Consider the following 55,324-nt stretch of genomic DNA (forward strand, 5'->3'; position numbering starts at 1 on the left):
CTCCCCCGCGTTCCGCGGGAGAGGGGGTAGGATGCTTGTTGGCGTAACTTATTTGGAGAGCGGCGGCAGTCCCCTCTCCCGCGCAGCGGGGGAGGGTTAGGGAGGGGGCAGCAGACCCCCACACCACCCAAAACGTCACCCCCCAGCCGCCTCCTCCTCCGCCTGCCGACGCCTGAACCCCACCAGCGCTGTCTCGTCCAGCATCGCGGCCTCCTTGCGCTTCTGCTTGTCGCGCTCGCGCTTCAGCCGCTCCTCCTCCGCCAGTTCGTAGCGCTTCAGTTCCTGGAAGGCCTCGGCCATCTCGTCGGTGGCGATGTTGATCTGCGCCTCCACCTGGCCCAAGGATTCGCCCAGCTTGCGGCCGCGCTCCAACGCCGCCTGGGCGAAGTTGGAATAGGTGAAGGAGACGGAGAAGTCGTCGCGCACCGTTTCCTGTTCGTGCGCGATCTCCTGCTTCACCTTCTCGATCTCGTTGCGCAGCCGATCGGCCAGCGTGTGGAGTTCCGCCAGGACGCGACGCTTCTCGTCCAATTGCAGCTTCTGCAGGCGGATGATCGTTTTCAGGCTCATTGCGGCCACTGCACCCCAAAGATTTCAGCGAGCATGGCGTAGCTGGTCTCCAGATCGGTGGCCTCGCGCTTGCCCTGCTTCAGGAAGGCTTCCAGTGCCGGCTGGTAGTGGATCGCCTCGTCCACCTGCGGGTCGGTGCCGCGGCGGTAGGCGCCCAGCCGGATCATCTCCTCCATATTGTCGTAGGACGACAGAAGGCGGCGGGCATAGCCGACCAGTTCGTTCTCGTTCGCCGTGTTGCAGCCGGGCATGGTGCGCGACACGCTGCGCAGGATGTTGATGGCGGGATAGCGCCCGCGCTCGCCGATCTTGCGTTCCATCACGATGTGGCCGTCCAGGATGCCGCGCACGGCGTCGGCGATCGGTTCGTTGTGGTCGTCGCCGTCGACCAGCACGGTGAACAGGCCGGTGATGGTGCCCGACCCGACCACCCCCGGCCCGGCGCGCTCCAGCAGGCGCGGCAGCTCGGCGAAGACGGTCGGCGGATAGCCCTTGGTCGTCGGCGGCTCGCCGGCTGACAGGCCGATTTCGCGCTGGGCCATGGCGAAGCGGGTGACGCTGTCCATCATGCACAGCACGTCGCGACCCTGGTCGCGGAAATGCTCGGCCACCGCCAGAGTCATGTAGGCCGCCTGCTTGCGCATCAGCGGCGCCTCGTCGGAGGTGGCGCAGACGACGACGCTGCGGGCGAGACCCTCCTCGCCCAGATCCTCGGTGATGAACTCCTGCAATTCGCGACCGCGCTCGCCGATCAGGCCGATCACCGCGACCTCGGCGGCCGAAAAACGCGCCAGCATCGACATGACCGACGATTTGCCGACGCCCGATCCGGCGAAAATGCCCATGCGCTGGCCGCGGCAGCAGGTGAGGAAGGCGTTGATGGCGCGGATGCCCAGGTCCAGCTTGCCCCCCACGCGGGCGCGCGAGTGCGCATTCGGCGGGTTGTTGCGGATCGGCGTGCCCTGCGGCCCCTTGGGCAGTGGCCCCTTGCCGTCCACCGGCTCGCCCAGCGCATTGACGACACGGCCGAGCCAGGCGTCGGTCGGGTAGATCATCGCCTGGTCGCCGGCCACCAGCGCGCGGCAGCCCAGACCCACCCCGTCGAGCGCACCGAAGGGCATGGCGAGCGCCCGCCCCTGCCGGAAGCCGACGACCTCGCACGGAATGCGGCGGCGGTCGCGCGTCTCGACGATGCAGCGGCCACCGACCGACAATTCCTTTTCGATCCCGCCGACCTCGACCATCAGGCCGGACACGGCGGTGACGCGGCCGTAACGGCTGCAGTCGGGAATCTGGTCGATGTCGCGGATCAACTGATCGATATCGAACGGCATGGATCGGATACCGGCGTTCCCAAGACGGAACGCGCTCCTATTAAGTGGTAGTTCTGTGGACGGAGGCGACGTTAACCACCATGATCGCATCTTGCGATGGAAGGATTAACGTTGTGTAAGCGCTTGGCGCTGGCGTTAAGCTGAATCGTCTGTTAACTTGTGTAAACGGGATGGTTGAAATCGATCATCAAGGATCGGGGACCATTACCAGAGTCGGGTAGCGAAAGCGCGCCATCAAACGTCGGGATATCGCCATGAGGGTTCTGCTGGTTGAAGACGATTCCTCCGTCGCCAAAAGCATCGAGCTGATGCTGAACACGGAAGGATTCATCGTCGACTCTACCGACCTGGGTGAAGACGGGCTGGAGATCGGCAAACTCTATGACTACGACATCATCATTCTTGATCTGATGCTGCCGGACATCGACGGGTACGAGGTTCTTCGCCGCCTTCGCGCCGCGCGCGTCACCACCCCGATCCTGATCCTGTCCGGTTTGACCGAGATGGACAACAAGATCAAGGGGCTGGGTTTCGGCGCCGACGACTATTTGACCAAGCCGTTCGACAAGCGCGAGTTGATCGCCCGCATCCAGGCCATCGTCCGCCGGTCGAAGGGCCATTCCGACAGCATCATCCGCACCGGCCGCCTGACCGTCAACCTCGACACCCGCACGGTGGAGGTCGACCAGTCGCCGCTACACCTGACCGGCAAGGAATACGGCATCCTGGAGTTGTTGAGCCTGCGCAAGGGCACGACGCTGACCAAGGAGATGTTCCTGAACCATCTCTATGGCGGGATGGACGAGCCGGAACTGAAGATCATCGACGTCTTCGTCTGCAAGTTGCGCAAAAAGCTGGCCGCCGCCACCCAGGGCGACAACTACATCGAAACGGTGTGGGGCCGCGGCTATGTGCTGCGCGACCCGCACGAGGAAGTCGCCGAGGGCAATCCCCCGCCGCCGCCGCGCGTGCCGCAGCAGCAGGCCGCCGGCTGACGGCAAGCCCGCATTTCTTTTCGTCCGCCCATCGAACGCCCGGCCTTCTTTCGCCTTGAAAGGGGGACCGGGCGTTCCCATGTCTGATGGGTCATTCTGCTTCGGACTGCGGGGCGTTCAAACGCTCCCACGCTCAGCCCCCCTTTTTTCGCCATCGCGATCATGCCTTAGCGGGCATTTGGGGGCCGCCATTCCCACACCCAGTCTGATGCGCCGCACCGGTGGTGCGGCGCCCTTCGCGTTATGGGAGACAGACATGCCCGTCGGCACCGTCAAATGGTTCAACAGCACCAAGGGCTTCGGTTTCATTCAGCCGGAAAGCGGCGGCCCGGATGTGTTCGTTCACATCTCCGCTGTCGAACGCGCCGGGCTGCGCAGCCTGGTCGATGGCCAGAAGATTTCCTACGAGGAGCAGCGCGATCCGAAGCGTGGCAAGACCTCGGCGGAAAATCTGAAGGCGGTCTGACCGCCTGACCGCCGACCTGCGGAAAAAGGGGCATCGGGAAACCGGTGCCCTTTTTCCGTGTTGCACAAGTCGCTGTTGCCCAGACGCAGGGCTCTGCCCAGAGGAGAACCGCTATGGCTTTCAAACCGAATTACAACCAGCAGCGGGCCGAGCGCAACCGGGCCAAGGAACAGAAGAAGGCGGAACGGCTGCAACGCCGCGAGGAAGGCGTCGCCGCCCGCCGCGCCGGCGACCAGACCGACAGCGACCAGACCGATCCCGAGTTGACCGGGCAGGACGATGCGGACGTGCAGGATGACGCCGTCTCGACCGAGACCGGTACCAAGACCGACACCAACAATGCCTGACCGGGCGACCGCAAGCGCGGCCGACCGCGACCATACGGAGGACAGGCCATGGCCCGTCAGAAGAAGCAACCCGTCGAAAACGCCTTCGCGCTCTTCGATGTGATCTACCAGGACGGTGCGCGCACCTCGAACCGCAAGGTGCCGACCGCCGACATCGATCAGTTCGACCGCGAGAACTCCATCCGCACCTTCATCGAGACGCAGGACCGCAAGATCGCGGAAATGTCCGGCAACCCGCGCGGACCGATCAAGTCGATCACGCCGTCGGCCTGACGCCGTTTTTTCGTTCGAATGGGGGCGGCTTTCCCGCCCCCGTCGCACCTGCGGAAAGCCTTACGCCACCTTGGCGCCGGCGGCGGAGAAGCCGCCCATGCTGTAGAGGCCGCGCTGGCCTTCCACCGGCTTGAACTTGTCGGTGATGCCCAACACCGTTTCCGCGCCGCCCAGATACAGCACGCCGTCCTGCGGCATTTGGCGGGAAATCGATTCCAGCACCTTCGCCTTCGTCGGCTGATCGAAATAGATCAGCACGTTGCGGCAGAAGACGATGTCGAACTGGCCCAGCGGCGACAGGTCGCCCAGCAGGTTCCATTCACGGAACGACGCCATCTGGCGCAGTTGCTGGCTGATCTGCCACTTGTCGCCGTTCTGCTTGAAATGCTTCACCAGCATGGTGATCGGCAGGCCGCGCTGCACCTCGAACTGGGTGTAGATACCGGCCTTCGCCCGCTCCACCATTTCCGCCGAGATGTCGGTGCCGATGATCTCGATGCGCCAGCCGGCCAGCTTCGCCGCCTCGTCGTTCAGGATCATCGACAGCGAATAGGCTTCCTGGCCCGACGAACAGGCGGCCGACCAGATGCGCAAGCTGCGCTTGGCCGCCCGCGCCTCCATCAGCCTCGGCAGCACCAACTGCCTGAACTGGTCGAAGGGCTTCTGGTCGCGGAAGAAGGACGACTCGTTGGTCGTCATCGCTTCCGTGATGTCGCGCAGCAGCGCCTCGTCCTTGCGGGTGCGGACGGTGGTCGCCAGTTCCTCCAGCCCCTTCATGTTCCACTTGCGCGCCACCGGCATCAGCCGGGACTCGAGCAGGTATGCCTTGTCGCGGGTGAGGACCAGGCCGGAACGCTGCTTGAGCAGCGTGGAGAACATGTCGAAATCTTCGACTCTCATGCTGCCCTCGAAGCGAGCTTGCGGATGTGGGGACCGATTTCCTTGAGCGGCAGGATGACGTTGCAGATGCCGGCTTGCGCCACCGCACCGGGCATGCCCCAGACCACGCTCGACGCCTCGTCCTGGGCGATCAGGGTGCCGCCGCCGTTGACCACGTCGGTGCAGCCCTTCAGCCCGTCCTGCCCCATGCCGGTCAGGATGCAGGCCAGGATCTTTCGTCCGCCGAAGGCCTTCAGGATCGACCGCATCATCGGATCGACCGCCGGGCGGCAGAAATTCTCGGGCGGGTCCTTGCTCAGCGCGATCACGTTGGTGCCGGCGCGCTGCGCCACCAGCATGTGGAAGTCGCCGGGCGCGATATAGCAGCGGTTCTGCACGACCGGCTCGCCGTCCTTGGCCTCGCGCGCGTCGATCCCGCACTGGCGGCTGATGTGCTCGGCCAGGATGGTGGTGAAGGTCGCCGGCATGTGCTGGGTGATCAGGATCGGCTGGGTCACGCCGGTCTTCAGGTGCGACAGCACCTCGAACAGGGCCTGCGGGCCGCCGGTGGAGCTGCCGATGGCGATCACGTCCGGCTTCACCGCGATGCCGGCCGGGGCCGGGCGGGTGGTGATCGGCCCGACCTCGCGCTTCAGCAGCCCGACCGGAGCCGCCGGGGTCAGCGGGCGGATCTCGCCGCGGCTTCGCGACCCGGCACGCCGGGCGGCGGCACCCAGCGCCTTGACCTTGGCGACCAGCTCGCGCTTGAAGTCCTCCGCCCCGCCGATCTCGCGGGTGGAGGTCGGCTTCGGGATGTAATCGGCGGCACCGGCCGACAGGCAGCGCATCGAAACGTCGGCCCCGCGCAAGGTCAGCGTGGAGGCCATGATGATCTTCACCTGCGGCGCCACCGCCAGCAGCTTCGGGATGGCGGTCAGCCCGTCCATCACCGGCATTTCGATGTCCAGCACGATGACATCGATGGAATTGCGCTGCAGCGAATTGACCGCCATCTGTCCGTCGCCGACGGAGGTGACGACGCGGATGTCCGGGTCCCCTTCCAGCGCGCGGGTCAGCAGGCCACGGATGACGGCGGAGTCGTCCACCACCATGACCCGGACGGGATCCGGGTTGGCCGGTCGCGCGGTGGTGAGGGGGCCTCTGCCAAAACTGTCCGACATAACGGCGATTCGCCTTTCAACTCGACATAGTCAACGCGGCTTTTTCCCGGGCGGCTTCTCCCGGCACCCGGGCCTGGAATGCGGCCAGGATCAGAGAAGGCCGACCTGCGCGAACTTGGTCTGGATGATGTCGCTGTCGAAGGGCTTCATGATGTACTCGTTGGCCCCGGCGGACAGCGCCTCCTGGATGTGGGCAAGGTCGTTCTCGGTCGTGCAGAACACCACCTTGGGCTGCTCGCCCCCGCTCATCTTGCGCAGCCGGCGCAGGAACTCGATCCCGGTCATCACCGGCATGTTCCAGTCCAGCAGGATGGCGTCGGGCATCTGCGCCGCGCAGGCTTCCATCGCCTGCCTGCCGTCTTCCGCCTCGCTGCAGGCGAAGTTCAGCTCTTCCAGGATCTTGCGCGCGACCTTGCGGACCACGCGGCTGTCATCGACCACCAGGCAGGATTTCATTGCGGCAGGGCCTCAGGTCATCTGTTCGTCGGCAAAAGCCGGCCGGGCCGGAGCGGCGCTCTCCATCGCGAAGAGCGCCGCGAGCCGTCAGGCCGTCTCGATGGTTGTGAAGTTGAGCAGACGGGGCACGTCCAGCACAACCATCAACTGGCCGTTCAGCCTATAAATTCCGGTCGAGACCTCCCGCCAGCGCGGATCCAGCGTCGCCGGGTTGCGTTCGAAGTCCTCCTTGGTCAGGCTCAGCACCTCGCCGACCGAATCGACCATCAGGCTGTACAGCTCGCCGCGCAGGTCGACGACGATCGACATGCCCGGCTTGTCCTTCGGCCGGCCGGTCAGGCCGAGCCGCAGGCGGACGTCGATGGCGGTGACGATGCGGCCGCGCAGGTTCAGCGATCCGGCGACCTCCGGCGGGGCCAGCGGGATGCGGGTGATCCGCTGATGGCCCAGCACGTCCTGCACCTGAAGGACCGGGATGCCGAACATCTGGTCGGCGATCGTCATGGTCACAAAGTCCTGGTTGCCGGAGACGACGATGTCGTCGCCCCTGGACTTCCGGACGGTGGACGGCAGCTTGGCGTTGCTCATGCGGCACCTTTCTGTTCGGTCAGCGTCTGCTGCAGCGCGAAGAGCAGCGCGTCACGGTCGAACTTGGCGACATAGTCGTTGAAACCGGCAATCCGGCCGCGATCGAGGTCACGGGCGCTGGCGTGGCTGGACAGCGCCACCATCGGCACACGCTGCCAGCGGCTGCCGTGGCGCACCGCCTCGGCAAAGTCGAAGCCGCTCATGCCCGGCATCTCGATGTCGGAGACGATGACGTCGAAGTCCTCGCCCGCCTCGCAGAGAGCCAGCGCGTCGCCGGCATTCTCCACCGCCGTCACGTCGTAACCGGCGACCGACAGCAGCGGCGTCAGCAGGTTGCGGAAGAAGGGGCTGTCGTCCACCAGCAGCACGCGCTGCAGCTTCTCCTCCTCGAACCCCTCCTGGGCGGAGGAGCCGAACCAGTCCTTGTAGGCCTGGGTCAGGAAGAAGCCGGCGTCGATCACCTCGGTCGCCTTGCCGGCGATGATGGCCGAACCCATCAGGCCGGGACGCTCCGCGGCCAGCTGGACGTTCAGCTTCTCCTCGACGATGTCGACGATCTCGTCGACGATCAGGCCCATCGAGCGGTCGCCGTCGGCGAAGACCAGGACCGGCTGGCGGCCTTCGTTGGCGATGACGAAGTTCGGGTTGATCGGCACCAGCGGCATCAGCTTGCCGCGGTACTGGACCACCGGCAGGCCGTTCGACAGCTCGACCGTGGCGAGATCGACGTCCTCCAGGCGGGCGACCAGCGACAGCGGCACCGCCTTGGGCGCGCCCTCGCCGGCGCGGAACAGCAGGAGCGCCATCTTGTCCTCCTGGCGCTGGGTCTGGACCGCGGTGGTCTCCTTGCCCGCGGCCTCGCCCATCGCCATCTCGCCGGTGGCCGACGCGATGCCGTTGGGGTCCAGGATCATGATGACCGAGCCGTCGCCCAGGATCGTGTTGCCCGAGAACATCTCGATGTGGCGCAGGATCGGCGCCACCGGCTTCACCACGATTTCCTCGGTGTCGAACACGCGGTCGACCATGATGCCGAAGGTGTAGGTGCCGACCTGGGTGACGACGATGAAGGTCTCGTCCTCCGTCTTGGCGGCGCCCTCGCTGTCGTCCAGCCGCAGCAGCTGCTGGAGCGAGACCAGCGGCAGCAGGCGGTTGCGCAGGCGCAGGACCGGGGTGCCCTTCAGCCGTTCGATGGTGTGCTCGCTGTCGGAGGCGGCGCGCACCAGCTCGACCACGCTGATCTGCGGGATGGCGAAGCGTTCGCCGGCGCATTCCACGATCAGGGCCGAGACGATGGCCAGCGTCAGCGGGATCTTGATGACGAAGGTCGAGCCCTTGCCCTGGACCGACTTGATCTCGATCGTGCCGCCGATCTTCTCGATGTTGGTCTTCACCACGTCCATGCCGACGCCGCGGCCCGACACGTTGGTGACCTTGGCGGCGGTGGAGAAGCCCGGCTTCATGATGAACTGGATGATCTGCTGGTCGGTCATCGAGGCCAGCTCGCCTTCCGACGCCATCCCGTTTTGGATCGCCTTCTGCTTGATCCGGTCGATGGCAAGGCCCTTACCGTCGTCCTGGATCTCGATGATGATGTGGCCGCCTTCGTGATAGGCGTTCAGCGTAATGCGGCCGGTCTCGGTCTTGCCGGCCTTCAGGCGCTCCGCCGGGATCTCCAGCCCATGGTCGGCGCTGTTGCGCACCATGTGGGTCAACGGGTCCTTGATCAGCTCCAGCACCTGGCGGTCCAGCTCGGTGTCGGCGCCGAGCATCTGGAGGTCGATCTTCTTGTTCAGTTCATGCGCCAGATCGCGCACCAGACGCGGCAGCTTGGCCCAGGCGTTGCCGATCGGCTGCATGCGCGTCTTCATGACGCCTTCCTGCAGCTCCGACGTCACGTGGTTCAGGCGCTGCAGCGGGGCGGCGAACTCGCTCTCCTTCTGCGACCGCAGGATCTGGAGCAGCTGGTTGCGGGTCAGCACCAGCTCCGACACCATGGTCATCAGGTTTTCGAGCAGGTCCACGTTGACGCGGATGGTCTGCGCGGCGACCGCCGATTCCTTGGTCGCGGCTTCGGCGCCCGCATCGGCGGCACCGCCGCCGGCAGAACCGCCGCCACTCGCCATCGGAGCGACCGGGGCCGGCATCTTGGCGGCGGCCGGCTCGGCGTCGGGCACGACGAGGTCCTGCGACGGGGCCGGCTCCTCGGCCGGCTCGGGCGCGCGGGTCGCCACGGCGGTGCTTGCCGGGGCGGCGGGAGCCGCGGCCGGCGGGTCGTTGGGGCCGGGGATGGAGTTCCACAGCGCCTCCAGCTCGTCCAGCGTGGCCGGACGGGAGTCCGACGCGGCGACCGCAGGGGCGGTCGGCGGCGGCGGGGGCGGAGCAGCGGCGGCCGGGGCGGGACCGCCCAGCTTGCCTTCGGCGCACAGGTTCAGCCGCTCGATCAGCGGCAGGTCGTCGCCCGGCGGTTCCGCCTCGGTCGCTTCCAGGACCGCCAGCAGGCTCTTGATGGTGTCCAGAGCCTGCAGGATCAAGGACACCGCTTCCGGATTGATCGTCAGTTCACCGTCGCGGAACTTGCCCAGCACGTTCTCGGACGCGTGCGCCACCTTTTCCAGGCGGGGCAGGCCGAGGAAGCCGCAGGTGCCTTTGATGGTGTGAACGAGCCGAAAGATGTTCGACAGCAGTTCCGGATTGTTGGGGTTCTGCTCCAACCGGACCAGCTCGACGTCCAGCACCGAGAGGTTTTCGTTGGTTTCCGTCAGAAATTCGGACAGCAGATCATCCATGTCGCATTCCCCAGGCCCAATGTTTATGGTCCGCGCCGGCCTGCGGCTCGAACGGACGGCTTTGCCGGCCGCCGGTTGCGCTCCAGTCCAGTTAGGGTGGGAGCCTGTCAAACACTGATTAAGAGAACCTTACCTCTTCCGATAGGGACTCCTCCGGGAGGTTCCACCGGTAGGATCGGGTTTCCATTGTCACAGGGAGGATCGATGACCGACGCCGAACTCGCCCGATCCGTGCGCGAAGCCGTGGAACGCCTCAACGCCGCGCTGGCGGAGGCCGCACGCCACAATCTGGCGGTCACGCTGCGCAGCACGTCCCACCAGACCACCGGCGGGGTGGAGCAGGTCGTGCTGGAGCCGCGAATCTTCAAGCAGTTGTAGGACGCCTCACCAGTCCGCGGTGAAGACCAGCCGCTCGCTGCTTTCGGTGGCGACGGCGATGCGGAAGCCGTCGCTCTCGGCCAGCCGGCCGGCGAGATAGGCGTGGATGGTGCGCGGGGTCAGCGCCTCGGCCCCCGCCGTGCCGGCCAGCGCCGCCGCGGCCTCCGGGTTCAGCGTGCCCGGCCGCCCGGCGGCGGTCACGGTGATGCGGCCGGCGGTCTCGTCGCCGTCGGCGGCGACCGAGACCAGCCCGCCATGGGTCAGCGCCTCGTCCGCCAGCATCACCAGATTCAGCACCAGCTTCACCACGCCGCGGCGCTGGGCGGTCATGTCGTGGGGCACCCGTTCCGGCCAGTCGAGCCGGGTGCGCCCGCCCTCGACATAGCCGGCGGCGGCGGCGCGGGCGTCGCCGAATCCCTTCTGGTCGCGTCCGGCCACCCCATAGGCCAGCCGGAACACCCGCAGTCGGCGGTCGGCCTGACCGGAGGAATGGTCGATCAGCTTCACCGCCTCGCCCAGAAAGCCGCCGATGGAACCGCCGCCGGCCGGGCCGCCATCCTCGTCCTCCTGCATCTCTTCGATCAGCTCCAGGCCGTTGCGGATGGCGCCGACCGGGCTGACCAGATCGTGGCAGAGCTTGGACGCCAGCAGTTCCAGCACGCGGATGTCGACGCTGACGGGGCGGGAGGACGAATCGGTCACGGGGCGGACTCCGGGAAAAAAGGAACGGCGACGGCGCGGTGCCGGAGACTCTATACTCTCCGGGCGCCGCCGCACAGGCGGTCGCATTTCCTATGTAGAATAGCGGCATGGATGGGACGCGACATGGACGATTCGCTGGTGCCCGGCGCCTGGGTGCGCCACCCGGACCAGCCCGATTGGGGGTTGGGACAGGTGCAGTCGGCCATCCGCAACCGCATCACGGTGAATTTCGAGCATGCGGGCAAGGTGCTGATCGATTCGGACGTCATCTCGCTGACGGTCGTCGATCCGGACGAGATCTGAGGTCCGGCACCGGGGGTTTGGGGCCCCGCACTCCGGGAAAGCGCGGATTGCGCGGAACCGGCGGCTTTGCTTTTATGCGAATGATTTCGGACGCCTGTTTGGGAGAGACCATATGAAGGCAATGATCCTCGGCTTCGCCGCCGCGGCGGTGATCGCGCTGGGCACGGCTGCGGTGCTGAACTCGGTCGGCCATTCGACCGCAGAGCGCTATTCCAGCCCGTCCGTCCGCCTGTAGGCGAATTTTATCCAATCCCATTCCACGAAAAGGCGACTTCCGGCAGCCCGGCGCACGGTGTAGGATCGGTCGATCCATGACCGGACACGGCGGGGCATTGCTTGATCTCGCGTCTCAAAGGGGGAATGGGCGCATTCGGTGTGGCGCTGATCCTTGGCCTCAACGCCATGTTCGGCTACGACCTGCTGCACCAGCGTGACCAGACCATCGCCCGGGCGCGGGAGGACACCGCGTCGTTGGCGCTGGTGCTGGAACGCCAGGCGAGCGACACCCTGTCCGGCGTGTCGAAGATCCTCGCCGGCGCCGTGGAGGTGCTGGCCGTCAGGTCCGGCAGCTGGACCCGCGGCGATGCCGACATCCATTCCCTTCTGCGCCGTCAGGCCGCGCTGTCGCCGCTGATCCGCGCCATCCTGGTGGTGTCCGCCGACGGCAGGCTGATCCACGACACCGAAACGCTGGAACCGGCGAACATCGACCTGTCGGATCGCGATTACCTGATGGCCCACCGCGACCGGCTGGTTCGCGATGGCGGGGTTTTCGTCGGCAATCCCGTGCGCGGCCGCACCTCCGGCACATGGTTCTTCAGCATGAGCCGGCGGCTGGACACGCCCGACGGGCAATTCGCCGGCGTGGTGGTCGCCGTGCTGGAGCCGATGGCCTTCCGCGGCTTCTACCAGTCGCTTCCGCTGACCGGCGACGCGGTGGTGACGCTCTATCACGCCGACGGGACGGTGATCGCCCGCTTCCCCGACCATGACGGCTTCATCGGCCGCTCGGCCCGGCTGCTGCCGCTGTTCACCGACCTGCTGAAGGAGGCACGGGCGGGGACCGCAATGCTGGATGGCACCGTCGACGGACCGCGCCGCATCCTCAGCCACCGCGCCTCCGCCGAGATGCCGCTGGTGGTGACGGTGTCCTCGTCGCAGGACGCGGTGCTGGCCCCCTGGTGGTCGAAGGTGATGACGCTGGCGGCGGCCGACCTCGCCGGGACGCTGGTGCTGGCGGCGATGACGCTGGCCCTGCTGCGCGAGGCGGAGCGGCGGGAACGGGCCATCGCCGACCTCCAGAACAGCGAGCAGGCGCTGCGCGACAGCCAGCAGCGGCTGATCCAGGACATCGCCGCCCGCCACAGGATCGAGGCGGAACTGATCGCCGCCAAGCAGGTCTCCGACGCTGCCAACCGGGCGAAGACCCAGTTCCTGGCCAACATGAGCCACGAGCTGCGCACGCCGCTGAACGCGGTGATCGGCTTCGCCGAGGCGCTGGAAAGCGGCATTTTCGGCGCGATGTCGGGCAAGCAGACCGAATATGTCGGCGACATCCGCCGCTCCGGCCAGCATCTGCTCAGCCTGATCAACGACATCCTCGACACCACCAAGATCGAATCGGGCAAATATGTGCTGCATCAGGAGGATCTGGCGGTCGGCGAACTGATCGGCGAATGCCTGCGCCAGATGGAGCCGCTGGCGGTGGAAAAGGGTGTGACCCTGACGGCGGCGCTGCCCGCCTCCCTGCCCATCCTCCATGCCGACGCCCGCGCGGTGCGGCAGATCCTGCTGAACCTGCTGTCCAACGCGGTGAAGTTCACCCCGCCCGGCGGGCGGATCGCGGTGGAGGCGGACAGGGCGGCGCGCAGCCTGCGCCTGCGGGTCAGCGACACCGGCATCGGCATCCCCGCCGTGGAGCTGGAACAGGTGATGGAGCCCTTCCATCAGGTCGACAATTCCCACACCCGCCGCTATGCCGGGACGGGGTTGGGGCTGCCCCTGGTCAAGTCGCTGGTGGAGTTGCAGGACGGCCGTTTCGTGCTGTCCAGCGTGCTGGGGCGCGGCACCACCGCCACGGTGCTGTTCCCGCAGTCGCGGCTGCGCACCTGTCACGACAGCCATCCGGCCCTGGACCGGGTGCAGGCCGCCCCGGCGTAAGATACTCTCTATTATGAGCGCCGCGCCCTGCCGACGATGACCAGGGCGATGCCGCCCAGCACGGCGGCCGACGACAGCGCCAGAACCGGCGTGATGCGCTCGCCCAGCGCCAGAACCGCGGCCAGCGCGGTGATGACCGGGACGCTCAGCTGGACCGAGGCGGCGCGGGCGGCGGTCAGGGCGGGCAGCGCCGCATACCAGATGGAATAGCCGACGCCCGACGCCAGCGCCCCCGACAGCACCGCATAGACCAGCCCGCCCTGGTCCCAGCGCACGCCTCCGCCGACCAGAGCGGCCAGCAAGGCCAGGACCGCCGCCATCGGCGCGGCGCGCAAGAAGTTGCCGGCGGTGGTGGCGATGGGATCGCGACTGGTGCGCCCCAGCAGGGAATAGACGCCCCAGGCCGCTCCGGCCGCCAGCATCAGCACAGCCCCCAGCGGGTCCGGCGCCGACAGGCCGGGCGCCAGCAGCAGCCCCAGCCCGCCGAGCGCCAGCGCCAGCCCGCCCCATTGCAGCGGCACCAGCCTTTCGCCGCGGTAGAGCCCGACCAGGATCATGGTCGCCTGCACCGCCCCGAACAGCAGCAGCGCCCCGGTCCCCGCCGTCATGGTCAGATAGGCGAAGGAGAAGGCGGCGGCATAGGCCAGCAGCGCCGCCGCGCCGCGCCAACTGCCGGCCCCCGCTTTCGCATGGCCGGTGGCGCGGGCGATCAGCCACAGGCTGGCGGCACCGGACGCGATGCGCACCAGGGTGAAGCCGGCCGGGTCGATGTCGGTCTGGGTCAGCGCCAGCCGGCACAGGATGGAGTTCGCGGCGAAGGCCAGCATCGCCAGCAGGGTCAGCAGCGCCGCACGCCCGGCGCCGGGAATGGCCGGGTGCGGGGCCGGGGCCGGGGCCGGGGCCAGATTCGGAGTCGAAGTCGGGACGGCCCCCATCTTATCGCTCGCTGCCATGATTGTTTTCCCTGCAACCATTTCACGCCAGCTAGCCGCAGGGCCGCCGCCCTGTCAAATGCCGAGCCTCGCCACCCCCGTCCGACTTTGGTCGGAAAGCCGGGTCAGGAGGACGGGCCGGGCAAGGCGAACAGCAGCAGGTAGGTGCGCTGGAGCGAGCTGAAATTGTTGTCGGAGATCAGATAGACCAGCGTTTCCCCCGCCGGCCCCGGCCGGGTGGCGATGCCTTCGAAATTGTCGTTCACCAGCGGCGGCTCCAGACGCCCGAGCTCTTCGCCCTCCACGACGGCGCCGGCGGTCAGTTGCCGCGGCGCCACGCGCACCAGCCGCGACGACCATCCTCCCAGCAGCGACACCCAGCGCTCCAGCACCACAGCGCCGCCGTCCGGCAGCGGGGCGACGGAGGTCGGGCGGTAGCGCGGGGCGGCAAGATAGGTGAAGGACTGCCAGTCGACGGCACTGCGCGGAACCCCGTCTCCCGCAATGCCCGGCTTGGTAATCCAGGCGCGGCGTTCGCGGCGGCCGTCGTCCTTCCCCTCCTCGATGGCAAGCAGCCGTCCGTCGGGAAGGCGGGTCAGCGCCTCCAGCCCGCCATTCTCCGGCGCGCTGTCCATGCCCGGCGGCAGTGGAATCGGCGTCGGCGTGCCCTCCGGCCCGCGGTCGCCGCCCCTATAGCGCAGGATGCGGTGGTCGCGCTCCAGCGAGACCAGCCAGCCGCCGTCGGGCAGCCTGGTCAGATCCTCCGCATCGGTGCGGCGCTTGCTGTGGGAGGTTCCCTCCTCCACCGTCAGCGGCCGGGCGTGGACATCGGACAGGCCGGTCAGCCGCCCCGCGGCAGCGGGTTGCAGCTGGCCATCAACTACCAGCCCGGTATCGCCGATGGCGACGAAGCGGTCGCCGGCCGGGTCCACCCACAGGCCGGACAGCCCGCCGACCCGGTCGCCCCCGGCGATGTCCAGCCCGCCCAGGAAGCGCAGCGGCCCGACCGCCAGCTTGCCCGGCCGCCCGCGGTCGAGCGGAACCGCGGCGGTCTTGACCGAGTCGGGCTCCCCTCCGCCGGCACCGACCACGGCGACGCAGCCGCCGGACAGGGCCACCAGCAGCAGGCTCCATACAACTGTCTTTCGTATCGTCATTGCGCGACTCTTGTCAGTGCAACCGAGAGACACAATCTTTCTTTTGAGGATCATTTCGTGCATATGGCGACCTGCGGCGCGACCGTTACGGCACCTCCATCATACCGGCTAGGCGCGGCGGATTACTCCCTCAGAACCGGGTGGGGTCGGCGGGACAAGCGCTTAGATTGACGAATGTTTTCGACGATGCCTATCCATGACGACCGAGCCGAGCCCGTTCCCATGCCGATGCTTCCGCGGTCGCAGACCGCCTATTCTCCTCCGGACCAGACCGGCGACGGCGTCGCGTCCGGCATGTCTGGCGGCGTGTCTGGCGGCGCGTCCGGCGGCGCGTCCGGCGGCATCCCCTTGGCCGACCGGCTGACGGCGCGCATCCAGGAGTTGGAGGCGGAGCTGCGGGAACTGCAGCACCGCGCCAAGAACAGCCTGCAGCTGGTCATCAGCCTGCTGAAGCTGCAGGCCGGCCGCATCCGCGACCCCGACGCCCGCGCCGCCTACGAGCAGACCATGGTCCGCATCGAGGCGCTGGCGATTCTCTACCGCCAGCTGCACGAGAGCGGTGCCGGCACCCATGTCGACCTCGGCCGCTACGTCACCGCGCTGTGCGAGGCGGTGCGGGAAGGCACGCCCGGCGCCCTGTCGCGCGTCCCGGTGACCGTCGATTCCGACTCGATCCAGATCGGCCTGTACGAGGCGATGCCGCTCGGCCTGATCATCGCGGAGCTGGTGACGAACTGCCTGCACCATGCCTTCCCCGACGACGGCTGGATCCGCATCACCGTGCGCCAGCAGGGCGACAGCGGCCGAGCCCGCCTGACGGTGGAGGATAACGGCCGCGCCCTGCCCGCCGGCTTCGACACCACGTCCGAAGACGGCATGATGCTGGCCGAGGCGCTGGCCGGCCAGCTCGGCGACACGCTGTCCACCGACAGCGACGCCGCCGGCACCACCGCCAGCGTCAGCTTCCCGGTCTGACTGCGGTTCCGCTGATAGAGATCTCGGAAGGCGCCTGTCGGCCGTCATTCCCGCGAAGGCGGGGATGACAGCCGAAACGGGGGCTGCGTCGGCGTAACGACGATAAAACGTCCCTTCAGTGCCGGAATTCCTCACCATCATGGGGCTCACGTCGTCATCGTCGGATTGATGCCGCGACGCTTCATTCACGCGGCCTTGCAATTCTCCTGACACGGTTGATTTTTCGACCACCGGCGCGGTTCGGGTGGCTGCAATTCCCACCGGCTTTCACCAAATGGCGAAGGGCGGGGAAGGAAAGGCCTTCCCACATGTTATGACCCAGGACACGCAGCCGATCGGACGCCATGTACGCCCATTCGCCCCAGCCAATCCCGTCAGCCGGATCGCCGCCCGCCCCCACCGGGGCCACCGGCGTGCTGCGGCCGATCCTGGAGCCGGGGCGGACCTGCTGGCGGGTGGAGCACACCGCGAGGCTGGGCGTCATCGTCGATGCGGAGGATTATTTCGCGCTGGCCAAGGCGGCCATGCGGCGCGCCCGGCGCAGCATCTACATGACCGCCTGGGATTTCGACGCCCGCATCCGGCTGATGCCGCAGACCCGCCGCCCGCGCCGGCCCGACCGGCTGGGCACGCTGCTGAACTGGCTGGCGACGACGCGGCCCGACCTGCACATCCATGTGCTGAAATGGGACTATGCCGAGCTGTTCGACCTCGCCCGCTGGTCGCACCCCTTCATGCTGCGCAACTGGCTGACCCACCGGCGCCTGCAATACCGGCTGGACAGCGATCATCCGACCGGCGCCTGCCATCATCAGAAGATGCTGGTGATCGACGATCAGGTCGCCTTCTGCGGCGGGCTGGACGTCACCGCCAACCGCTGGGACACGCGCGCCCACCATGCCCATGACCCGCGGCGGCGCCAGCCCGACGGCAAGCCCTACGAGCCGTTCCACGACGTGATGATGGCGGTGGACGGCGACGCCGCCCGCGCGCTGGGGGAGATGTTCCGCGATCGCTGGGCGCGCGCCACCGGCGAGACGCTGACGCCCCCCGCCCACTCCCCCGGCCGGCCGGCCCGCCGCCACCCGCTGGCCGCCGACCCCTGGCCGCCGGGGTTCGAGCCGATGCTGCGCGGCGTGCGCGTCGGCATCGCCCGCACCGACCCCGCCTATAACGGGCGCGAGGCGGTGCGCGAGGTGGAGGCGCTCCATCTGGAGGCCATCGCCCAGGCGCGCGACGTCATCTATCTGGAAAGCCAGTATTTCGCCTCCACCGCGGTGGCCGAGGCGCTGAAGGCGCGGCTGGCGGAACCGGACGGGCCGGAGGTGATCGTCGTCAACCCGGTGCGCACCACCAGCTGGCTGGAGAACACCGTCATGCTCGGCGCCCGCGCCCGGCTGACCCGCGAGCTGCGCGAGGCCGACCGCCACGGCCGCTTCCGCCTGTTCGCCGCGCTGACCGACGGCGGCGCCTGCATCACCGTCCATGCCAAGGTGATGGTGGTGGACGACCGTCTGCTGCGCATCGGCTCCGCCAACCTTAACAACCGCTCGATGGGTCTCGACACCGAGTGCGACCTTGCGCTGGAAGCCGGGCCGGGGCCGGAGCATGCGGACACCCGCCGCGCCATCCGCCACACCCGCGACGACCTGATCGCCGAGCATCTGGGATCCACGGCGGCGGCGGTCGCGGCGGCGCACCGGCGGCTTGGCTCGCTCACCGCCGCCATCGAGTCGCTGCGCAAGCCGATCGGGCGGACGCTGGAACCGCTGCACGACCCCGAACCCGACGGGCTGGCCGCCGCGGTCGCCGACGCCCGTGTCTTCGATCCCGAACATCCGGTCGGCGCGGTGGACATCGTCCGCCGGGTGCTGCCGTCGCGCATCCCGCGCACCCGCCACTGGCTGATGCTGGCCGGCGTCCTAGCCCTGCTGGGGCTGTGGGGCATGTGGCGCTACACCGCGCTCAGCGAGTGGGCGACGCTGGACGCCGTGCTGACCGTCTTCCATAGCCTGGGCGAGAGTCCGCTGGCGCCGCTGTGGCTGATGCTGGCCTATGTCGCCGGCGGCTACGTCATGTTCCCGCTGACCGTGATGATCGCCGCCACCGCCATCGTCATGGGACCGTGGTGGGGCTTTCCCACCGCGATGGCCGGGGCGGTCGCCTCGGCGGTGGCGATGTTCTGGACCGGGCGGATGGCGGGGCGCGACCTGCTGGACCGCCATGGCGGACCGCTGATCGCCCGCATCAACGAAAAGCTGGCCGACAGCGGCATCGCCGCGGTGGCCGGCGTGCGCGCCGTGCCGGTGGCGCCCTACACGGTGGTGAACCTCGCCGCCGGCGCGTCGAAGCTGCGCTTCGGCGACTATGTGATCGGCACCATGGTCGGTCTTGCGCCCGGCATCCTTGCCTTCAATCTGCTCGGGCACCAGCTTGAGCGCACCATCACCAACCCCGGGGCCGGCGACATCGCGCTGCTGGCGGGGATGGCGGCGGTGGCGATCGGGCTCGGCTGGGTGACCAGCCGCCTTCTCGGCCGTTCCGGCCGGGACAACGGTCCGGGCAAGAGCAAGCAGGACCGGCCAGACGACAGGTCGGACGAAAGGCCAAAGGGAAGGAATTTGGAACCGTGATCCGTTTCAGCCGTGACCGTGTCCAGCGCATCGCCGCCGCGTTGCGCGCCGCCCGCGCCCGCCGTCCCCGCCGTGCCGACCGCCGCAGCAACCCCATCCCGGACGGTATGGCCGCGCTCAGCGTCGCCACCTGGAACATCCACAGCTGCGTCGGGCTCGACGCCCGATTCGCCCCCGACCGCATCGCCCAGGTGATCCGCGACCTCGACGTCGACCTGATCGGCCTGCAGGAGGTCGGCTGGCACCATCGCGGCGAATCGGGGATGGACCAGTTCGCCTTCCTCGAACGGCACACCGGGCTGACGGCCTATGCCGGCCCGACCAAGCACAGCGAGCGCGCCCATTACGGCAACTGCCTGCTGACCCGCCTGCCGGTGCGGTCGATGGAGACGATGGACCTGTCCGTCGGCAAGCGCGAGCCGCGCGGCGCCATCGACGCGGTGGTGGAGGTGCAGGGCCGCCCGGTGCGGGTGATCGTCGCCCATCTCGGCCTCGACCCCTGGGAACGGGCCAAACAGGTTGGTGACATAGTGTCGCGGGTGGAAAGCCAGCCGGAGCTGCCCACGCTGTTCATGGGCGACCTGAACGAATGGACGCCCAGCTCCCCCCGGCTGCGCCAGCTCGCCTCCTCCTTCGCCGACGTCGCCAATCCGCGCAGCTTCCACGCCCGCATGCCGACCCTGCGGCTCGACCGCATCTATGTGACGGGAGGCTTGCAAATCCCCGCTTTCGAGGTGGTTCGCACCATCCTCACCCGTCGGGCATCGGACCATCTGCCGGTCCGCGCGGTGCTCGCCGTCCCCTGAACGTCAACAGCTGTTCCTAAACGTCAGTATGACCAACGGAGTCGCGCTCCGAGGTCATAGCGGGATTGTTGCGGTTGATAATTTTTTGTGCAGTGCAATGTTCTTTCAGCAACAGAGCTTTGCAAATGCGAAGAAGCTCTTGACCTATACGCCACCCCTGACGAAGGATATGGTTGGTAATACGATCAATACGCTGATCGAAGGTATAACCGACCCTGGCCGACCGGGGGCAGCCGTGACGTGAGGATCTGATTTGCTGTACCATCTGTACGACATGCAACACGCCGCCATGCGGCCGATGCGTTTCTGGGCCGAAGCCGCCCAGCACACCTTCCAGAATCCGCTGATGCCGTTGTCCTACACCAAGCTTGGCCGGGCGGTCGCCGCCGGGGCCGAGTTGGTGGAGCGGACGACCCGCCGCTTCGGCAAGCCGGCATTCGGTCTGGCGGAGACGGTGGTCGATGGGCAGACGGTGCCGGTTACCGAGCGTTTCGTCTGGCAGTCCCCCTTCTGCAAGCTGCTGAACTTCGCCAAGCCGGAAGGCACGCCGCGCCAGCCTAAGGTGCTGCTGGTCGCCCCGATGTCGGGGCACCACGCCACGCTGCTGCGCGGCACCGTGGAAGCGCTGATGCGCGACCATGACGTCTACATCACGGACTGGATCGACGTGCGGCTGGTGCCGATGGCGGCCGGCCGCTTCGACCTGGACGACTACATCGACACGGTGGCGGAGCTGATCCGCTTCCTGGGGCCGAACACCCACGTCATCGCGGTGTGCCAGCCGGCGGTGCCGGTGATGGCGGCGGTGTCGCTGATGGCGGCGGCGGACGAGCCGGTGCAGGCGCGCAGCATGACCCTGATGGGCGGCCCGATCGACCCGATGGCCAACCCGACGGTGCCGGTCAAGCTGGCGATGGAACGCCCGCTGAAGTGGTTCGAACGCAGCGTCATCACCACGGTCCCGGTCTATTATCCGGGCGCCTTCCGCCGCGTCTATCCCGGCTTCATCCAGCTGTCGGGCTTCATGTCGATGAACCTCGACCGCCACATCAACGAGCATGTCGGCCTGTTCCGCCACCTCGTCCGCGGCGACGGCGATTCGGCCGAGCAGCACCGCCGCTTCTACGACGAATATCTGTCGGTGATGGACCTTTCGGCGGAATTCTACCTGCAGACCATCGAGACGGTGTTCCAGAAGCACGCCCTGCCCAACGGCACCATGATGTCGCGCGGCCGCAAGGTGGAGCCGGCGGCGGTTCGCAAGACCGCGGTGATGACGGTGGAAGGCGAGCTGGACGACATCTCCGCCCCCGGCCAGACCATCGCGGCCCAGCGCCTGTGCTCGTCGCTGCCGGACGAGATGCGCAAGACGCATTTCCAGAAGGGCGTCGGCCACTACGGCATCTTCAACGGCCGCCGCTGGCGCGAAGCGATCCTGCCGGAAATCCGCAGCTTCATCCAAAGCCACGACGGGGAGTGAGGGGATGGAGGCGCGCCGGCTGCGGGTGCCCCCTCCCTCCCGCTCTTGCGAGCGGGTCCCTCCCTCCCCCGCTTCGCGGGAGAGGGGAGAATTTGCGAAAGCGACGGCAGTCCCCTCTCCCGCGGAACGCGGGGGAGGGTTAGGGAGGGGGCACCCGCAAGGCACCCCCACACCCCTCAATCCACCATCGACCGCGCCTCGGTGAACGCATCCATATGCCCCAGCCCCGAAGCCCCGCCGGCCTTCACCCGCATGCCGGCGGTGGCGACGTGGAACAGGTAGCCCAGCGCGAACAGCGCCACGAACAGCCCGAAGACCAGCGCGTTGTAGTAGACCATCGTCACCAGGGCCAGCACCGCCAGCACCAGCGAGATCGCCGGGAACACCGGGTAGAAGGGCGCGCGGTACGGCCGCTCCAGCGCCGGTTCGGTGGTGCGCAGGCGGAACAGCGCCGCCATGCTCATGATGTACATGACGATGGCGCCGAACACCGACATGGTCACGATGTTGGCGGTCAGCGGCTGGCCACCGATCTTGATCAGCTCGTCGGAATAGATGGCGGCGATGCCGATCACGCCGCCGGCCAGGATGGCCCAATGCGGGGTCTTGCGGGTCGGGTGCAGGCGGGCCAGCACCGGCGGCAGGAAGCCGGCGCGGGACAGCGCGAAGATCTGGCGCGAATAGCCCATGATGATGCCGTGGAAGGACGCGATCAGCCCGAACAGGCCGATCCACACCAGCATGTGCAGCCAGCCGCTCGATTCACCGACCACCGCCTTCATCGCCTGCGGCAGCGGGTCGTTGATGTTGGACAGCGCGTTCCAGTCGCCGACGCCGCCGGCGAAGATCATGGTGCCGAAGGCCAGCACCACCAGCGTCAGGATGCCGCCGATATAGGCGCGCGGCACAGTGCGCTTGGGATCCTTGGTCTCCTCCGCCGCCATCGCCGCCCCCTCGATCGCCAGGAAGAACCAGATGGCGAAGGGGATCGCGGCGAAGATGCCGCCGAAGGCGTCCATGCTGAAGCTGGGCGACCCGGACCAGCCGTTGGCGGTGAAATTCGCCCAGGAGAAGCCGGGATAGACGACGCCCATGAACACCACCAGCTCAATGATCGCCAGGATGGTGACGAACAGCTCGAAGGTGGCGGCGATGGACACGCCGGCGATGTTCAGCCCCATGAAGACGATGTAGGCGCCGACCGCCGCCGTCTTCGGGTCCAGCCCCGGAAACTGCACGTTCAGATAGGCACCGATGGCGAGCGCGATGGCCGGCGGCGCGAAGACGAACTCGATCAGCGTGGCGAAGCCGGCGACGAAGCCACCGGTCGGCCCGAAGGCGCGGTAGCTGTAGGCGAAGGGACCGCCGGCATGAGGGATGGCGGTGGTCAGCTCGGTGAAGCTGAAGATGAAGGTGGTGTACATCGCCGCGATCAGGATCGTGGTGACGAGGAAGCCAAGCGTTCCCGCCGCCGCCCAGCCGTAGCTCCAGCCGAAATATTCGCCGGAGATCACCAGCCCGACGGCGATCCCCCACAGATGGAGCCCGCTCAGGCTCTTGCTCAATTCAGGTTTCGTGTTCCCAGACATGTTGCCTCCTGCCCCTGTTCAAGGCTTTGGAATTGATGGCGGCGCTCTCTCACGACCGGTCGGTCAGTTGGTTTTTGTCGTTGTCCGGACCGGCAAGGGACGGGGCGTCCTCCTTCAGGGCGACCCCCGTCAGCTTCAGCCGCGCCGCCTCGGTGGCGAGCCAGCACAGCTTGTCGGCGGCCGTCTGGATCGACAGGCCGCCGGCATGGATGTTCGAAATGCAGTTGCGTTCGGAATCGGCACGGCCGGGCTTCGGGTCCCAGGTCAGATAGACACCCAGCGACTCCGCGGCCGACAGGCCGGGCCGCTCGCCCACCAGCAGCGCCACCAGCCGGGCACCCATGGCCGCCGCCACCTCGTCGCCCAGCGCCACGCGGGCCTGTTCGGCCAGCACCACCGGCCCGATGCGCAGAGGCCTCAGCCGCGCCACGCAGGCATGGACCAGCGGGGCGGCATTGACCTGCACCGCGGCGGCCGACAGCCCGTCGGCGATCACGAACAGCAGGTCCCACTCGCCCGCCGGCAGATCGGCGGCGCTGGCCGGGTCGAGCCGGCGGCCGAGATCGGGCCGGCGCAGATAGGTCGGCCGGTCGGGTGCGGCGCTGTTGACGCGCAAGCATTCAAGCGGCGACAGGTCGGCGGCCAGCCGGTCGAAATCGACGGCGCTGTGCACCGCGTCGCGGGCGCGGGCATGGGCCAGTTGGAATTCCAAGAGCGCTTTCGTCGGCAGCGCGTCGCCGCTGCGGCCCAGCGCGATGCGGGCGCGGGTGGCGCTGCGGAAGCGCGCCCACGGATCTTTGGGATTGTCGCTCATCAGGCCGCACTCCCCAGCAGGGCGGAGACGACGAGGCTCTGGTCGGGCCAGGGCGGCAGGCGGCGCTGCTCGTCGAGCCAGCCGGCCTTGTCCAGCCACGCTTCGAACTCCGGCGCCGGCGGGCGTTTCAGCAGATGCCGCAGCCCGAGCACGTCGTGATAGGACAGGCTCTGGTAGTTCAGCATGACGTCGTCGGCGCCGGGCACCGCGATCAGGAAGTTGACACCCGCGGTCGCCAGCATCGTCATCAGGACGTCCATGTCGTCCTGGTCGGCCTCGGCATGGTTGGTGTAGCAGACGTCGCAGCCCATCGGCACGCCCAGCAGCTTGGCGCAGAAATGGTCTTCCAGCCCGGCCCGCGTGATCTGCTTGGCGTCATAGAGATATTCGGGGCCGATGAAGCCGACCACCGTGTTGACCAGCAGCGGGTCGAAGGCGCGGGCGACGGCATAGGCGCGGGTTTCCACCGTCTGCTGATCGACGCCGAAATGGGCGTCGGCCGACAGGGCGGACCCCTGCCCCGTCTCGAAATACATGACGTTGTCGCCGATGGTGCCGCGCTTCAGCGATTTGGCCGCCTCCTGCGCCTCGGCCAGCAAGGACAGGCTGACGCCGAAGCCGCGGTTGGCCTTCTCGGTGCCGGCGATCGACTGGAACACCAGATCGACCGGCGCCCCGCGCTCCATTGCCTGCATCGTGGTGGTGACATGGGCCAGCACGCAGGACTGCACCGGGATGTCGAAGCGGGTGCGCACGGCGTCCAGCATCTCCAGCAGCGCGATGCAGGCCGGCACATTGTCGGTCGCCGGGTTGATGCCGATCACCGCGTCGCCGATGCCGTAGAGCAGCCCGTCGAGCGTCGAGGCGGCGATGCCGGTCGGATCGTCGGTCGGATGGTTGGGCTGCAGCCGGCTCGACAGCCGCCCCGGCAGCCCGACCGTGGTGCGGAAACGGGTGACGACCGAGCATTTGGCGGCGACGCAGACCAGATCATGGTTGCGCATCAGCTTGGACACCGCCGCCACCATCTCGGGCGTCAGGCCGGGGGCGAGCGCCGTCAGCGCCGCGGTGTCGGCGTCATAGGACAGCAGCCAGTCGCGGAACTGCCCGACCGTCATGTGCGCCACCGGCCGGAAGGCCTCGGCGTCATGGCGGTCGATGATGAGGCGGGTCACCTCGTCGGTCTCGTAAGCGATCAGAACCTCGTTCAGGAAAATCTTCAGCGGCAGGTCGGCCAGCACCATACGCGCCGCCACCCGCCGTTCGTCGCTGTCGGCGGCGATGCCCGCCAGCTCGTCGCCCGACCGCCGCGGCGAGGCGCAGGCCATCACCGCCTTCAGATCGTCGAAACGGTGGCGCTGCCGCCCCAGATCGCAATGGTACCCAGCCATGCCGGCCTCCCGCCCGTCTCATCACGGCAGGAAGAGTGGCACGGCGGGCGCGGCGGGCAGTTGACCGTAGAACACAAAATGCGGGGCAGCCGCTTACCCTGCCCAGGATCCCCTCTCCCCCCCGGGGAGAGGGTTAGGGTGAGGGGGGCGCGTGGCGAGGATCTTCAAGAATCGCGCACTCTCCGCTCGCACATAATCCACGCAGTGCGTCCTCCTCACCCCGACCCTCTCCCCGGGGGAGAGGGAGATTCGAACATGGGGAGTAGCTGAAATGGCGGCACCCCAAGCCCAAGCGGAAGCGTCAGCGGAGCAATCGGCTAGGCGGCCGAACCCAATGCCCGGTCCTCCCGTTCCCTATCGCACTGCAGCGCGCCGCCCGTCACCGGACGCCGCGCGCCACAAGAAGGAGACCGTCATGCTGACGCTGTTGCGCACCGCCGTCCTGGTCCTGCCGCTGGTCGCCGTGGCCGCCTGCCACAAGGACGGTCCGGCCGAGCGGGCCGGCGAGTCCATCGACAACGCCGGCCAGAGCGTCAAGGACGCCATCGACCCGCCGGGTCCGGCGGAAAAGGCCGGCCGCGCCATCGACCGGGCGGTGAACTGACTCCCACCCCCGCTCAGCGTGCCGCGAAGTCCAGCCCGTCCGGCTGGACGCCCGACACCTCCAGAAGCAGTTTGCTGAGAATGGCGTCGGCAAAGGCGTCGAAGTCGCGGGCGGGCACCAGGAAGGCGCCGGGGCCGCCGATGACATGGTCGCGGTAATAGCCCTCCAGGTCGTTCGGCGCCGCGCCGCCCCAGGGGTTGGGCCGGTCGTTCAGGATCGGCAGCCCGTTGATGGTGATGCCGCGGGCGACCGCGGCGTCGCGCGCCTCCTCCACCGGGCGGCCGCGGTTGTTCTCGCCGTCCCCGGAAATGTCGATGACCCGCCGCATGCCCTCGAACGCGTTGTTGTCGAACAGCGGAACGACGAAGTCGATGGCGGCGCTGATCGAGGTCCATTGCTCCGTCGTCATTGGCGCCTCCGCCACCATCGCCGCGAAGCGCTCGACGCTGGCGGGATCGCTCAGCTCGGTCCAGGCGACGACGATGTGCTGATAGCTTTCGCCCGACCATTCCACATAGGTGGCGCCGATCCGGCCGAAGGGGCCGCCGCGGATCGCCGCCTGCACCTTCGGGTTCAGCAGGGCCTGGACATAGCCGTTGCGCTGCAGCTTCGCCTCGTCCGGGTCGACGCTGCCGGACACGTCCACCGCCAGGACCAGTTCCAGGTCCACCGGCGTCTGCGCCGCGGCCGGAACCGCGGATAAGCACAAGCATAAAGGAGCGACGACAAGCAGGGAGACGAGGAGGCAGGCACGGCTATGGGCCAAGAGACGGTATGCACGCATACGCACCCTCCTTCTCGCCACCGGTGTCCGGCCTGTCGCGCCGGACAAAGAGCCGCGCCGGACGAAGGATTGAGGATTGGTGTGCGAACGTTTCCTGTCCATGCCCCGCCGGGCTATTCCGGCAGTCGCGATTGGGCAGGGCGGGGTACTCCACGCCGCCCACCGGACTTGCGGTCCGGCGGCAACCCGCGGCGGTTCGGAGCTTCGCCCCGATAGGGAGGTGACAAACCGACGATTGCCTGCATAGCTTACGCCTTAAGGGGTAGTCCGCAAGACGGTGCTTTCCCATCCCTCCCCGTCCCCATCCATGTTCCGAGCAGCCATAGACGTGCCTTCCGCCCGCTCGCTCCCCGGCCATACCGCCGCACCGGTTCCGTCCCGATGGGCAGGCCGGCTGTCATGGTTGGCCGGCGCGGCGCTGGCGGCCGGCTGGACCGTCATGGCGGCGGCCCAGACCCTGCCCCCGCCGCTGCAGTCCGCCGGGCTGACCGTACCCGCTCCGCCGAAGCCGCAAGCCCCGGTCGGGCAAACTCCAACCGGGCAGACACCAGCACGACAGGCTCTTGCTGGCCGCCCCGCCGACGCTCCCGGCACCTGCGCCGATCATGAACCGGCGGGCCAGGCCGTCCTCGATGCCCTGTCCGGCGGGGACGAGGCTTTCGCCGAACTGGCCCGCCGGTCGCCGGCGGACGCCTTCCGCTGTTCCAGCCTGTTCCCCGGCGAGGCGGCGCTGGCCGCGCTACGCGGGGCGGCGACACTGGCGCCCTTCGATGCGGTCGGAGCCGCGGACCAGATGATCGGCCGTCCTGGCGGCGCGGAGATCGTCGCCCTCGCGCTGGACCTCGGGCTGCTGTCGCAGGCGCTCGACACCGGGCTGCCCTTCTACGAAACGCGGCACGAACTGCGCAAACGCCTGGGCATGCCCGATCTGCGGGCGCTGGAGATCCAGGCGGCGAAGGCGCTGGCCGCCTCGCTCGCGCGCGATCCGGCCGCGATGGCGCCGAAGATCGGCGCGCTGCTCGACGACATGGTGGACGATCCGCCGGCCGACCGCTTCCGCATCGCCATGGCGCTGTCGGCGGAAGATCTGTTCGGGCTGATCGCGCGGATCGGGCCGCAGCTCTACACCTCCTCGCTCGACGGGCTGGTCAACATCCTGCAGATCCAGCTCAAGCAGGAGCGGCGGAGCCTTCTCGACCTCGCGCGCGGAGAGCGGACACGGCCGCTGTGGGCCGACTTCTTCGTGGCGACGGTCGGCGGTGGCCGGGCGGCCAGCCTGTTCGGCGCCAATCCCGCCATCGCGCGGGAGCTGATGCGCGAAAGCCTGCGGGCACTGCTGCCGGCCCAGGACGCGCCGGTTCCCGGAACCGACGCCGCCGTGGTGATCGGCGCGCTGGCCGACGCCATGGACCTGGACAACCGTGCCGTCCGCGCCGCCCTGGAGGACGAGCTGGCGGCCTGGTACCGCGGGACCGGCGAAACGCCGGCCCGGATCATGGCCGGACTTGCCGGCAGCCTGCATGCGACGCGCCTATCGGGCCGCCCGGCCACCCCGGCTTTCGAGGCCGAACGCTTCCTCCAGCGCCATCCGCCGGCCGCCCTGCCCGTCCTGACCGGGCAGCGCCTGTTCCGCAACGGCATCAACGTCCAGCGGATGACCTTCTACGACGACCCCGATGGGCGGGCCTCCTTCCGCGGCTTCCTGCGGCAGCACCGTGCCCAGGGGTGGGCGCTCTACAGCCAGTCCGGCTTCACCGTCGCCGTCAGCCCGGACCGCCACGGGCGCCGGATCGTCATCGTCGCCGACGAGCCCGGTGCCCATGATGCCGGCCGTGCCGCCGCCTGGGACTGGATGGCGCGCGAAGGGCTGGTCCCGTCCATCGTCATCCATCGCGGCCACAGCTATCACGAGGACTCCACCATGACGGAGATCGCGCCGGCCACGGCGCTGGTCTTCTGGGGGTCCTGCGGCGGGCACACGCGGTTGCGCGCCACGCTGGAACGCGCGCCCGACGCGCTGGTGCTGGCGACGCAGAACATCGGCGTGTCGACGGTCAACGAAGCCCTTCTGGGCATCATCGAAAACCGGCTGCTGGCGGACGGTACCATCGACTGGAACGGGGTGTGGCGCGAAGCGCAGCGCCGCATTCGCGACCGCCGCTTCGCCGCCTACAAGCGGCCGGACCAGGATTCGGCGAACCTCGCCTTCCGGGCTTGGCAGGTGCGGGCGGCGGCGCCCTGAGCCGGAACGCCCAGGCCGGCCCGCCTCGCCGCCGAGCATGGCTGTGTTTCGCCGGAGCCGCTTGCGGCGGAGCCGGGCGCGTGCTGCTGTGGTGCGGCCGATTGTTGCCCACCCCCGGTATCCCCGCTCTTGAGGTCCGCAAATCATGATGTGGCAGACGCTCGCCTTCTTCTTCGCCACCGCCTTCGTGATCTCGGCGACGCCGGGGCCGAACATGCTGCTGGCGATGAGCCTCGGCCTGCGCTTCGGCGCCCGGCGTGCGGCCTGGGGCGGCGCCGGCATGTGTGCGGCGCTGGCGGTGATGGCGGCGCTGTCGGCCTTCGGGTTGGGCGCCCTGCTCTCCACCTCCGTCCTGGCCTTCGAGATCGTGCGCTGGGCCGGCGTCGCCTATCTGACCTGGCTCGGCATCGCCGCATGGCTGGCGCCGGTCGAGCAGCCCGGCGAGCGTGACGCCGCCGCAGCCGCATCGGGGGAAGGCACGCCCGTCCGCCTGTTCCTGCGTGGCGCGCTGGTCGCCTTCAGCAATCCGAAGGCGCTGGTGTTCATGGGCGCCCTGTTCCCACAGTTCATCGACGCCGCCGCGCCGCTGGCGCCGCAGCTGATGGCGCTGGTCGCCACCATGGTGGTGATCGAGTTCGGCTGGATCATGGCCTATGCCACCGGCGGCGACCGGCTGGCGGCGAAGCTGACCACCGTGTCGGCGGCCAAGTCGCTGAACCGTCTGACCGGCGGCCTGATGATCGGCGCCGGCGGCCTGCTGGCGCTCGCCCGCCGGGTCTGACCCGCCCTTCCTCCATCCCCCAAAAGAAAAAGGGCCGCGCAATCGCGCGGCCCTGAAGTTTAGGGAGGAAACGCCCCGAGAATGGGCAGGGCCAAGATATGCTGCGGCGCACACGAACTGGTATTACCAATGCTGAATGGTAGCCATGCGTCGCAGGAATGGACCTATGCAGCAATATGCATTCTCAGCAATAGAGCCCGTCCCCGGTTACAAAAATTTCACGGAACCGCCGCGCCCCGGTCATCGCCCGCACCACTAATGCTTCGGCTTGCCGCCTCTGCCGAAAGGCTTACCCCCGACCGGGGCGGCGGTGCGAAACATGCGGCCGAGGAACGGTGCGATGGCGATCCCAGTCCTGCGCAGCCTGACGCTGAAGCAGGCGATTCACGCGGTTCTCGCCGCCTTCGTCATCGGCCTGACCATCACCGCGGCCGAATTCGCCTGGACCGCCAGCCGTGAGCGCACCATGGCCCTGGCCCAGGTGGCGGACGCCGTCGCCCTGGTGGAGGGGCCGGCCGCCAGCGCCGCCTGGCTGATCGACGCGGAGCTGGCCGGTCAGGTGCTGCAGGGCATGGTTCGCGCCAACGCCGCCTGGGCGGAGATCCGGCTGGGCGACGGCACCCTGCTCGCCCGCCGCGAGCGCCCGGCCAGACCGGCGAGCCTGCTGGAGCGCGCGGCGACGACGCTGCTGTTCATCGACCGGCCGGTGGTGACCCATGACCTGACGCCCCCGGCGAGCGCGCCGAAGGTCGCGGACAGTCCCCGCATCGGCACGCTGATCGTCGGCATCGACACCGGACGGGCGGCGTCGGGATTTCTCGCCTATGTCTCGGCGGCGCTGCTGGCGGGGACCCTGCGCAACCTGCTGATCGGGCTGGCGATGGCGGCGGTGTTCCACCGGCTGCTGACCCGGCCGCTGCTGCAGATCGGCCGGGCGGTGGCGCGGATCGACCCGGAAAAGCCCTATGGCCAGCCGCTGGCCGTCCCGCGCGGCCATGCCGACGACGAGCTTGGCTTCGTCATCGCCCGCTTCAACCACACCCTGACCCTGCTGGAACGCGAGCATGACGAGCTGCGGCGGCTGGCGACGCGCTGCCCGCTGACCGGGCTGGCGAACCGGGCGCTGCTGCTCGACCGGCTGGACCACGCCATCGAACTGGCGAACCGCGCGCGTGAGCCGGACGCCGGCCGGCTGGCGGTGCTGTATGTCGACCTCGACCGCTTCAAGCGGGTCAATGACAGCCTCGGGCATGGCGTCGGCGACCTGCTGCTCTGCCGGGTGGCGGAGCGGCTGGGCGCCAGCGTGCGCCGCTGCGACACCGTCGGCCGGCTGGGCGGCGACGAGTTCCTGGTGGTGCTGGAGCGCGTCGCCGACCGCGACGAGGCGGCGATGGTGGCGCAACGGCTGCTCGACGGCCTGTCCTCCCTGCGCGAGGTGGGGGAGCATCGCGTCCACCTCACCGCCAGCATCGGCATCGCCGTCCATCCCCTGCCGGGCAACGGCGAATCGCCCGACAGCATCGGCCTGATGCGGATGGCCGATTCGGCGATGCAGGCGGCCAAGACGGCGGGCGGCGACCGCTTCGTCTTCTACACCCGCGACATGACCGACCGCGCCGAGACCCGGCTGCGGCTGGAATCCGGCCTGCGCGAGGCGGTGGCGACGCGGGCCTTCGAGCTGGTCTACCAGCCGAAGATCGAGGCGGCGAGCGGCCGGCTGACCGGCTTCGAGGCGCTGATCCGCTGGCGGCACGAGGGGGCGGCGATCTCCCCCGCCGACTTCATCCCGGTGGCCGAGGACACCGGCCTCATCATCGAGATCGGCCGCTGGGTGCTGGAGGAGGCCTGCCGCACCGCGACCCGCTGGGCGCTCGACCATGGCCCGGTGCCGGTGGCGGTCAACGTCTCCGCCCGCCAGCTCGCCGACCCCGGCTTCGCCCGGCTGGTCGAACAGGTGCTGCAGCGCCACGGCACCCCGCCCCACCTGCTGGAGCTGGAGATCACCGAGACCGTCATCATGAAGGACGTGCGCCACCATCTGCCGACGCTGAACCGGCTGCGGGCGTTGGGGGTGCGCATCGCCATCGACGATTTCGGCACCGGCTATTCCTCGCTGGCCTATCTGCGCCAGCTGCCGGTGGATGTGCTGAAGATCGACCGCAGCTTCGTCAACGACCTGCCGCACGCCCCCGACATCGCCTCCACCGTCATCGCGCTCGCCCAACGGCTTCTGCTGTCCACCGTGGCGGAGGGGGTGGAAACCGCCGAGCAGCGCCATTGGCTGGCGGAGGCCGGCTGCGACTGCCTGCAGGGCTATCTGATCTCGCGCCCGCTGGCGGCCGAGGCAGCGGAAGCGATGGTGATGACCGCCTTTGCCCGCAACGAGGCGCTGCCCCTGACGGCATAAGGCCGTCGCGTGAGGCCGGAGTTTCGGTCAATGCGCGGCGGAGGTCCGGTCAAGACAGCCGCCCGCCGGCCGGCTATGGTCGCCTTCCTCGCGCCAACCGACCGACACGCATCATGACCGTCTCCGCCACGCCCTCCGCCACCCTGCCTGATCGCCGATCCGTCAACCGCGCCACGCTGGTCGGCTTCACCGCCATCCTTTTGTGGGCGACGCTGGCCCCGCTGGCGACGCTGGCCTCCATGGTGCCGCCGTTCCAGCTGGTGGCGACCTCCTTCCTGCTGGCCTTCCTGGTCGGCAGCGGCTGGACCGCCTCGCGCGGCGACAACCCCTTGCGCTATTTCCGCCAGCCGCTGGCGGCCTGGGCGCTGGGAGTCGGCGGGCTGTTCGGCTTCCACTTCCTCTATTTCATGGCCCTGCAGGCGGCACCGCCGGTGGAGGCCAACCTGATCAACTATCTGTGGCCGCTGCTGATCGTGCTGTTCTCCGCCCTGCTGCCGGGGGAGCGGCTGCGGTCCTGGCATGTCGGCGGCGCGCTGGCCGGGCTGGCGGGCACGGTTCTGCTGATCGCGCGCGGCGGCAGCGGCAACTCCATGGGCGGATTCTCGATCGACCCGGCGCATCTGCCGGGCTATGCCGCCGCTCTCGGCAGCGCCATCACCTGGGCCGGCTATTCGGTGCTGCGCCGCCGACTGGGCCAGATCGGTGAGGCGCCGACCGACGCGGTCAGCGCCTTCTGCCTCGTCACCGCGCTCCTGTCGCTGCTCTGCCATCTGGCGCTGGAACGCACGGTTTGGCCGGAGACCGCCGCCGGCTGGGGAGCGATGCTGCTGCTGGGGCTGGGACCGGTGGGCGCGGCCTTCTTCGTCTGGGATTACGGCGTGCGCCACGGCGACATCCGGGCACTGGGGGCGCTGTCCTATCTGGCGCCGCTGCTGTCGACCCTGCTTCTGGTCCTGTTCGGCCTCGCCCCCAACTCCGGCATCATCTGGGTATCCTGCGCCCTGATCGCCGGCGGTTCGCTGCTCGCCAGCAAGGATCTGCTGCGGCGGAAGGATTAAGCCTCATCGCCACCATCTGCCTGCCGGTGATGATCGGCTTCGTTCTGCATGGGGCGTGCCGTTCCGGCCTGCCCCGGATCCGGCAAAGGATCCGGCCCCGGCTCCCTCCGTTCCTGCACAATGTCTGGGCACACTCCGGCGCCCCATGCCCGCGGAGGTGGCAAATCCTGCGCGGTTTTTTGCCGCGCCCGGCGGGAAACCCCGATGCTGACTGCTTTATTCTTTAACGATCGGTGCGTACAGTCGCTGTTGCCTACCCCTTTCGCGCAACCCAAAGCCGAGCGTCGCGATGAGCAAGTCGATCGAGGGTGTATCCAACTGGATGCACATGTTCCGCTGGATCGTGAAGCTGATCCGCGACGAATATGGGGTCGACGAGGCTCTGCTGACCCGCAATGCGACCCTGGAGACCGATATCCAGCTGTCGATCGATCAGGTCGAACAGGTTCTGGAATACATCTCCGAAAGCTTCGCCATCCGCTTTCCCGAAGGGACGCTGGACGAACTGGTGAAGCTGGAGGAACTCTGTCTGCTGGCGAGCTGGATCAAGGGCTATTACAAGCGCCCCGAATTCATCTCCGACGCGTTCGAGGCCCGCTGCCGCAGCATCAACCAGATCGCAGCCTGACCATGACCGACCGGACCTTCTCCTATCCGCCCGGCTTCACGTGGGGCGTTTCCACCTCCGCCTACCAGATCGAGGGGGCGGCGGCCGAGGATGGGCGCGGCGCCAGCATCTGGGATGTGCGCTGCCGCACCCAGGGCGGGGTGGTGAACGGCGACACCGGCGACGTCGCCTGCGACCACTACCACCGCATGCCGGAGGATGTGGCGCTGATGAAGGGGCTGGGCGTCGATGCCTATCGCTTCTCGGTCTCCTGGCCCAGGGTGATGCCGCGCGGCAAGGGCGCGGTGAACGACGCCGGGCTGGACTTCTACGACCGGCTGATCGACCGCCTGCTGGAGTCCGGAATCGAGCCCTGGCTGTGCCTCTACCATTGGGACCTGCCGCAGGCCCTGCAGGATCTGGGCGGCTGGTCGGCCCGCGACTGCGCCGGCTGGTACGCCGACTATGCCGCGCTCTGCGCCCGGCGCTACGGCGACCGGGTGAAGCGCTGGATCACCTTCAACGAATTCTCGGTCTTCACCCTGTTCGGCTACGCCATCCCCTGGGCGGCGCCGGGAATCGTCGACCGGGCCCAGCATCTGCGCGCCATCCACCACGTCAACCTCGCCCATGGCGCCGGGGTGGACGTGCTGCGCGACATGGTGCCGGGGGCCTCCATCGGCGCCATCCACAACCGGCAGGTCGTGATCCCCGAGACCGACACGCCGGAGAACCGCGCCGCCGCAGCATTGCTGGACGAGCATTGGAATCTGGTCTTCTGCGATCCGCAGATCCTCGGCCACTATCCGCCGCAGACCGCCGCCGCCATCGAACCCTATGTCCAGCCCGGCGACATGGCGCGCATCGCCCGGCCGGTGGACTGGTTCGGTCTGAACCATTACGGCCCGATCTTCGCCAAGGCCGAGCCGGCCCGGACCTGGGGCTATGGCTGGGGCGACGCGCCGCCCGATTCGCCGACCCACGGCGTCGGCTGGGCGATCTTCCCCAACGCCTTCCGCGACGAGTTGCTGACGATCCAGCGCCGCTACCGCCTGCCCATCGTGGTGACGGAGAACGGCTGCGGCGGCAGCGACACCGTCAGCCCCGACGGCAGGGTCCACGACCCGCACCGCATCAATTACCTGACCATCTACAACGCCGCGATGCGCGACGCGATGGCCCAGGGCGCCGACGTGCGCGGCTATTTCGTCTGGTCGCTGCTGGACAATTTCGAATGGGGCAGCGGCTATGGCCAGCGCTTCGGCATCGTCCACGTCGATTTCCAGACCCTCGCCCGCACGCCGAAGGACTCGGCGCGCTGGTACGCGGAGCTGATCCGGGCGGCGAAGGCTTAGCGCCGCCGCACCTCCGCGCAGACGCCCTCCGCCCCGTCCGGTGCCTCCACCAGCACGGCCGTGTCGCGCAGAAGCAGGCTGTGGCCGGCGGGAACCGTCAGCGCCTCGCCACCGTCCGGCATGACGGTCAACGTTCCGGCAAGCGCATGGACCAGCAGCACGTCGCCGGCAGCCCGGTGGCGGGCCTGTCCCGCCAGCAGGGTCAGCGCGCCGGTTGCCGATGCACGGTCCAGCATCAGGTTCACGTCGCGGATCGGGCCGGCGGTCGGCTCGCACCAGACCGGCGCCTCGCCGGGAAAGGCGAAGGCGGGCTCCAGGCGGCGGCGTTCGACCGGCTGGGCGCCATCGACCGACAGGCGCATGCCGTCGCCCTCCACCACCGCGATCAACCGGTCATAGCCGGGAAAGGCGGAAAAGGGGCCGGGTTCGACCACGTCGGCGATGCTGACGCGCCAGACGAATCGCCCGTCGGCGGCCGGTTCCACCGCCAGTTCGGTGGTGACGCCGCCGCCATTCTTCCAGGGAACGCGGCGATGGTCGTCAGGGGTCAGGCGCGTGATGGACGGGTTTTTGGACTGCAAGGGTCTGCTCCGGAACGGATCGGCTCCGCCCGGTCATAGCACAGCCGACAGCCCGGCTTCACACGAACAGGCTGAAGCTGCCCATCAGTTTCTGTGTGCCGGTCTGGCCGGTGGGGATGGAGTTCATGCTGCCGATGGCCTGATTCAGCCCGTCGAGCATGGCCTGCTGGCCGGTGGTGAGCGTCAGGCCGGTATCGCCCTTGGCCGGCTGCTTGGCCACGGTGTCGTAGTCCTGGCTGTAATTGCCCATGACCAGCTGCATGGCGTAGTTCTTGGGGTCCTTGTCGGACTGCCCCTTGTCGCGGGTGACGCGCAGGGTGTAGTCGCCCTTGTCGACCGACAGATTGCCGGCCTGCAGCTTCTTGAAGGCGGTGTAATTATCGCCGGCCTTCGGGTCGCTGTCGGCCATCACCCGGCCAAGCCGGTTCATCAACTGGACATGCACACCGTCGTCGCCGACCTGCCCCATGGTCAGCTCGCCGCTGGTGACGACCTTGAACTTGTAGAAATCGACCTTGTCGTTCGGGGCCAGCGTGCTGGCGACGTTCAGGCGGGTGGTGTTCTTGGAAATCACGCCGATGTCGGTGGCGCCGCCCGCGGTGGTCAGCGCCGACTTCTTCACCGTCTTGGAGAACTCCTTGACGTCGCCGACCGCCTGGTTGCTCTGCGACTTCTTGATCGCCTCGACCGCATTGTTGATCGAGGCGTTGAGGCTGGACACCAGGGAGTTGACGCTTGAGAGAGCATCATCCGCCATGATCAGTCATCCTTCTTCCGATCCGATCCCCACACCCGAAAACAAGTCCGAAAACCCGATCCGAACGCCGGTTGAGGAGCACCAAGCCACAGAACAGAGGGTACGGCCGGCTGAGCCGTAACCCGGACACGTCTGCCCTAAGGGAGTATACGACAACAGCCGGCGGAACATAGGCAGGATTCGTGATTTTTTTGGTCGAAAGTCCGGATGCGGGACCTGCACGCCACGATCGGCGGCCCCATCCGGCTCAAGACCGCGGCTTTTCTCCCTTGTCCGGCAGCGACTCCGACCGGGTGCTTCCGGCCGCTGCGGCCAGGGCAGCCGGCTGCGGGGACGACTCGGCGGCCCCCGATGCGGCGGAGTCTTCAGCGATCGGGCAGTGGGGCGGCTGGGTGGGACCGGTGACGACATCGAAATCGAACATGACAACCTCTCTCGGCTGGTGATGAAGCCGCCCGGGTCGCCCGTGCTCGGATTTTCAGGATGTGAGGCCCATCAAGGGCCGGGGTCACAAACACGAAAGCCGCCGCGGGTCGGTCCGGGCGGCTTCGGGAGTGAGCGACAGATGCGCGTTCCTAGGCCGCCGAACGAAACCAGCGGCCAAAATATCGGGAACGTCCAATGGACGTGATGGAAAGCGTCTGTCGCATAGCGGCGACCATAGCGCGCGGTTGCCGCCCTGCCAAGAAGGATTTTGGCCAAGGGATATCGCGGCGGGTGCGAACGGCCGGCGTTGCAAGGCCGCGAATTATCCGGACTAAGCTGAGTGGGATCGGTACAAGGCTCGGCGGCCGGGGCTATACTCCGCCATCTCTCGGATAGCGAAGTGCCCATCGCCAAACCCGCCATGATGCCGGTTTGGCGATGTTGCGTTGAATCCTGTCGCACACCTTCCGTGGATGGAGCTTGGTCATGAACAACGTTCGTTTCCTCGCCTCGGTAGCCGTTGCGGCAACGCTCCTTTCAGGCCCTGCTTTCGCTCGCGATATGACCATCTATCAGGCGGTCATTGGAGAGACCGACCAGAAAACGCAGGAGATCAGCACCGAGGACATGCGCCGCATCGTTTCGCAAGGGGGTGCAACCATCCTGGATACCCGTCCCCTTGCCGAATTCGTGAACGGGCATATTCCCGGAGCGAACACTCTCAAAGGCCCTGGATCGGAAGCGGTTGCCGGGGTCGAGAAGCTGGTGGACGGCGACAAGAGCAAGGCTTTGGTTCTCTACTGCAATGGGCCTCATTGCCAAGCCAGCCGGCGCATGGCCGCCCAACTGCTCGATGCCGGCTTCACGAACGTGCGCCGCTATCAGCTCGGCATGCCGGTCTGGCGAGCGCTCGGCGGCCCGACCGAAATCGACCTCGAAGGGGTCCTGCGGATCTTCAGGAACGATCAGACCGCGGTCTTCCTCGACGCGCGGTCGGCCGAAGACTTCGGCAAAGGCAGCCTGCCGCGTGCGCACAATCTCACAGCCGAGACTGCCGCGAAGGTCCAGGGGGCTCCCATGCCCCTCGATGACTTCAATACGCGGATCGTGTTGTTCGGCCGCGATGCGCAGCAGGCGCGGGAGCTTGCCGAAGCCCTGAGCAAGCGGCCATGGCACAACGTGTCGTATTTTGCCGGAACCTTCGAATCCCTGAACGCCGCCGTCAACTGATGCATGAATTCAGTCAGCCGGCCTTCCGCTCGCCCACCGTGTCGGCGACATAGGCGTCGCGCCGGCCCATCGGGCGGGAGGCGTGGCCGTCGCGGTCGGTGGTGTCGCGGGCGGTCTGGTGCTCGATCTCCGCGTTCAGCTCCGCCCCCATCAGCACGACATAGGAGGTCAGGTTGAACCACAGCAGCAGGATCACGACGGCGCCGACCGAGCCGTAGGTCTCGTTGTAGCTGCCGAAGTTCGACACATAGACGGAAAAGCCCAACGACCCCAGCAGCCAGACCACGGTCGCCACCGCGGACCCCCAGGTGACCCAGCGCCATTGCGGCTCGCGGCGGTCGGGGGCGTAGCGGTAGAACACGGCGAGCGCCAGCATGATCGTCACCGCCAGGATCGGCCAGCGGGCGAGGCTGGCGATCCAGCCGATCGGCGTGTCCTTCAGCCCGATGATGTTGATGGCGGCCGGGACGGCGACGATCAGCGCAATGGCGAGGATGACGAACAGCAGGCCCGCCACCGTCAGCCCCATCGACAGCATGGCCAACTTGAGGAAGCCGCGCGTCTCCTTCTCGCCATAGGCGATGTTGAGCGCCGTCACCATCGAATTGGTGCCGCGCGAGGCGCTCCACAGCGTCAGCAGCAGACCGAAGATCAGGCCGAAGCCCAACCCCTGCGACGGGGCGGTCGCCACCTTGCGCGCCTGGTCGCTGACGATCGACAGCGCTTCCGGCGGCAGCAGGCTGCCCAGCTGGTTCAGCTGGGTCTCGATCATCGACGGATCGGCGACGAGGCCGTAGATCGACACCAGCGCCGCGACGGCGGGGAAGATGGCGAGCAGGGCGTAATAGGCAACGCCGGCCGCCAGCATCGACACATTGTCCTTGCTCTGCTCGTCCCACACCCGCAGCAGGATGTCCTTCCAGCCCTTCTTGGGGATGTCCGACGGGGTGTCCGCCGACCGGCCGCGGCCGTCCCCGCCCCCCTTGCCGTTGCCGTCATTCGCGGCACGTCCGCCCGCACGGTTCCGGTGCTCGTAGTAATGGCGTCGGCTCAACCCCAGCATGCCCCGCCCTCCTCAGACCACGGCTTCGCGCAACGCGCCGACGCGATGGCGCGCCGTTTCGATGGCGTGGAACTGGGCGCCGATGACGACCTGCAGATGGTCGTCCGGCGCATCGTGCAGGGCGTCGCGGAACAGCGACAGCGTGCCGTCCAGCCCGCCTTCCAGCCGGGCCAGCAGGTCGCCGCGCGCCCCCGGTCCGCCGGCCCCGGCCATCACGCTGCGGGCGCTGGCCTCCGCCAGTCCATGCATGGGCGACCAGACGCGCGTACCGTCGCCGGCGGTCTCGATCCAGCCGCCGCCGGTGCGCAGTTCGGCGTCCAGCGCCATGGCGCTGCGGTCGAGCTGGTCGGCCAGATCCTCCAGCCGGGCGGACAGGGCCGTATCGGCGATGGTCATGTCGGCGCGGCGGAAGGCTTCCGAGCCGTCGCGGCAGGCGGCGATCAGGTCGGTCAGCAGATGCCGGCTGCGCGGGTCGAGGTGGCGGCCATGGGGATCGTAATCGTCGAACTCCGTGATCGATTCCGGCGTGCGGGCGACCGCCACGGCAAGCCAGAGGGCGCCGACGCCCATCAGCGCCACCGGGATCGGGTTGGCGCGCACCGCGCGGGCGATGCGGCCGGACAGCCCGTCGCCGCCGCCCTGGATCACGTCGCGCACCACCTGCACCACGCCGCCGGACATCTGGCCGGGCGACAGGCGGAACTCGATCTCGTCGATCACCGAATCCATGCGGGCGCGGATCGATTCGATCTCGTGCTCGATCTCTTCCGGCCGGCGGCCCTGGGGCGATGTGGCTGTGGTGGGTGTGGCGGCCGCATCGGACGGAGCGGCGGACGGAATGGCGTCGTTGTGATGGGTCATGCCGGGCGTCTCCTGTGGGGGCTGCCGGCTTGCAACACCAGGAGACGCCGATTGTTCCGACCGCGCCGGCCTGGAACCCGCCCGGTCAACCCGCCCGATCAGGTCACATGCTGGGCGAAAGCCATGACCTCCATGCTGCCCTGCCAGATCATGCGGACGGCGACATAGACGATGACCACCAGCCCCAGATAGGCGATCCAGTGGAAGCGGTTCAGCAGCCGCGCGATCACCGTCGCCGCGGCGCCCATCAGCGCCACCGACAGCAGAAGGCCGATGGCCAGCACCCACAGATGCTCGCGCGCCGCACCCGCCACCGCCAGCACATTGTCGAGCGACATCGACACGTCGGCGATGATGACCTGCCGGATGGCGGCGCCCACCGACTTGCCACCCCCGGCGGGGGTGGGGACAGCGTCGTCGCCCTCCTCGGCCATCAGGGCGGCGGCCTCCGCCTCCTCGCGCTGGCTGCGCAGCTCGCGGAACAGCTTCCAGCACACCCACAGCAGCAGCAATCCGCCGGCCAGCGTCAGCCCGATGATGTCCATCAGCCGGGTCGCCGCCAGCGCGAAGCCGATGCGCAGGACCACCGCGGCGGCGATGCCCCAGAAGATCACGCGGGCGCGTTTCTCCCGCGCCACCCCGGCGGCGGCCATGCCGACGACGATGGCGTTGTCACCGGCCAGCACCAGGTCGATGAACACCACCTGGGCAAGCGCGATCAATTCTGGAATCAGCGAGTCCACGGTCTGTCCGTCGATTTTCAGTTGAGGAGATGCGGGCGGGGAAGGCCTGCCCTATAGCGCGTGAACACGCGGCGGCGCAACCTTGTCTCCCGGCGCAAGTGGAAAAATGTCGCGGTCCTGCGTGGGGCGGCGGCTGAATGCGCAGCAAAAAGGCCGGACGGTCTCCCGCCCGGCCTTCGCCATGAACTTGGGGTCGCAAGGCTCCGGATCAGGCCAGCGCGGCCAGCGCCACGCCGCCCAAACCAATCGCCGCACCCAGCCCGCGCAGGGCCAATGCCGCCCCGGCGATCCCGCGCAGCGACAGGGCCGCGGCGACGCCGGCGCCGTGCAGCAGCGCGGTCGCCAGCGCGAAGCCAAGGCCGTAGAGCAGCGGCTGTGCCGCCTCCGGCATCTCCGCGCCATGGGCATGGCCGTGGAAGACGGCGAACAGCGCCACCACCGCCATCGACAGCGGCAGCGACAGGCGCGACTGCGCGGCGACCAGGACGCCCAGCGCGATCACCGACCCGGCGATCCCCAGTTCCACCGCCGGCAGGGCGATGCCGCTCATGCCCAGCAGGCCGCCGCCGATCATGGCGGTGACGAAGGCGGCCGGCAGCGCCCACAGGGCGGCACCGCCGCGCTGCGCCGCCCACAGCCCGACCGCGACCATCGCCAGCAGATGGTCCCAGCCGCCGGCCGGATGCAGGAAGCCATGGGCGAAGCCGGCGTCATGGGCGCCGAAGGTGTGGGCGTCGGCGACCGCGGGCAGCACCAGCCCGGCCAGCAGCACGGCCGAGGCGAGGGGGAAACGTTTCATTGACCAGCATCCTCTGATGTCGTGTCGCGCTGTCGGGGCGAAGTGTAGCAGAAAGCGTCAGCCCGGCCATGGCCGAGACGGCGGTTCCGCCCCGCCGGATCTACGTCGTTTGACGCAGGTCAATGAGTTGCACCCCCGATCCGTCACGATGCGCTGCCCGTTGCCACAGGAATCCTCGATGTCCACCGCCACGCTTCCCGGAGAGGGTTCGGTATCCGTCCGGCTGTGGCTAGATGGCGGGAATGATGGCAAAGCCATCCGCCAGGCCGAGGTCGCCACCCGCCGCCCGCGCGCCGTCGCAGCATTGGTCGGACGCAAGGCGGAGGAAGCGGTGCGGCTGGCGCCCCTGCTGTTCAGCCTGTGCGGCAGCGCCCAGGGGCTGGCCGTCGCCCGCGCCTACGAGGCGGCGTTGGGCATCGACGCCACTCCCCACGAGACCGCCCGCGCCCTGCTGACCGATGCGGAGGCGCTGGACAGCCATGGCTGGCAGGCTGTGGTCGAATGGCCGGCGCGCCTCGGCGCCCCGCCCCGGCCGGCGGCCCTGCGCGATCTGCGGGCGGCGGTGTCGGCGATCATGCCGGCGCTTTACCCCGCCAGGGACGGGCTGCGGCCCGGCGGCGGCGTTCTGCGGCCGGACACGGCGGCGCTGCGGGATATCCTTGTGCGGATAACCGGCTGGCTGGAGACGACCATCTTCGCCGGCCCACCGCCTCAGGATGCCGACGACCTCGCCCGCTGGGCGACAGGCGGCGGCAGCGACGCGGCGCGGCTGGCCGCCCGGCTGCTGTCGCCCGAACTGGCCGGCTGGGGCGCCTGCGGCACACCCCTGCTGGCTGAGCGGTCACCCCTCTGGTACGCGACGGCGCTATCCGGCAACCCGTCCTTCGCCGCCACCCCCCGGTGCAAGGATGCTCCCGCCCTGACCGGCCCGCTGGAACGGCAGGTCGACCATCCGCTGGTCGTCTCGGTGACGGAACGCTTCGGCGACGGGCTGGCCCGGCTGTTCGCGGCGCGGCTCGCCGATCTGGCGGAGCTGCCGCGGCGGATGGAGGCGGCCATCGCGGATCTTCGCCCCGCTGATCCCGCCACCGCCGGATCGTCGGGTCCTGGCGAAGGCTGCGGCGTGGCGGAGACGGCGCGCGGGCGGCTGGCCCACTGGCTGCGGCTGGACGGCGACGGCCGGCTGGCCGACGCCCGCATGGTGGCGCCGACCGACTGGAACTTCGCCGCCGACGGCCCGCTGGCGCGCGGCTTGGCGGGGGTCGAGGTGCGCGACCGCGACGACGCGGTGGACCGGGCGCGGCTACTGGTCGCGATGCTGGACCCCTGCGTCGCCTGCGGCATAGAAGTACACGAATGACGAGCGCTTGCCGAAGCCTGCGGGCAGACCGATGATGGGCAGGGCGGACGGATTGCGGATGGAAGAGCGGGAGAGCGCGTGATGTGCACGGTTTGCGGATGCGGCGAGGGCGAGACCCGGATCGATGGCAAGGGGATCGACGGCAAGGCTGCCGATGCCGATCATGAGCACATCGGCCCCGACGGCAAAATCTACCGCCACCACCACGGCGAGGCGCACCACCACGCCCACCATCACCATGACGACACCCACGAGCATGTCGCCCCCGATGGCACGGTGTTCCGCCACAGCCATAACGACCACGATCATGGCCACCATCATCACACCCACGACCACCACCGCCCCGACCGTGCCGACGCCATCGACGGCGGCGCCGCGCTGAACCAGCCGCGGCTGGTCACCATCGAACGCGACATCCTGGCGAAGAACGACGGTCTGGCCGCCGTCAACCGCCGCCGCTTCGCCGAGCGCGGGGTGTTCGTGCTGAACCTGATGTCCAGCCCCGGATCGGGCAAGACCACCCTGCTGACCCGCAGCCTGACCGACCTGAAGGGCCGCTTCCCGGTCGCGGTGATCGAGGGCGACCAGCAGACCAGCTTCGACGCCGACCGCATCCGCGCCACCGGCACTCCGGCGGTGCAGGTCAACACCGGCAAGGGCTGCCACCTCGATGCCTCCATGGTGGCGCAGGCCGCCGACAAGCTGGCGGCCGACGGCCAGTTCGCCGAGGACGGCGTGCTGTTCGTCGAGAATGTCGGCAATCTGGTCTGCCCCGCCGGCTTCGACCTGGGCGAGACCCACCGCGTCGTCGTGCTGTCGGTGACGGAGGGGGAGGACAAGCCGCTGAAATATCCGGATATGTTCGTCCGCGCCGACCTGCTGGTCGTCAACAAGATCGACCTGCTGCCGCACCTGACCTTCGACGTGGAGCGCATGATCGGCTACGCCCAGCGCCTGAACCCGTCGCTGGCGGTGATCCAGCTGTCGGCCACCACCGGCCAAGGGCTGGAGGAGTGGTACGACTGGATCGCCGACGGTCTGGCGGAGGCCCGCGCCTCCCACACCGCTTCCGCTGCCGTCTGACCGGAGGACCACCGCCATGTGCCTTGCCGTCCCTGCCCTGGTCACCGCCCTGCTGCCCGACGACCGCGCCACCGTCAGCCTGGGCGGCGTCACCTCCACCTGCTCGCTGGAGCTGGTGGAGGGCGTCGCCGTCGGCGACTACGTGATCGTCCATGTCGGCTACGCCCTGTCCCGCCTGGATGCCGAGGAGGCCGAGCGAACGCTCGCTCTGCTGGCCGAAGTCGCCGACGCCGCGGCCTGACGCGAATCCAGCGCCTCCCCCACACACCCCTGCCGACCACCCGGACCCCCGCCATGACCGACCGCCGCCTCTTCACCCGCAAGCTCGACATCGCCCGCGGGGCGGTGGACATGACCCACGGGTCGGGCGGCAAGGCGATGGCGCAACTGGTGCGCGAGCTGTTCGCCGCCGCCTTCGCCAACCCGTATCTCGACCAGGGCAACGATCAGGCCGCCTTCGATGTGCCGGGCGGGCGCATGGTGATGACGACCGACGGCTTCGTCGTCTCACCGCTGTTCTTCCCCGGCGGCGACATCGGCTCGCTGGCGGTCCATGGCACGGTGAACGACGTCGCCATGGCCGGCGCCGTGCCGCTGCACCTGACCGCCGGTTTCATCATCGAAGAGGGCTTCCCGCTCGCCGACCTGAAGCGGGTGGTCGACAGCATGGCCGCCGCGGCGCGCGAGGCCGGGGTCGCCATCGTGTCGGGCGACACCAAGGTGGTGGAGCGCGGCAAGGGCGACGGCCTCTTCATCACCACCACCGGCATCGGCATGGTGCCGGCGGGCGTCGCCCCGTCGGGCGACCGGGCGCGGCCGGGCGACGTCATCCTGGTCAGCGGCACCATGGGCGACCATGGCGTCGCCATCATGTCGACCCGCGACAATCTGGGCTTCGAGACGGCGATCCTGTCCGACAGCGCCGCGCTGAACGGGCTGGTCGCGGCGATGGTGGCGGCGGTGCCGGACGTGCATGTGCTGCGCGATCCCACCCGCGGCGGGCTGGCGACGACGCTGAACGAGATCGCCCACCAGTCCGGCGTCGGCATGCGGCTGCGCGAATCGGACATTCCGCTGCGGGCGCAGGTCGCGGCGGCTTGCGAATTGTTGGGGTTGGACCCGCTTTACGCCGCCAACGAAGGTAAGCTGATCGCGATCTGCGCCGAGGAGGAGTGCGACCGTCTGCTCTCCGTCATGCGCGATCACCCGCTGGGACGGGATGCCGCCCGCATCGGATGTGTGGTGGAAGACCCCCACCGCTTCGTTCAGATGGAGACCCGCTTCGGCGGCCGCCGGATCGTGGATTGGCTGACCGGGGAACAGCTTCCCCGGATCTGCTGACCCGTACCGGCGGGCTAACTCACCCTTTCCAATCGTACCGTCCCTTTGGCGGGACCCCTTTCGCGCGCTGGCCGTTGCCTCTCTCGGATGGTCCTATGCTCTGACCCGAGACGATCAGCGACGAGAGAATATAATGGCGTTGTCCAACATCGCCCTTCTGGGCGCTCCCCGTCTGGACCCCGGCCGGATGGCCGGGACCCGGTCGGCGATGCAGGCGATGGACCGGCTTCCCGGTTGCCCACCCTTGCACAGGCACCGCGTGAAACGCGCGTTCGACATCGTCGGCGCGCTGGGTCTGCTTGCCGTTTTCGGGCCGTTGATGGTCGTGCTCGCCTGGATGGTGGCGCGCGACGGCGGCCCGGCGGTGTTCGGCCACCGGCGCATCGGCGCCGACGGGCGCCCCTTCACCTGCCTGAAATTCCGCTCCATGGTGGTCAACTCGGCCGAGGTGCTGGAACGGCTGCTCGCCACCGACGAGACGGCGCGCGCCGAATGGCTGGCGACGCGCAAGCTGCGCAACGACCCCCGCATCACCCCGGTCGGCCGTTTCCTGCGCAAATCGAGCCTGGACGAGCTGCCGCAGCTCATCAACGTCCTGCGCGGCGACATGAGCCTGGTCGGCCCCCGCCCGATCATCGACGACGAGGTGTCCTATTACCACGCCTGCTTCCCCTTCTACACCCGCTGCCGCCCCGGCCTGACCGGGCTGTGGCAGGTCAGCGGCCGCAGCGACGTCGATTACGTGCGCCGCGTCCAGCTCGACACCGCCTATGTCGTCGGCTGGAACTTCTGGGCCGACATCGGCATCATGCTGCGCACGGTGCGGGTCGTGGTGAAGGGCAGCGGCGCCTACTGACGCCCGCCATCTCCGAAAGCGTTCATCCGTTCGGATAGGTCGCGCGCTCCCTCGGGGCGCGCGACATCGCCGTTTGCGCACCCTATCTCTGGAGTCCGCCCTCTTGCGCGGTTCGGCCGATCCACCCCGGGCATGACCCTCTTGCCGAAATCGGGATGGATTTTGAGAATGGGCGGACGACGTGCTAGGGTCGCGGCAACCGGCGAAACACTGGTATAAGTGAACGATGCGCGTAAGACCGCCGGCCGGATCGGCCAGTCAAGAGGGTCCAAGGATGGCGAAGCTGCTGGCTGCCTTGCTGCTGATGATGGTGGCGATCGGGCCCGCCTGCGCCGTGGCGCCCACCAGCCGTGCCGACACCGTGGCGGCCCTCGACCGCTACCGGACGGATTTCGCGAAGATCCGCGGCTATGGCTCGCTGTCCACCGCCGACCGCAATTACGTCCTCTTCTCCGACGCCATGCGCCGCGTCCTGACGGAGCATGTGAAGGCCTATGATCCGCAGGTGCTGATCGACAAGGCCGAGGATGGGCTTAAGAAAAAGAAGGCGGAGAACCCGAAGGCCAGCGACCGCATGCTGACCGAGGCGGCACTGGACAGCATGCTGGGTTCGCTCGATCCCTATTCCAGCTTCCTCGACGCCGAGCGCTACCGCTATCTGCGCGAACAGACGCAGGGCGAGTTCGGCGGTCTCGGCATCGAGGTGACGATGGACGAGGAAAGCGGCCTGATCAAGGTCGTCTCCCCCATCGACGGCTCGCCCGCCGCCCGCGCCGGCCTGCGCAGCGGCGACCTGATCGCCCGCATCGACGACATGGCGGTGAAGGGGCTGAACCTGCACGACGCCGTCGCCCGCATGCGCGGCCCCGTCGGCAGTTCCGTCGCCCTGTCGATCCGCCGCCCGCCCTCGACCGAGGCCAACACCCGCGTCTCGCTGACCCGCGCCATCGTGAAGATCCAGCCGGTGCGCTACCGGTTGGAGGGCAACGTCGCCTATGTCCGCATCGCCACCTTCAACCAGTCGACCTCCACGGCGCTGGACGCGGCGATCGAGACCATGCGCCGTCAGGCGAAGGGCCGGCTGACCGGCGCCGTCATCGACCTGCGCAACAACCCCGGCGGCCTGCTGGAGCAGGCGGTACAGGTGGCCGACCGCTTCCTGGAAACGGTGGACATCGTCTCCGTCCGTGGCCGCGATCCGGAGGAATCCCGCAACTACCGTGGCACCCCCGGCGACCTGCTGGCCGGGCTGCCGGTGGTGGTGCTGATCAACAGCGGCTCCGCGTCGGCGTCGGAGATCGTGGCCGGCGCCCTGCAGGACCATCACCGGGCGCTGCTGTTCGGCTCCCGCTCCTACGGCAAGGGGTCGGTGCAGACGATTTCCTCGCTCAGCGTCGACACCGGCATCCGCCTGACCACCGCCCGCTACTACCGCCCGTCGGGGGCGCTGGTGGACTGCTTCGGCGTCTCCCCGAACCTGGAGGTCAAGCCGACCCACGGCAGCACCGAGGAAACCCACCCCGACCCTGCCACCTGCGATCCCAACGCCCCGGTCCCGCCGAAGCCGCAGGTGTGGCTGGCCCAGGACATGTGCCCCGACGTGATGGACAAGGCCCCCAAGCCCGACGACGACCGTCCGCTGGAATGCGCCGTCTCCGCCATCCGCAACCGCCTGACCGGGACATTGGCCGGGGGAGAGTGAATCCTCCCGGTGCGGAAAAATCCCCTCTCCCCCCCGGGGAGAGGGTTAGGGTGAGGGGGAAGCGCGGCGAGGATTTTCAAAAGCCGAGCACCCTCCCATTCCCCAATGAATCCACCCGATGCATCCCCCTCACCCCGCCCCTCTCCCCGGGGGGGAGAGGGAGGCATCCATCACCCGAGTCTCCACCGTCCAGCCGGTGCCATGCGCCGCGATGGCGGCAATGGTGCCGGGCAGCACCCGGCGGTCGAACAGGCTCCAGTCCGCCGGCACGCCGACATCGCCGCGCAGCCGCCCGTCGATCTCCAGCAGCGTCGGCGGCGCGCCCGGCGTCACCTCCACCGCGAACTGGTCGAGCGGCATCGACAGCCCGACGCCGGCCGCCTTGATGAAGGCCTCCTTCCGGGTCCAGGCCAGCAGGAAGCCCTCGTCCCGCTTCTCCGGACCCAGCGCCTGCAGGGCCGCACGCTCGGTTGCGTGGAAGAAACGGTCGGCGATGCCGTCGGCGCTTTCGATCGGGCGCAGCCGCTCGATGTCGACGCCGATCCGCCCCTCCGCCGCCACGGCGATGGCCAGCGAATCCTCGCTGTCGCTGAGGTTGAAGGCCGGGCCGCCGGCCAGCGCCGGTTTGCCGTGCGTGCCGTAATCGAAGACCAGCCCGGCCGGATCGCGCCCAGTGCAGCGCCCCAGCAGCAGCCGCAGCAGCCCGCGCCGCAGGATGAAGCGCTCGGTCAGCCGTTCCATCATGAAGCGGTCGGCGCGCTCCACCTCGTCGTCCGACAGCAGGGCGCGCATCGCCGCCTTCTGCTCCGACAACCCCGCCAGATCGGCGAACCAGACGCGGACGACTCCGGGCGCCAGGACATAGTCGCCGGCGCTCCCCGTTGCGGTCCCGGCTGCGGGCATTCTGATGCTCCCGTCATGCATCGGACAGCGATCCTCCCTCTCAATTTAGCGTCCTGGCTCCGGCAGGGGTTTCGGGTATCATGCGCGCCTCTCGCATCCGCCCCTGCATCCGGACCAGGATCCCATGGTTGACACCGCCCTGCTCGCCCCGCACCTGACCAACGTTCTTCGCGACGCCTTCATCCCGGAGCTGCCCAATCATTACCGCGGCAAGGTGCGTGAAAACTACGACCTTCCGGACGGCAGGCGCATCCTGATCACCACCGACCGTCTGTCGGCCTTCGACCGCATCCTGACCGCCATCCCCTTCAAGGGACAGGTGCTGACCCAGACCGCCCGCTTCTGGTTCGAGGCGACGAAGGACATCTGCGCCAACCACGTCCTGGAATATCCCGATCCCAACGTGGTGGTGGCGAAGCGGCTGACCATCATGCCGGTCGAGGTCGTGGTCCGCGATTACATGGCCGGCACCACCGGCACCTCGATCTGGTCGATGTACAAGCAGGGCCGGCGCGAGATGTACGGCCACATCTTCCCCGACGGGCTGCGCCAGAACCAGAGGCTGGAAACCCCTATCATCACACCGACCACCAAGGCCTTCGACGCCGGCCATGACGAGGAGCTGACCGCGGCCGAGATCGTGGGCCGCAACCTGCTGACCCGCGCCCAGTGGGACGAGGTGTCGGACAAGGCGCTGGCGCTGTTCGCCCGCGGCCAGAAGATGGCGGCGGAGCGCGGCCTGATCCTGGTCGACACCAAGTACGAGTTCGGCTTCGACGAGGACGGCAACATCCTGCTGGCCGACGAGATCCACACCCCCGACAGCTCGCGCTACTGGTTCGCCGGCAGCTATCAGGAGCGGTTCGAGACCGGCGGGAAGCCGGAGAGCTTCGACAAGGACTTCGTCCGCAACTGGGTCGTCGCCCGCTGCGATCCCTACACCCAGGACATCCCGGAGATCCCCGGCGACGTGGTTCTGGAAGCCGCCCGCGTCTACATCGAAGCCGGCGAGACCATCACCGGCCGCCCGTTCGAGGTGCCGGCCACCGCCGTGCCGATCCTCGACCGCATCCGCGCCAACCTGGCGCCCTACTTCACCAAGTAAGCGGGAGCGGGCTCCATGCGCGTCGCCGTCCTCGACGATTACCAGGGGGTCGCCCGCGACCTCGCCGACTGGTCGCAGTTGCCGCCGGGCAGCGACCTGACGGTCTTCGAGCAGCCGCTCGGCGATCCGGACGTGGTGGCGGCGGCGCTGGAGCCCTTCGACGTGCTGGTCATCATGCGGGAACGCACGCCGTTCCCCGCCGCGCTGATCGACCGGCTGCCGAACCTGAAGCTGCTGGTCACCACCGGCGCCCGCAACAACGCCATCGACCTCGCGGCCTGCGCCGCCCGCGGCATCCCCGTCAGCGGCACCCGCATGGTCGGGGCGCCGACGGCGGAGCTGACCTGGGGCCTGATCCTGGCGCTGGCCAAGCGCATCCCGGCCGAGGAGCGCGCCCTGCGCGAAGGCCGCTGGCAGACCGGGCTGACCGGCGATCTCGGGGCCAAGCGGCTTGGTCTGGTGGGCTTGGGCAAGCTCGGCAGCAAGGTCGCCAAGGTGGGTCAGGCCTTCGGCATGGAGGTGGTGGCCTGGAGCCCCAACCTGACCGACGAGCGCGCCGCCGAGGCCGGCGTGACCCGCGTGGAAAAGCGCGACCTGTTCGCCACCTCCGACGTGGTCAGCGTCCATCTGGTGCTGAGCGAACGCACCCGCGGCGTGGTGGGGGCGGACGAGATCGGCGCGATGAAGCCGACCGCCTTCCTCGTCAACACCTCGCGCGCCGGACTGGTGGACGAGGCGGCGCTGGTCCATGCGTTGCGCCACGGCCATATCGGCGGCGCCGGCATCGACGTCTTCCCCATCGAGCCTCTGCCGAAAGACAGCCTTTGGCTTGACCTTCCCAACACCGTGCTGACGCCCCATCTCGGCTACGTGACGCGGGAGAATTACGCGGTGTTCTACCGCGACGCCCTGGAGGACATCCTGGCCTGGACGGCCGGCTCACCGGTGCGGCTGCTCTCTCCCGCCTGAACGGGCAAAGGGGATGGAGGATGCCGGTGAGGACGAGTGACGGGGCCGGGGACGGCATCCGGGCGACGTTGCGGGACAGGCTGAACCGCTATCAGCCCGGCGTTCTGATCGGGCTGTCGGCCATCGCCGCCCTGCTGTTCGGCTTCGTCGAACTGGCCGGCGAGGTGATGGAGGGCGAAACCACCGCCTTCGACAGGCACATCCTGCTGGCGCTGCGCGATCCGCTGAACCCGGACCTGCCCGGCGGCCCCTGGTGGCTGGCGCGTATGGCGCGCGACATCACCTCGCTCGGAAGCACCACCATCCTCGCCATCCTCACCGTCGCGACGCTGGGCTTCCTGCTGCTTCTGCACAAGCGGGCGGCGGCCCTGCTGGTGCTGGTCGCCGTCGCCGGCGGCGGTACGCTCAGCACCGTGCTGAAGCGGCTGTTCGACCGCGCCCGCCCCGATCTGGTGCCGCATGGCGACCAAGTAATCTCCGCCAGCTTCCCCAGCGGCCACGCCATGCAGTCGGCCGTCGTCTACCTGACGCTGGGCGCCCTGCTGACCCGGTTCGTCGAGGGCCGGCGGACCAAGGCCTATCTGCTGAGCTGGGCGATGGTGCTGACCCTCATCATCGGGGCGAGCCGCGTCTATCTCGGCGTCCACTGGCCAACCGACGTGCTGGCCGGCTGGAGCGTCGGCGCCGCCTGGGCGGCGCTGTGCTGGATGGCCGCCGAATGGCTGCAGCGCCGCGGTGCGGTGGAGCAGGACCGGCCGGAAGCGACGGCGGGCAAATAGAGCAGGAGCGCCGATCCGGGTGCGTCGCACAAAAGGTTAACAAGCGGCTTGAATACCGACGCTTGCCCGCCGATAGTGTCGACCCTACCCCTTTCGGATCAGGCCGCACCATGCCGCAGGGCACCCTCGACCGCGAAACCCTTGAAGCCGTCGGCGTCCTCGCCCGTGCGGTGGAGCGCGAGCGGGTGCCCGGTGTCCTGGAATGCCGTCTGCTGGCGAACGCGCTGAAACGCACCCTGGACAGCGGCGGGGAACGCGAACTGACCGAGGCGTCGCGCGTGTTCCGCACGCTGGATGTGGACTTGCGCGAACGCATCGTCGCCCGCGCGCGGGTGGAAGCGCAGCAGACCCGCGCCCAGGCGAAGGCCGCCGCGACACCGGACAGCACCATCGACCGGGAGGAGATCACGCAGGAGATTCCGGCGCTGCCCGCCTGGCGTGTTTCCGAACCGAAGGGCCGCGAACAGAAAGGCCGCGCCGGCACGAATTTCCTGGCCGCCCTGAATGGCCTGCGCCCGGCGGCCACCACCGGCTCCAATGCCGGCTCCAGCCGGGGCGCGGCCCGCGACCGCCTGCGCGCCGCCGTCGATTCCCAGCGCCGCGTCGGCCAGCGGGCGGAGCCGACGCTCGACTGAGGGCCGCCTCAGCGGATGAAGAACTGGACTGGGACCACCAGCTCGATCCGGTCCTTCGCCATCTCCTCCGGCGGGGCCGGCAGGGGGGAGGCGCGGCGGACCATCTCCACCGTCTCCTCGTCCAGCGACGGCACGCCGGAACTGCGGTCGAGCCGGACCGACAGCACGTTGCCGTCGCGGTCGATGGTGAAGCGGACCTGGGCGACCCCTTCCTGCCGGCGGGCCTGAGCGGCGCGCGGATAGCGCTTGTGCCGTTCCAGATGGCTCAGCAGCCGTCCCTGCCAGCTCGGCACCGCCCGGCTGGGCGCGGCCGACGGGGCCGGCGCCGCCGGTGCGGGAGCCGGAGCGGGCGCGGGCGGAGCGGGCGCGGGCGGAGCGGGCGCGGGCGGAGCGGCCACCGGGGCCGGCTGCACCGGCTGAGCCACCGGCTGGGGAGGCTTCGGCTTTTCGGGCTTGGGTTTTTCCGGCTTGGGTTTGGGCTTCGGCGGCTCGGGCGGCGGTTTTGGCAGCACCACCTCCGGTTCGACCACGGGGGGTGGCTCCGGCGGCGGCGGTGGTTCCTCGACCACCGGTTCGGGCGGCGGCGGTACGGGGTCCGGTTCGATCACCGGCTCCGGCATCGGTTCCGGCAGGGGAATGTCGATGGCCGGCGTCGGCTCCGGCGGCGCCACCGGCAGCGGCGCCAGTTCCAGCAGCACGGCCGGCGGATCGGCCTCCGACGGCGTGATCGGCACATGCCACGCCACCATCGCCACGCCGGCCGCGGCATGGACGCCCAAGGCCAGCATCAGGCTGCCGCCCCATCGGAAAGCCCCGCGTGCCGGACGCTCCGCCCCGTCGGCGGACCAGCCACCCACCGCTTCCTGGTCGAAGGCCGCACTCATGGCGTCGGCGCCGCTTCCAGCCCGACGAGGCCGATCTTCAGGTAACCGGCGGCGCGCAGGCTGTTCATCACCTCGGTCAGGGCGCCGTAATCGACAGTCTTGTCGGCGCGCAGGAAGACGCGCTGGGTCTTGTCGCCATGGGTGGCGGCGTCCAGCGCCGCGCCCAGGGCCTCCCTGGTCGTCGTGGTGTCGCCCAGCGACAGCGTCTTGTCGGCCTGGATGGTCAGAAACAGCGGCTTGTCCGGCCGTGGCGTCGGTGTGGCGGTGGAGGCCGGCAGGTCGACCGGCACATCCACCGTCGCCAGCGGGGCCGCAACCATGAAGATGATCAGCAGGACGAGGACGACGTCGATGAAGGGCGTGACGTTGATCTCATGGGTTTCGGTCAGATCGTCGTCGCTGCCGCTGGAGCCGAGGCGCGCACCCATCGCCGTCACTCCGCCGCGCGGGAGTTGCTGTGGGGACGCGGCAGCACATGGCGGTCGATGTCGCGGCTCAGCAGGCGCAGCACCGCCGCCGACGCGTCGGTCAGCTGCGCCTTGTGCCCGCCGATGGCGCGGCTGCAGGCGTTGTAGACCACCACCGCCGGGATGGCGGCGACGAGGCCGATGGCGGTGGCCAGCAGTGCCTCGGCGATGCCCGGCGCCACCACGGCGAGGTTGGTGGTCTGCGCCTTCGAAATGCCGATGAAGCTGGTCATGATGCCCCACACCGTGCCGAACAGGCCGATGAAGGGACCGGTCGAGCCGATGGTGGCGAGGATGCCGGTGCCGCGCGCCATGCGCCGGCCGGCCGCCGACTCGATCCGCTCCAGCCGCGAGGCGGCACGGTCCATCAGCCCGTCGCGCGACGGCGCGTCGGCCGACAGGTGGGTCTCGGCGACCACGGCGCGGACCAGCGCCGCCGCGGTGCCCTGGCTGAAGCCGACCCACTCCGCCGCCTGCGACAGCGAGCGCGCCTCCTCCAGCATCGCCAGCGCCGAGCGCGCCTTGCGCCTGGCCGACGACAGCTCCACCGTCTTGGCGATGGCGATGGTCCAGGTGACGACCGAGGCGAGCGCCAAGCCCACCATCACCGCCTGCACCACCGGGCTGGCGGTGACGAACATGCCCCAGGGCGACAGGTCGTGCGGCAGCGAGGCGAGAGCCGCCGCAGCCGCGTCCGGAGCGGTTTGCGCCGCCCCATTCGCCGCCCCCTGCATCGCTCCATCCAGCGGCGGCGCGGCGGCGGGCGCGGCAGCCTCCTGCGCGCGGGCGGCGGCGCCGGCCATCAGAGCCCCGGCACCGGCAAGTGCGGCGGCCAGCGCAGGACGGTGGCGAAACGATGTCGGCATGGCGGTCCAACTCCCCCTCGGCGCGTGTCCGGCACGCGCGCTGCAAAAATCAAAAACCAAAAATCCCGACGGCACTCCGGCGCTATGCTCCGAAGCCGATACCCCGACGCGGTTATAATGCGAATGAGTCGCACTCGCACTGAAAATCGACCGCTGCCGGTGGGGAAACTTGCATTTTTGTGGGAATTCGCCGCCCTAAGTCCGTGGTTTCGCTGGCCCTGCGAACAGTCTCGGGCACCGCAACCGCCATCGCGACCAAGTGCGAATAAGTCTCACTACCATCATTTGGCGCCGCTGTCGTCGAGAAACTCGACGCCCTGCAACCTTCCGTCGCTCCCGCCGGTTGAACAGGCCGTCGAGACAGCGCCAAGGAGAGTGCCGATGACCCAGGTTTCGGTTGTGGAGGAAAAGGGCAGCTTCCGGCTGGTGGCCTGCGACGGCCGCTTCGCCGTGGTGGAGGCGCGGGCGGGACGGGTGTTCGGCCTGCCGGATGACGCGGAGGGTGGCCGCGACGGCGCCCCGGACAGTCCCGACGGCATCGCGGCCGTCGCCCGCTGGACCGGCGAGGACGAGGCCCGCGCCCTGATGCGCGACCTGTCGGAGCGTGGCGACCAGTTGGCCCGCCGCATCTGGTGATCCGCCGGAACCCCGGCCGCGTATCGCCGTGGGTATAGTGTGCGGAGCGCGTCATGGATGGGACTGGCGGTGAGGCGGAGAGCGGGTCGAACGGCAACACGCCCGGCATCACCTGGATCACCGGCGCCAGCAGCGGCATCGGCCGGGCGCTGGCGATCCATCTCGCCGACGGCGGCGCGCGGGTGGCGCTCTCCGCCCGTTCGGTCGAGGATCTGACGGCAACGGTGCAGCGCAGCCCGGAC

Annotated in this window: 57 protein-coding genes (1 of these 57 cut by a window edge); 32 read left to right on the forward strand and 25 right to left on the reverse strand. The window is 68.9% G+C overall.

Annotation, left to right across the window (positions count from 1 at the left end; translation table 11 throughout):
- Positions 1–135 precede the first annotated feature (135 nt).
- Together TSO5_RS04365 and fliI are read right to left on the reverse strand one after the other, a co-directional pair.
- On the reverse strand, positions 136–570 hold the full coding sequence (locus TSO5_RS04365) for a flagellar export protein FliJ (protein WP_109150424.1): 435 nt from the start codon (positions 568–570) through the stop codon (positions 136–138).
- Entirely contained in the window at positions 567–1,904 is a 1,338-nt protein-coding gene (gene fliI / locus TSO5_RS04370; protein WP_109150425.1) for a flagellar protein export ATPase FliI, read from the reverse strand. The genes TSO5_RS04365 and fliI overlap by 4 nt, the downstream gene beginning before the upstream one ends.
- Positions 1,905–2,158: 254 nt before the next feature.
- Here fliI and ctrA point away from each other — a divergent pair, with 254 nt between their 5' ends.
- From ctrA to TSO5_RS04390, 4 genes are all read left to right on the forward strand, one after another.
- Positions 2,159–2,899 carry a response regulator transcription factor CtrA gene (ctrA, locus tag TSO5_RS04375; RefSeq protein ID WP_109150426.1) on the forward strand — a complete coding sequence of 247 codons (741 nt, stop codon included), beginning with the start codon at positions 2,159–2,161 and terminating at the stop codon, positions 2,897–2,899.
- 256 nt (positions 2,900–3,155) lie between these two features.
- The gene (locus TSO5_RS04380) at positions 3,156–3,365 is read left to right on the forward strand and encodes a cold-shock protein (protein ID WP_012977930.1); all 210 of its coding nucleotides are present in this window, start codon (positions 3,156–3,158) and stop codon (positions 3,363–3,365) included.
- Between the two features lie 113 nt (positions 3,366–3,478).
- Positions 3,479–3,712: a hypothetical protein gene (locus TSO5_RS04385; RefSeq protein WP_109150427.1), complete on the forward strand. Its 234-nt coding sequence runs from the start codon at positions 3,479–3,481 to the stop codon at positions 3,710–3,712.
- Positions 3,713–3,760: 48 nt separating this feature from the next.
- Positions 3,761–3,985 carry a hypothetical protein gene (locus TSO5_RS04390; RefSeq protein WP_109150428.1) on the forward strand — a complete coding sequence of 75 codons (225 nt, stop codon included), beginning with the start codon at positions 3,761–3,763 and terminating at the stop codon, positions 3,983–3,985.
- A 60-nt stretch (positions 3,986–4,045) separates the two neighbouring features.
- Here the strand turns inward: TSO5_RS04390 and TSO5_RS04395 are convergent, their stop codons facing one another.
- The 5 genes from TSO5_RS04395 to TSO5_RS04415 all read right to left on the reverse strand — a co-directional run bounded on the left by TSO5_RS04395 (position 4,046) and on the right by TSO5_RS04415 (position 9,878).
- A complete protein-coding gene (locus tag TSO5_RS04395) occupies positions 4,046–4,885 on the reverse strand; it encodes a protein-glutamate O-methyltransferase (protein ID WP_109150429.1) in 840 nt (279 codons plus the stop codon).
- Positions 4,882–6,045, reverse strand: coding sequence for a chemotaxis response regulator protein-glutamate methylesterase (locus TSO5_RS04400; protein ID WP_109150430.1), 1,164 nt, complete (start codon positions 6,043–6,045; stop codon positions 4,882–4,884). The genes TSO5_RS04395 and TSO5_RS04400 overlap by 4 nt, the downstream gene beginning before the upstream one ends.
- A 90-nt stretch (positions 6,046–6,135) precedes the next feature.
- The gene (locus TSO5_RS04405; RefSeq protein WP_109150431.1) at positions 6,136–6,501 is read right to left on the reverse strand and encodes a response regulator; all 366 of its coding nucleotides are present in this window, start codon (positions 6,499–6,501) and stop codon (positions 6,136–6,138) included.
- A gap of 87 nt (positions 6,502–6,588) precedes the next feature.
- Positions 6,589–7,089 (reverse strand): chemotaxis protein CheW, encoded by a 501-nt coding sequence (locus TSO5_RS04410; RefSeq protein WP_098736194.1) that lies wholly within the window; start codon positions 7,087–7,089, stop codon positions 6,589–6,591.
- Positions 7,086–9,878 carry a chemotaxis protein CheW gene (locus TSO5_RS04415; protein WP_109150432.1) on the reverse strand — a complete coding sequence of 931 codons (2,793 nt, stop codon included), beginning with the start codon at positions 9,876–9,878 and terminating at the stop codon, positions 7,086–7,088. The genes TSO5_RS04410 and TSO5_RS04415 overlap by 4 nt, the downstream gene beginning before the upstream one ends.
- A gap of 204 nt (positions 9,879–10,082) precedes the next feature.
- Between TSO5_RS04415 and TSO5_RS32895 the strand changes: the two genes are divergently transcribed.
- Complete coding sequence (locus TSO5_RS32895; RefSeq protein ID WP_199230801.1) at positions 10,083–10,256, forward strand: hypothetical protein; 174 nt, start codon at positions 10,083–10,085, stop codon at positions 10,254–10,256.
- 6 nt (positions 10,257–10,262) lie between these two features.
- Here the strand turns inward: TSO5_RS32895 and TSO5_RS04420 are convergent, their stop codons facing one another.
- The gene (locus TSO5_RS04420; RefSeq protein ID WP_109150433.1) at positions 10,263–10,958 is read right to left on the reverse strand and encodes a histidine phosphotransferase family protein; all 696 of its coding nucleotides are present in this window, start codon (positions 10,956–10,958) and stop codon (positions 10,263–10,265) included.
- A gap of 123 nt (positions 10,959–11,081) precedes the next feature.
- Between TSO5_RS04420 and TSO5_RS04425 the strand changes: the two genes are divergently transcribed.
- From TSO5_RS04425 to TSO5_RS04430, 3 genes are all read left to right on the forward strand, one after another.
- Entirely contained in the window at positions 11,082–11,261 is a 180-nt protein-coding gene (locus TSO5_RS04425; RefSeq protein WP_169054748.1) for a DUF3553 domain-containing protein, read from the forward strand.
- Between the two features lie 112 nt (positions 11,262–11,373).
- Complete coding sequence (locus TSO5_RS33595) at positions 11,374–11,496, forward strand: hypothetical protein (RefSeq protein ID WP_282183486.1); 123 nt, start codon at positions 11,374–11,376, stop codon at positions 11,494–11,496.
- Between the two features lie 125 nt (positions 11,497–11,621).
- Positions 11,622–13,421 (forward strand): hybrid sensor histidine kinase/response regulator, encoded by a 1,800-nt coding sequence (locus tag TSO5_RS04430; protein WP_109150435.1) that lies wholly within the window; start codon positions 11,622–11,624, stop codon positions 13,419–13,421.
- Positions 13,422–13,432: 11 nt separating this feature from the next.
- Here the strand turns inward: TSO5_RS04430 and TSO5_RS04435 are convergent, their stop codons facing one another.
- The gene (locus tag TSO5_RS04435) at positions 13,433–14,374 is read right to left on the reverse strand and encodes a DMT family transporter (RefSeq protein WP_109150436.1); all 942 of its coding nucleotides are present in this window, start codon (positions 14,372–14,374) and stop codon (positions 13,433–13,435) included.
- Between the two features lie 104 nt (positions 14,375–14,478).
- Positions 14,479–15,510: an esterase-like activity of phytase family protein gene (locus TSO5_RS04440; protein ID WP_109150437.1), complete on the reverse strand. Its 1,032-nt coding sequence runs from the start codon at positions 15,508–15,510 to the stop codon at positions 14,479–14,481.
- A 222-nt stretch (positions 15,511–15,732) separates the two neighbouring features.
- Here TSO5_RS04440 and TSO5_RS04445 point away from each other — a divergent pair, with 222 nt between their 5' ends.
- The 4 genes from TSO5_RS04445 to phaZ all read left to right on the forward strand — a co-directional run bounded on the left by TSO5_RS04445 (position 15,733) and on the right by phaZ (position 21,404).
- Entirely contained in the window at positions 15,733–16,485 is a 753-nt protein-coding gene (locus TSO5_RS04445; RefSeq protein ID WP_109150438.1) for a sensor histidine kinase, read from the forward strand.
- A 344-nt stretch (positions 16,486–16,829) separates the two neighbouring features.
- Positions 16,830–19,118, forward strand: a complete 2,289-nt coding sequence (locus tag TSO5_RS04450; RefSeq protein WP_109150439.1) for a VTT domain-containing protein — start codon at positions 16,830–16,832, stop codon at positions 19,116–19,118.
- Positions 19,115–19,924, forward strand: a complete 810-nt coding sequence (locus TSO5_RS04455; protein ID WP_109150440.1) for an endonuclease/exonuclease/phosphatase family protein — start codon at positions 19,115–19,117, stop codon at positions 19,922–19,924. The genes TSO5_RS04450 and TSO5_RS04455 overlap by 4 nt, the downstream gene beginning before the upstream one ends.
- A 253-nt stretch (positions 19,925–20,177) precedes the next feature.
- Entirely contained in the window at positions 20,178–21,404 is a 1,227-nt protein-coding gene (gene phaZ / locus TSO5_RS04465; protein ID WP_109150442.1) for a polyhydroxyalkanoate depolymerase, read from the forward strand.
- A 176-nt stretch (positions 21,405–21,580) separates the two neighbouring features.
- Here phaZ and eat read toward each other — a convergent pair whose 3' ends face one another.
- From eat to TSO5_RS04480, 3 genes are read right to left on the reverse strand one after another with little or no spacing between them, the layout of a single operon-like run.
- Entirely contained in the window at positions 21,581–22,993 is a 1,413-nt protein-coding gene (eat, locus tag TSO5_RS04470; RefSeq protein ID WP_109150443.1) for an ethanolamine permease, read from the reverse strand.
- 49 nt (positions 22,994–23,042) lie between these two features.
- A complete protein-coding gene (eutC, locus tag TSO5_RS04475; protein ID WP_109150444.1) occupies positions 23,043–23,807 on the reverse strand; it encodes an ethanolamine ammonia-lyase subunit EutC in 765 nt (254 codons plus the stop codon).
- A complete protein-coding gene (locus TSO5_RS04480) occupies positions 23,807–25,198 on the reverse strand; it encodes an ethanolamine ammonia-lyase subunit EutB (protein WP_109150445.1) in 1,392 nt (463 codons plus the stop codon). The genes eutC and TSO5_RS04480 overlap by 1 nt, the downstream gene beginning before the upstream one ends.
- Before the next feature lie 415 nt (positions 25,199–25,613).
- Between TSO5_RS04480 and TSO5_RS04490 the strand changes: the two genes are divergently transcribed.
- On the forward strand, positions 25,614–25,802 hold the full coding sequence (locus TSO5_RS04490; protein WP_109076510.1) for a hypothetical protein: 189 nt from the start codon (positions 25,614–25,616) through the stop codon (positions 25,800–25,802).
- A 13-nt stretch (positions 25,803–25,815) separates the two neighbouring features.
- On the opposite strand, the gene TSO5_RS04495 is transcribed toward TSO5_RS04490, so the two are convergent.
- Positions 25,816–26,472 (reverse strand): DUF1194 domain-containing protein, encoded by a 657-nt coding sequence (locus tag TSO5_RS04495; protein WP_348981045.1) that lies wholly within the window; start codon positions 26,470–26,472, stop codon positions 25,816–25,818.
- Positions 26,473–26,914: 442 nt separating this feature from the next.
- Between TSO5_RS04495 and TSO5_RS04500 the strand changes: the two genes are divergently transcribed.
- From TSO5_RS04500 to TSO5_RS04525, 6 genes are all read left to right on the forward strand, one after another.
- Complete coding sequence (locus tag TSO5_RS04500) at positions 26,915–28,828, forward strand: hypothetical protein (RefSeq protein ID WP_247870585.1); 1,914 nt, start codon at positions 26,915–26,917, stop codon at positions 28,826–28,828.
- Between the two features lie 145 nt (positions 28,829–28,973).
- A complete protein-coding gene (locus TSO5_RS04505) occupies positions 28,974–29,609 on the forward strand; it encodes a LysE family transporter (protein ID WP_109150448.1) in 636 nt (211 codons plus the stop codon).
- Positions 29,610–29,949: 340 nt separating this feature from the next.
- Positions 29,950–32,016 carry a GGDEF domain-containing phosphodiesterase gene (locus TSO5_RS04510; RefSeq protein WP_109150449.1) on the forward strand — a complete coding sequence of 689 codons (2,067 nt, stop codon included), beginning with the start codon at positions 29,950–29,952 and terminating at the stop codon, positions 32,014–32,016.
- Between the two features lie 113 nt (positions 32,017–32,129).
- Positions 32,130–33,074 (forward strand): EamA family transporter, encoded by a 945-nt coding sequence (locus TSO5_RS04515; RefSeq protein WP_109150450.1) that lies wholly within the window; start codon positions 32,130–32,132, stop codon positions 33,072–33,074.
- Between the two features lie 289 nt (positions 33,075–33,363).
- A complete protein-coding gene (locus tag TSO5_RS04520) occupies positions 33,364–33,702 on the forward strand; it encodes an acyl carrier protein (protein ID WP_085091864.1) in 339 nt (112 codons plus the stop codon).
- A 2-nt stretch (positions 33,703–33,704) separates the two neighbouring features.
- Positions 33,705–35,036 (forward strand): GH1 family beta-glucosidase, encoded by a 1,332-nt coding sequence (locus TSO5_RS04525; RefSeq protein ID WP_109150451.1) that lies wholly within the window; start codon positions 33,705–33,707, stop codon positions 35,034–35,036.
- Here TSO5_RS04525 and TSO5_RS04530 read toward each other — a convergent pair.
- The 3 genes from TSO5_RS04530 to TSO5_RS32615 form a co-directional block, all read right to left on the reverse strand.
- Complete coding sequence (locus TSO5_RS04530; RefSeq protein WP_109150452.1) at positions 35,033–35,617, reverse strand: HutD family protein; 585 nt, start codon at positions 35,615–35,617, stop codon at positions 35,033–35,035. The genes TSO5_RS04525 and TSO5_RS04530 overlap by 4 nt on opposite strands.
- 58 nt (positions 35,618–35,675) lie before the next feature.
- Positions 35,676–36,374 carry a hypothetical protein gene (locus TSO5_RS04535; RefSeq protein WP_109150453.1) on the reverse strand — a complete coding sequence of 233 codons (699 nt, stop codon included), beginning with the start codon at positions 36,372–36,374 and terminating at the stop codon, positions 35,676–35,678.
- Between the two features lie 247 nt (positions 36,375–36,621).
- Entirely contained in the window at positions 36,622–36,798 is a 177-nt protein-coding gene (locus TSO5_RS32615; RefSeq protein ID WP_158282034.1) for a hypothetical protein, read from the reverse strand.
- 488 nt (positions 36,799–37,286) lie between these two features.
- Between TSO5_RS32615 and TSO5_RS04545 the strand changes: the two genes are divergently transcribed.
- Complete coding sequence (locus TSO5_RS04545) at positions 37,287–38,030, forward strand: rhodanese-like domain-containing protein (protein ID WP_109150455.1); 744 nt, start codon at positions 37,287–37,289, stop codon at positions 38,028–38,030.
- A 13-nt stretch (positions 38,031–38,043) separates the two neighbouring features.
- On the opposite strand, the gene TSO5_RS04550 is transcribed toward TSO5_RS04545, so the two are convergent.
- The 4 genes from TSO5_RS04550 to TSO5_RS04565 form a co-directional block, all read right to left on the reverse strand.
- Complete coding sequence (locus tag TSO5_RS04550; RefSeq protein ID WP_109150456.1) at positions 38,044–39,093, reverse strand: YihY/virulence factor BrkB family protein; 1,050 nt, start codon at positions 39,091–39,093, stop codon at positions 38,044–38,046.
- Positions 39,094–39,105: 12 nt separating this feature from the next.
- A complete protein-coding gene (locus tag TSO5_RS04555; RefSeq protein ID WP_109150457.1) occupies positions 39,106–39,954 on the reverse strand; it encodes a DUF3618 domain-containing protein in 849 nt (282 codons plus the stop codon).
- A 98-nt stretch (positions 39,955–40,052) separates the two neighbouring features.
- Entirely contained in the window at positions 40,053–40,697 is a 645-nt protein-coding gene (locus tag TSO5_RS04560) for a YjbE family putative metal transport protein (RefSeq protein ID WP_109150458.1), read from the reverse strand.
- Positions 40,698–40,905: 208 nt separating this feature from the next.
- A complete protein-coding gene (locus TSO5_RS04565) occupies positions 40,906–41,496 on the reverse strand; it encodes a HupE/UreJ family protein (protein ID WP_109150459.1) in 591 nt (196 codons plus the stop codon).
- 178 nt (positions 41,497–41,674) lie between these two features.
- On the opposite strand from TSO5_RS04565, the gene TSO5_RS04570 reads away from it, so the two are divergent.
- From TSO5_RS04570 to TSO5_RS04595, 6 genes are all read left to right on the forward strand, one after another.
- Complete coding sequence (locus tag TSO5_RS04570; RefSeq protein WP_247870586.1) at positions 41,675–42,856, forward strand: nickel-dependent hydrogenase large subunit; 1,182 nt, start codon at positions 41,675–41,677, stop codon at positions 42,854–42,856.
- Between the two features lie 81 nt (positions 42,857–42,937).
- Positions 42,938–43,939: a hydrogenase nickel incorporation protein HypB gene (gene hypB, locus TSO5_RS04575; RefSeq protein WP_109150461.1), complete on the forward strand. Its 1,002-nt coding sequence runs from the start codon at positions 42,938–42,940 to the stop codon at positions 43,937–43,939.
- Positions 43,940–43,955: 16 nt separating this feature from the next.
- The gene (locus TSO5_RS04580; protein WP_109150462.1) at positions 43,956–44,180 is read left to right on the forward strand and encodes a HypC/HybG/HupF family hydrogenase formation chaperone; all 225 of its coding nucleotides are present in this window, start codon (positions 43,956–43,958) and stop codon (positions 44,178–44,180) included.
- Between the two features lie 53 nt (positions 44,181–44,233).
- Entirely contained in the window at positions 44,234–45,280 is a 1,047-nt protein-coding gene (gene hypE, locus TSO5_RS04585) for a hydrogenase expression/formation protein HypE (protein WP_109150463.1), read from the forward strand.
- Between the two features lie 133 nt (positions 45,281–45,413).
- Positions 45,414–46,136 carry a sugar transferase gene (locus TSO5_RS04590; protein WP_247870587.1) on the forward strand — a complete coding sequence of 241 codons (723 nt, stop codon included), beginning with the start codon at positions 45,414–45,416 and terminating at the stop codon, positions 46,134–46,136.
- 274 nt (positions 46,137–46,410) lie between these two features.
- Entirely contained in the window at positions 46,411–47,838 is a 1,428-nt protein-coding gene (locus TSO5_RS04595; RefSeq protein WP_109150464.1) for a S41 family peptidase, read from the forward strand.
- Positions 47,839–47,967: 129 nt separating this feature from the next.
- On the opposite strand, the gene TSO5_RS04600 is transcribed toward TSO5_RS04595, so the two are convergent.
- Positions 47,968–48,741 (reverse strand): 4'-phosphopantetheinyl transferase superfamily protein, encoded by a 774-nt coding sequence (locus TSO5_RS04600; RefSeq protein ID WP_247870588.1) that lies wholly within the window; start codon positions 48,739–48,741, stop codon positions 47,968–47,970.
- A gap of 124 nt (positions 48,742–48,865) precedes the next feature.
- On the opposite strand from TSO5_RS04600, the gene TSO5_RS04605 reads away from it, so the two are divergent.
- From TSO5_RS04605 to TSO5_RS04620, 4 genes are all read left to right on the forward strand, one after another.
- The gene (locus TSO5_RS04605; protein ID WP_109150466.1) at positions 48,866–49,846 is read left to right on the forward strand and encodes a phosphoribosylaminoimidazolesuccinocarboxamide synthase; all 981 of its coding nucleotides are present in this window, start codon (positions 48,866–48,868) and stop codon (positions 49,844–49,846) included.
- Between the two features lie 15 nt (positions 49,847–49,861).
- The gene (locus tag TSO5_RS04610) at positions 49,862–50,815 is read left to right on the forward strand and encodes a D-2-hydroxyacid dehydrogenase family protein (protein ID WP_109150467.1); all 954 of its coding nucleotides are present in this window, start codon (positions 49,862–49,864) and stop codon (positions 50,813–50,815) included.
- Positions 50,816–50,841: 26 nt separating this feature from the next.
- Positions 50,842–51,594, forward strand: coding sequence for a phosphatase PAP2 family protein (locus tag TSO5_RS04615; protein WP_247870589.1), 753 nt, complete (start codon positions 50,842–50,844; stop codon positions 51,592–51,594).
- A gap of 110 nt (positions 51,595–51,704) precedes the next feature.
- Positions 51,705–52,229 (forward strand): hypothetical protein, encoded by a 525-nt coding sequence (locus TSO5_RS04620; protein WP_109150469.1) that lies wholly within the window; start codon positions 51,705–51,707, stop codon positions 52,227–52,229.
- An 8-nt stretch (positions 52,230–52,237) separates the two neighbouring features.
- Here TSO5_RS04620 and TSO5_RS04625 read toward each other — a convergent pair whose 3' ends face one another.
- The 3 genes from TSO5_RS04625 to exbB are packed head-to-tail and all read right to left on the reverse strand — an operon-like array spanning position 52,238 to position 54,446.
- The gene (locus tag TSO5_RS04625; protein ID WP_109150470.1) at positions 52,238–53,113 is read right to left on the reverse strand and encodes an energy transducer TonB; all 876 of its coding nucleotides are present in this window, start codon (positions 53,111–53,113) and stop codon (positions 52,238–52,240) included.
- Positions 53,110–53,541: a TonB system transport protein ExbD gene (exbD, locus tag TSO5_RS04630; protein ID WP_109150471.1), complete on the reverse strand. Its 432-nt coding sequence runs from the start codon at positions 53,539–53,541 to the stop codon at positions 53,110–53,112. Before exbD ends, TSO5_RS04625 begins: the two co-directional genes overlap by 4 nt.
- A gap of 5 nt (positions 53,542–53,546) precedes the next feature.
- Positions 53,547–54,446 (reverse strand): tonB-system energizer ExbB, encoded by a 900-nt coding sequence (exbB, locus tag TSO5_RS04635; RefSeq protein ID WP_247870590.1) that lies wholly within the window; start codon positions 54,444–54,446, stop codon positions 53,547–53,549.
- 381 nt (positions 54,447–54,827) lie between these two features.
- Here exbB and TSO5_RS04640 point away from each other — a divergent pair, with 381 nt between their 5' ends.
- On the forward strand, positions 54,828–55,082 hold the full coding sequence (locus TSO5_RS04640) for a hypothetical protein (RefSeq protein WP_109150472.1): 255 nt from the start codon (positions 54,828–54,830) through the stop codon (positions 55,080–55,082).
- A 53-nt stretch (positions 55,083–55,135) separates the two neighbouring features.
- On the forward strand, positions 55,136–55,324 hold the start of the coding sequence (locus tag TSO5_RS04645) for an SDR family NAD(P)-dependent oxidoreductase (RefSeq protein WP_109150473.1). It continues 603 nt past the right edge of the window; only the first 189 of its 792 coding nucleotides appear in the window; its start codon is at positions 55,136–55,138; its stop codon lies off the right edge, out of view.

Origin of the sequence: Azospirillum sp. TSO5 (genome assembly GCF_003116065.1) — a bacterium.
In the GTDB taxonomy this organism is placed as follows: Bacteria; Pseudomonadota; Alphaproteobacteria; order Azospirillales; family Azospirillaceae; genus Azospirillum.

Coding starts and splice junctions, on each gene's coding strand:
- TSO5_RS04525 (WP_109150451.1), top strand. CDS start 33,705: ATGACCGACCGGACCTTCTCCTATCCGCCCGGCTTCACGTGGGGCGTT.
- hypB (WP_109150461.1), top strand. CDS start 42,938: ATGTGCACGGTTTGCGGATGCGGCGAGGGCGAGACCCGGATCGATGGC.
- eat (WP_109150443.1), bottom strand. CDS start 22,993: ATGTCTGGGAACACGAAACCTGAATTGAGCAAGAGCCTGAGCGGGCTC.
- TSO5_RS04555 (WP_109150457.1), bottom strand. CDS start 39,954: ATGACCCATCACAACGACGCCATTCCGTCCGCCGCTCCGTCCGATGCG.
- TSO5_RS04435 (WP_109150436.1), bottom strand. CDS start 14,374: ATGGCAGCGAGCGATAAGATGGGGGCCGTCCCGACTTCGACTCCGAAT.
- TSO5_RS04440 (WP_109150437.1), bottom strand. CDS start 15,510: ATGACGATACGAAAGACAGTTGTATGGAGCCTGCTGCTGGTGGCCCTG.
- TSO5_RS04385 (WP_109150427.1), top strand. CDS start 3,479: ATGGCTTTCAAACCGAATTACAACCAGCAGCGGGCCGAGCGCAACCGG.
- TSO5_RS04445 (WP_109150438.1), top strand. CDS start 15,733: ATGCCGATGCTTCCGCGGTCGCAGACCGCCTATTCTCCTCCGGACCAG.
- TSO5_RS04570 (WP_247870586.1), top strand. CDS start 41,675: ATGTCCACCGCCACGCTTCCCGGAGAGGGTTCGGTATCCGTCCGGCTG.
- exbD (WP_109150471.1), bottom strand. CDS start 53,541: ATGGGTGCGCGCCTCGGCTCCAGCGGCAGCGACGACGATCTGACCGAA.
- TSO5_RS04425 (WP_169054748.1), top strand. CDS start 11,082: ATGGACGATTCGCTGGTGCCCGGCGCCTGGGTGCGCCACCCGGACCAG.
- TSO5_RS04395 (WP_109150429.1), bottom strand. CDS start 4,885: ATGAGAGTCGAAGATTTCGACATGTTCTCCACGCTGCTCAAGCAGCGT.
- TSO5_RS04520 (WP_085091864.1), top strand. CDS start 33,364: ATGAGCAAGTCGATCGAGGGTGTATCCAACTGGATGCACATGTTCCGC.
- eutC (WP_109150444.1), bottom strand. CDS start 23,807: ATGAGCGACAATCCCAAAGATCCGTGGGCGCGCTTCCGCAGCGCCACC.
- TSO5_RS04430 (WP_109150435.1), top strand. CDS start 11,622: ATGGGCGCATTCGGTGTGGCGCTGATCCTTGGCCTCAACGCCATGTTC.
- TSO5_RS04515 (WP_109150450.1), top strand. CDS start 32,130: ATGACCGTCTCCGCCACGCCCTCCGCCACCCTGCCTGATCGCCGATCC.
- TSO5_RS04410 (WP_098736194.1), bottom strand. CDS start 7,089: ATGAGCAACGCCAAGCTGCCGTCCACCGTCCGGAAGTCCAGGGGCGAC.
- TSO5_RS04380 (WP_012977930.1), top strand. CDS start 3,156: ATGCCCGTCGGCACCGTCAAATGGTTCAACAGCACCAAGGGCTTCGGT.
- TSO5_RS32895 (WP_199230801.1), top strand. CDS start 10,083: ATGACCGACGCCGAACTCGCCCGATCCGTGCGCGAAGCCGTGGAACGC.
- TSO5_RS04405 (WP_109150431.1), bottom strand. CDS start 6,501: ATGAAATCCTGCCTGGTGGTCGATGACAGCCGCGTGGTCCGCAAGGTC.
- TSO5_RS04550 (WP_109150456.1), bottom strand. CDS start 39,093: ATGCTGGGGTTGAGCCGACGCCATTACTACGAGCACCGGAACCGTGCG.
- TSO5_RS04580 (WP_109150462.1), top strand. CDS start 43,956: ATGTGCCTTGCCGTCCCTGCCCTGGTCACCGCCCTGCTGCCCGACGAC.
- TSO5_RS04620 (WP_109150469.1), top strand. CDS start 51,705: ATGCCGCAGGGCACCCTCGACCGCGAAACCCTTGAAGCCGTCGGCGTC.
- TSO5_RS04450 (WP_109150439.1), top strand. CDS start 16,830: ATGTACGCCCATTCGCCCCAGCCAATCCCGTCAGCCGGATCGCCGCCC.
- TSO5_RS32615 (WP_158282034.1), bottom strand. CDS start 36,798: ATGTTCGATTTCGATGTCGTCACCGGTCCCACCCAGCCGCCCCACTGC.
- TSO5_RS04415 (WP_109150432.1), bottom strand. CDS start 9,878: ATGGATGATCTGCTGTCCGAATTTCTGACGGAAACCAACGAAAACCTC.
- TSO5_RS04565 (WP_109150459.1), bottom strand. CDS start 41,496: ATGAAACGTTTCCCCCTCGCCTCGGCCGTGCTGCTGGCCGGGCTGGTG.
- ctrA (WP_109150426.1), top strand. CDS start 2,159: ATGAGGGTTCTGCTGGTTGAAGACGATTCCTCCGTCGCCAAAAGCATC.
- exbB (WP_247870590.1), bottom strand. CDS start 54,446: ATGCCGACATCGTTTCGCCACCGTCCTGCGCTGGCCGCCGCACTTGCC.
- TSO5_RS04510 (WP_109150449.1), top strand. CDS start 29,950: ATGGCGATCCCAGTCCTGCGCAGCCTGACGCTGAAGCAGGCGATTCAC.
- TSO5_RS04480 (WP_109150445.1), bottom strand. CDS start 25,198: ATGGCTGGGTACCATTGCGATCTGGGGCGGCAGCGCCACCGTTTCGAC.
- TSO5_RS04625 (WP_109150470.1), bottom strand. CDS start 53,113: ATGAGTGCGGCCTTCGACCAGGAAGCGGTGGGTGGCTGGTCCGCCGAC.
- TSO5_RS04640 (WP_109150472.1), top strand. CDS start 54,828: ATGACCCAGGTTTCGGTTGTGGAGGAAAAGGGCAGCTTCCGGCTGGTG.
- TSO5_RS04545 (WP_109150455.1), top strand. CDS start 37,287: ATGAACAACGTTCGTTTCCTCGCCTCGGTAGCCGTTGCGGCAACGCTC.
- TSO5_RS04400 (WP_109150430.1), bottom strand. CDS start 6,045: ATGTCGGACAGTTTTGGCAGAGGCCCCCTCACCACCGCGCGACCGGCC.
- TSO5_RS04595 (WP_109150464.1), top strand. CDS start 46,411: ATGGCGAAGCTGCTGGCTGCCTTGCTGCTGATGATGGTGGCGATCGGG.
- TSO5_RS04505 (WP_109150448.1), top strand. CDS start 28,974: ATGATGTGGCAGACGCTCGCCTTCTTCTTCGCCACCGCCTTCGTGATC.
- hypE (WP_109150463.1), top strand. CDS start 44,234: ATGACCGACCGCCGCCTCTTCACCCGCAAGCTCGACATCGCCCGCGGG.
- TSO5_RS33595 (WP_282183486.1), top strand. CDS start 11,374: ATGAAGGCAATGATCCTCGGCTTCGCCGCCGCGGCGGTGATCGCGCTG.
- TSO5_RS04365 (WP_109150424.1), bottom strand. CDS start 570: ATGAGCCTGAAAACGATCATCCGCCTGCAGAAGCTGCAATTGGACGAG.
- TSO5_RS04490 (WP_109076510.1), top strand. CDS start 25,614: ATGCTGACGCTGTTGCGCACCGCCGTCCTGGTCCTGCCGCTGGTCGCC.
- fliI (WP_109150425.1), bottom strand. CDS start 1,904: ATGCCGTTCGATATCGATCAGTTGATCCGCGACATCGACCAGATTCCC.
- TSO5_RS04390 (WP_109150428.1), top strand. CDS start 3,761: ATGGCCCGTCAGAAGAAGCAACCCGTCGAAAACGCCTTCGCGCTCTTC.
- TSO5_RS04590 (WP_247870587.1), top strand. CDS start 45,414: ATGGCGTTGTCCAACATCGCCCTTCTGGGCGCTCCCCGTCTGGACCCC.
- TSO5_RS04610 (WP_109150467.1), top strand. CDS start 49,862: ATGCGCGTCGCCGTCCTCGACGATTACCAGGGGGTCGCCCGCGACCTC.
- TSO5_RS04600 (WP_247870588.1), bottom strand. CDS start 48,741: ATGCCCGCAGCCGGGACCGCAACGGGGAGCGCCGGCGACTATGTCCTG.
- TSO5_RS04535 (WP_109150453.1), bottom strand. CDS start 36,374: ATGGCGGATGATGCTCTCTCAAGCGTCAACTCCCTGGTGTCCAGCCTC.
- TSO5_RS04605 (WP_109150466.1), top strand. CDS start 48,866: ATGGTTGACACCGCCCTGCTCGCCCCGCACCTGACCAACGTTCTTCGC.